33 protein-coding genes, 1 tRNA gene and 1 pseudogene are annotated in these 42,435 nt (G+C 58.9%); 23 read left to right on the forward strand and 12 right to left on the reverse strand.

The window, feature by feature from the left end; all coding sequences use genetic code 11:
- Positions 1-497 (reverse strand): annotated as a pseudogene (locus AC05K6_RS09620) (IS256-like element IS3503 family transposase); the annotation flags it as partial.
- A gap of 47 nt (positions 498-544) precedes the next feature.
- On the opposite strand from AC05K6_RS09620, the gene AC05K6_RS09625 reads away from it, so the two are divergent.
- A protein-coding gene (locus AC05K6_RS09625; protein ID WP_476728419.1) for an IS3 family transposase occupies positions 545-1,773 on the forward strand; the annotation gives its coding sequence in 2 pieces (ribosomal slippage) (positions 545-818 and positions 818-1,773; 1,230 coding nt in all).
- A gap of 381 nt (positions 1,774-2,154) precedes the next feature.
- Positions 2,155-2,724, forward strand: coding sequence for a vitamin K epoxide reductase family protein (locus tag AC05K6_RS09630; RefSeq protein ID WP_476728420.1), 570 nt, complete (start codon positions 2,155-2,157; stop codon positions 2,722-2,724).
- Here the strand turns inward: AC05K6_RS09630 and nadE are convergent, their stop codons facing one another.
- Positions 2,725-3,645: an ammonia-dependent NAD(+) synthetase gene (gene nadE, locus AC05K6_RS09635; RefSeq protein WP_476728421.1), complete on the reverse strand. Its 921-nt coding sequence runs from the start codon at positions 3,643-3,645 to the stop codon at positions 2,725-2,727. It lies immediately after the preceding gene.
- A gap of 161 nt (positions 3,646-3,806) precedes the next feature.
- Here nadE and ykgO point away from each other — a divergent pair, with 161 nt between their 5' ends.
- From ykgO to nrdE, 4 genes are all read left to right on the forward strand, one after another.
- Positions 3,807-3,929: a type B 50S ribosomal protein L36 gene (ykgO, locus tag AC05K6_RS09640; RefSeq protein WP_005511141.1), complete on the forward strand. Its 123-nt coding sequence runs from the start codon at positions 3,807-3,809 to the stop codon at positions 3,927-3,929.
- Positions 3,930-4,395: 466 nt separating this feature from the next.
- Positions 4,396-4,626, forward strand: coding sequence for a glutaredoxin-like protein NrdH (gene nrdH, locus AC05K6_RS09645; RefSeq protein ID WP_034984644.1), 231 nt, complete (start codon positions 4,396-4,398; stop codon positions 4,624-4,626).
- A gap of 89 nt (positions 4,627-4,715) precedes the next feature.
- Complete coding sequence (gene nrdI, locus AC05K6_RS09650; RefSeq protein WP_034984600.1) at positions 4,716-5,159, forward strand: class Ib ribonucleoside-diphosphate reductase assembly flavoprotein NrdI; 444 nt, start codon at positions 4,716-4,718, stop codon at positions 5,157-5,159.
- Between the two features lie 139 nt (positions 5,160-5,298).
- Complete coding sequence (gene nrdE / locus AC05K6_RS09655) at positions 5,299-7,461, forward strand: class 1b ribonucleoside-diphosphate reductase subunit alpha (protein WP_476728422.1); 2,163 nt, start codon at positions 5,299-5,301, stop codon at positions 7,459-7,461.
- 121 nt (positions 7,462-7,582) lie between these two features.
- On the opposite strand, the gene AC05K6_RS09660 is transcribed toward nrdE, so the two are convergent.
- Positions 7,583-8,071 (reverse strand): ferritin, encoded by a 489-nt coding sequence (locus tag AC05K6_RS09660; RefSeq protein ID WP_011273156.1) that lies wholly within the window; start codon positions 8,069-8,071, stop codon positions 7,583-7,585.
- Positions 8,072-8,413: 342 nt separating this feature from the next.
- Here AC05K6_RS09660 and nrdF point away from each other — a divergent pair, with 342 nt between their 5' ends.
- From nrdF to serB, 3 genes are all read left to right on the forward strand, one after another.
- Positions 8,414-9,409, forward strand: coding sequence for a class 1b ribonucleoside-diphosphate reductase subunit beta (nrdF, locus tag AC05K6_RS09665; RefSeq protein WP_034975901.1), 996 nt, complete (start codon positions 8,414-8,416; stop codon positions 9,407-9,409).
- 262 nt (positions 9,410-9,671) lie between these two features.
- Positions 9,672-11,369, forward strand: a complete 1,698-nt coding sequence (gene ctaD, locus AC05K6_RS09670; RefSeq protein WP_293791874.1) for an aa3-type cytochrome oxidase subunit I — start codon at positions 9,672-9,674, stop codon at positions 11,367-11,369.
- A 504-nt stretch (positions 11,370-11,873) separates the two neighbouring features.
- On the forward strand, positions 11,874-13,238 hold the full coding sequence (gene serB / locus AC05K6_RS09675) for a phosphoserine phosphatase SerB (protein WP_293791872.1): 1,365 nt from the start codon (positions 11,874-11,876) through the stop codon (positions 13,236-13,238).
- Here serB and AC05K6_RS09680 read toward each other — a convergent pair.
- A complete protein-coding gene (locus tag AC05K6_RS09680) occupies positions 13,235-14,812 on the reverse strand; it encodes an AMP-binding protein (protein ID WP_448307432.1) in 1,578 nt (525 codons plus the stop codon). The two genes, serB and AC05K6_RS09680, sit on opposite strands and share 4 nt — an antisense overlap.
- A gap of 321 nt (positions 14,813-15,133) precedes the next feature.
- Between AC05K6_RS09680 and AC05K6_RS09685 the strand changes: the two genes are divergently transcribed.
- Both AC05K6_RS09685 and AC05K6_RS09690 read left to right on the forward strand, forming a co-directional pair.
- Complete coding sequence (locus tag AC05K6_RS09685; protein WP_476728423.1) at positions 15,134-15,685, forward strand: hypothetical protein; 552 nt, start codon at positions 15,134-15,136, stop codon at positions 15,683-15,685.
- A gap of 12 nt (positions 15,686-15,697) precedes the next feature.
- Positions 15,698-16,270, forward strand: a complete 573-nt coding sequence (locus AC05K6_RS09690) for an RNA polymerase sigma factor (protein ID WP_293791869.1) — start codon at positions 15,698-15,700, stop codon at positions 16,268-16,270.
- 114 nt (positions 16,271-16,384) lie between these two features.
- Here the strand turns inward: AC05K6_RS09690 and AC05K6_RS09695 are convergent, their stop codons facing one another.
- The 3 genes from AC05K6_RS09695 to AC05K6_RS09705 form a co-directional block, all read right to left on the reverse strand.
- Positions 16,385-18,454 carry an Hsp70 family protein gene (locus AC05K6_RS09695; RefSeq protein WP_476728424.1) on the reverse strand — a complete coding sequence of 690 codons (2,070 nt, stop codon included), beginning with the start codon at positions 18,452-18,454 and terminating at the stop codon, positions 16,385-16,387.
- A 71-nt stretch (positions 18,455-18,525) separates the two neighbouring features.
- On the reverse strand, positions 18,526-19,998 hold the full coding sequence (locus AC05K6_RS09700; RefSeq protein ID WP_476728425.1) for a GTPase: 1,473 nt from the start codon (positions 19,996-19,998) through the stop codon (positions 18,526-18,528).
- A gap of 13 nt (positions 19,999-20,011) precedes the next feature.
- On the reverse strand, positions 20,012-21,883 hold the full coding sequence (locus AC05K6_RS09705) for a dynamin family protein (RefSeq protein WP_476728426.1): 1,872 nt from the start codon (positions 21,881-21,883) through the stop codon (positions 20,012-20,014).
- Between the two features lie 321 nt (positions 21,884-22,204).
- Between AC05K6_RS09705 and AC05K6_RS09710 the strand changes: the two genes are divergently transcribed.
- A complete protein-coding gene (locus AC05K6_RS09710; protein ID WP_476728427.1) occupies positions 22,205-23,488 on the forward strand; it encodes a hypothetical protein in 1,284 nt (427 codons plus the stop codon).
- A 34-nt stretch (positions 23,489-23,522) separates the two neighbouring features.
- Here AC05K6_RS09710 and AC05K6_RS09715 read toward each other — a convergent pair whose 3' ends face one another.
- Together AC05K6_RS09715 and AC05K6_RS09720 are read right to left on the reverse strand one after the other, a co-directional pair.
- On the reverse strand, positions 23,523-25,586 hold the full coding sequence (locus AC05K6_RS09715) for an ATP-dependent DNA helicase (RefSeq protein ID WP_476728428.1): 2,064 nt from the start codon (positions 25,584-25,586) through the stop codon (positions 23,523-23,525).
- 8 nt (positions 25,587-25,594) lie between these two features.
- Entirely contained in the window at positions 25,595-26,938 is a 1,344-nt protein-coding gene (locus AC05K6_RS09720) for a nicotinate phosphoribosyltransferase (RefSeq protein ID WP_476728429.1), read from the reverse strand.
- 63 nt (positions 26,939-27,001) lie between these two features.
- Between AC05K6_RS09720 and clpS the strand changes: the two genes are divergently transcribed.
- From clpS to AC05K6_RS09770, 10 genes are all read left to right on the forward strand, one after another.
- Positions 27,002-27,307, forward strand: coding sequence for an ATP-dependent Clp protease adapter ClpS (gene clpS / locus AC05K6_RS09725; RefSeq protein ID WP_011273166.1), 306 nt, complete (start codon positions 27,002-27,004; stop codon positions 27,305-27,307).
- A 27-nt stretch (positions 27,308-27,334) separates the two neighbouring features.
- Complete coding sequence (locus AC05K6_RS09730) at positions 27,335-27,907, forward strand: DUF2017 domain-containing protein (RefSeq protein ID WP_476728430.1); 573 nt, start codon at positions 27,335-27,337, stop codon at positions 27,905-27,907.
- Complete coding sequence (locus AC05K6_RS09735) at positions 27,904-29,073, forward strand: P1 family peptidase (protein ID WP_476728431.1); 1,170 nt, start codon at positions 27,904-27,906, stop codon at positions 29,071-29,073. Before AC05K6_RS09730 ends, AC05K6_RS09735 begins: the two co-directional genes overlap by 4 nt.
- Before the next feature lies 1 nt (position 29,074).
- Entirely contained in the window at positions 29,075-29,923 is an 849-nt protein-coding gene (gene murI, locus AC05K6_RS09740; RefSeq protein ID WP_293791935.1) for a glutamate racemase, read from the forward strand.
- A 238-nt stretch (positions 29,924-30,161) separates the two neighbouring features.
- Positions 30,162-30,308 (forward strand): hypothetical protein, encoded by a 147-nt coding sequence (locus AC05K6_RS09745; protein WP_476728432.1) that lies wholly within the window; start codon positions 30,162-30,164, stop codon positions 30,306-30,308.
- Positions 30,308-37,219, forward strand: a complete 6,912-nt coding sequence (locus AC05K6_RS09750) for a G5 domain-containing protein (protein ID WP_476728433.1) — start codon at positions 30,308-30,310, stop codon at positions 37,217-37,219. The genes AC05K6_RS09745 and AC05K6_RS09750 overlap by 1 nt, the downstream gene beginning before the upstream one ends.
- 113 nt (positions 37,220-37,332) lie before the next feature.
- A complete protein-coding gene (locus tag AC05K6_RS09755; protein WP_293791934.1) occupies positions 37,333-38,202 on the forward strand; it encodes an MBL fold metallo-hydrolase in 870 nt (289 codons plus the stop codon).
- A gap of 32 nt (positions 38,203-38,234) precedes the next feature.
- The gene (gene rph / locus AC05K6_RS09760; protein WP_293791856.1) at positions 38,235-38,999 is read left to right on the forward strand and encodes a ribonuclease PH; all 765 of its coding nucleotides are present in this window, start codon (positions 38,235-38,237) and stop codon (positions 38,997-38,999) included.
- A gap of 45 nt (positions 39,000-39,044) precedes the next feature.
- On the forward strand, positions 39,045-39,698 hold the full coding sequence (locus AC05K6_RS09765; protein ID WP_476728434.1) for a non-canonical purine NTP pyrophosphatase: 654 nt from the start codon (positions 39,045-39,047) through the stop codon (positions 39,696-39,698).
- Between the two features lie 106 nt (positions 39,699-39,804).
- Positions 39,805-41,199, forward strand: a complete 1,395-nt coding sequence (locus AC05K6_RS09770; RefSeq protein ID WP_293791854.1) for an amidohydrolase — start codon at positions 39,805-39,807, stop codon at positions 41,197-41,199.
- 50 nt (positions 41,200-41,249) lie between these two features.
- Here AC05K6_RS09770 and AC05K6_RS09775 read toward each other — a convergent pair whose 3' ends face one another.
- Together AC05K6_RS09775 and AC05K6_RS09780 are read right to left on the reverse strand one after the other, a co-directional pair.
- Complete coding sequence (locus tag AC05K6_RS09775; RefSeq protein WP_293791852.1) at positions 41,250-41,615, reverse strand: DUF3817 domain-containing protein; 366 nt, start codon at positions 41,613-41,615, stop codon at positions 41,250-41,252.
- A 3-nt stretch (positions 41,616-41,618) separates the two neighbouring features.
- Complete coding sequence (locus tag AC05K6_RS09780) at positions 41,619-42,083, reverse strand: hypothetical protein (RefSeq protein ID WP_293791850.1); 465 nt, start codon at positions 42,081-42,083, stop codon at positions 41,619-41,621.
- Positions 42,084-42,202: 119 nt separating this feature from the next.
- On the opposite strand from AC05K6_RS09780, the gene AC05K6_RS09785 reads away from it, so the two are divergent.
- Positions 42,203-42,284 (forward strand) — tRNA-Leu (locus AC05K6_RS09785).
- 58 nt (positions 42,285-42,342) lie between these two features.
- On the opposite strand, the gene AC05K6_RS09790 is transcribed toward AC05K6_RS09785, so the two are convergent.
- Positions 42,343-42,435: IS3 family transposase (locus AC05K6_RS09790; RefSeq protein ID WP_448303550.1), on the reverse strand; the 93-nt coding region annotated here is incomplete at its 5' end.

Genomic DNA, 42,435 nt, shown 5'->3' on the forward strand with positions numbered 1-42,435 from the left:
TGGACGAGGCAGCGTTGGATGCGTGTTGTTGGCCAGCAGTGGTGGATGGCTGATTGGGCACCTTGTCCGCCGTCTGTGACTGCGATTAGTGGTGCGGCAATGGGGCGTAGGAGTTCGGTGTAGGCGGCGGTGGTTTCGTGTCTGGCCCAGGTCCAGTTGATGACGTGGGTTTTACTGGCTGTGATCAGGAGGCATCCGGACTTTAGATAGGTCGCGTCGAGGAAGATTTGGTCATGGATGCGGAATGAGTCGATGGTGGGTGTGGGGATGATCCACCAGCACCATCGGAATCGGTGGTGCATGGTTTGCCTGGTTACGCCATGGTGTGCGGCGAAGGTGGTTAGAGATTGGGTGCCGGTGGCCCATTGGATGAACAAAGCCATGGTGGCGGTATTTTTGTTGTGGGTTTGGGTGTTGCGGGTAAAGGAGTGTCCGCAGTGGGTGCAGCGCCAACGGGTGGTTGATTTGCTGGTGGTGCCGTTTTTCTTTGTGTTTGAAGTGTCCTGGGTTTAGTTCCGATCATTTCTAGAGAAGGATTGGAATCATGCCAAGGAAGTACAGTAACGAGTTCAAGGCCAAGGCAGTGCGTTTGGCTGAGGACCTCGTTGAGCTCGAAGGGTACTCGAAATGGGGTGCAGCCGTAGAGATCGGTGAAAAGCTCGGCATTCCAGCGCACACGCTCAACGACTGGTTGAAGCCGAATATGGCCTCGTCCGATGTTGAGATTGGCGCCGGCGAGTCAACGGCTGACGAATTGAAGCGGCTCCGGAAAGAGATTAAGGAGCTACGCAGGGCTAATGAGATCTTGAAAACCGCGTCAGCTTTTTTCGCGGCGGAACTCGACCGTCCCACCAGAAGATGATCGAATACATCGATGCGTATCGCGATCGCTTCGGGGTCGAGGCTATCTGTCGCACATTGAAAGAGACAGAATGTGGGTTCATCACCTCTCGTGGCTACCGAGCAGCGAAAACACGAGCGCCATCGGCGAGGAGTTTGTCAGATGCGCTGCTCATTCCTGAACTGGTGAGGGTCTACGAGGACAACTTCAGCGTCTACGGGGTCCGCAAGATGTGGAAGGCTATGCAGCGCGCCGGCTGGAACATCGGTCGTGATCAGACCGCGCGTTTGATGAAGCAAGCTGGCATTCAAGGCCGCAGGCGTGGCCGCACACCGATGACAACGCTTCGGGCCAACGTGCCGGATGGCCGCCCTGACCTGGTCAACCGTGACTTCACTGCCCCCGCACCGCACCGGTTGTGGGTCGCTGACATCACCTATGTGCGCACCTTGTCTGGTTTTGCCTACACCGCGTTTATCACCGATGTGTACTCCAGGAAGATCGTCGGTGTGGCGACTCGGGCGAGCATGCGTACCGATGAACTTCCGCTGGAGGCCTTTGAGCACGCCCTGTATCACGCTGGTGATCTTCGCTCAGAAGGGCTTGTCCACCACAGTGACCGCGGCTCGCAATATGTGTCGATCCGTTACGGTGAAGCGCTCGCCTTGGCGGGTGTCGATCCATCTGTCGGCACCGTTGGCGACTCCTATGACAACGCGTTGGCTGAAACGGTCAACGGGCTCTACAAAACAGAGCTGATTTATCCCCACCGGCCGTGGACATCGGTCGGTGAAGTCGAGATCGCTACCCTTCGCTGGGTGCACTGGTGGAACAACCAGCGACTTCATCAATCCCTGGGATATATCACTCCACAGGAGATGGAGGACGCCTACTATCAACGATCAGGCGCTCAAACGTTGGGCGTTAAATAAGCGGAACGAAAACCAGGACGCTTCAGTTGTTGCCGCATAGTGGGCAGCTGGGGCGGTTGGTGGTCATCCTTTAATCCAACCGGTGTGCGGTTAGCACAAATGTGGCCGGAGGTGCGGGATGGTGTGGGTAATAGCTTTCGGGGAGCTATTCTTTGGTGATTTGTGGTGTGTGGTCTGGGGTTATGGTGGCATGCGGACACACTTTTCTTTACTTAACCCGTAGCGCGCACAGCGTGCTAATCTGTTCTCAATGGAAATCGCCCAGCTCAGGGAGTTTACCGAGGTGAAAGGGCTCCGCTGTGGCTGTCTCAACTACCGCTTCATAGCAACGATGCGGTTCGAGACAGGTGTGGGCGTCACAAACAATCAGAGAGAAAACTCATGAACGGTCTAGGAGCGACGAAGCGCTTCGGTATTACCTTCCTGGTGCTATCCACGATCGGGTTGATCTTCTCCGCCTTGATCATGCACGACAAGCTGCAGATGGCGCTGAACCCCGACTTCAAGCCAGCCTGCACCTTCAACGAGGTGATCTCGTGTACGGACGTGATGGCCTCGGATCAGGCATCTGCGTTCGGGTTCGCCAACCCCTTTATCGGTCTGATTGGTTTTCCGGTGATGATGACCTTGGCCGTGGTACTCATCGTCGGCGTGAAGCTCCCGCGCTGGATGTGGTACTGCACGCTGGCGGGGTTGGCGCTGGGCGTGGTGTTTGTGCACTGGCTGGCCTATGCTGCGATCTACTCCATCGGCGCGCTTTGCCCTTATTGCATGGCGGTGTGGGCCGCGACGCTGCCGATGTTTGTGATGACCTTGGTGCACATCCTGCGCGAACAGCGTCGTGAAGCGGGGGAGGGCGTTCCTCACTCCGCACTGGGAATGCCACTGCTGGTAATTGTGGCTTGGTTCCTAGCCTTCACCGCACTGATTCTGGATCAGTTCGTGTTCTAACTAGTCTGCCTGCCACCAGTTGTCGTGAGGAACAACCGGCAGATGCCGCTTGTGACGCGACCGGAACCACAGGCCTTCGATGTGCTTAGCGACCTGCGGATCTAGGTCTGCGGCACCATTGGTGCTTTCCAAGTAATCGTCAAGCTGCGTGTACGTCACACCTAGCGCCTCTTCGTCGGGCAGGGCAGGACGATCTTCTTCCAGGTCGGCGGTGGGGACTTTCTGCCAGGTGCTATCGGGGGCGCCGAGGTGCTGCAGTAGGGCTGCGCCCTGTCGCTTCGTGAGTCCCGCCAGTGGCGTGAGGTCTGCCGCACCGTCGCCGTGTTTGGTGTAGAACCCCGTGATTGCCTCTGCTGCATGATCTGTGCCTACAACCAATCCGCCGAGTTCCCCGGCGAGCGCATATTGTGCGATCATGCGCTCGCGCGCCTTAATATTGCCCTTGTTGAAGTCGCTGACGTGCGAAATGCCGAGGGCCTCGCTCGTTGCTCGCGCTGCTTCGTCAGTGGCACCCTTAATGTTGACGGTGACGCCCATACTCGGTGCGATAAACTCCAGCGCAATCTGTGCGTCGTCCTCGTCTGCCTGGACTCCATAGGGCAGGCGCACGGCGCAGAAACGGTATGGCTGATCGGCAGCTTGGTCCTTGGCGGCCTGTTCATTGAGGCGATCACATGCTAACTGGCATAGCTTGCCTGCGAGCGTGGAGTCCTGGCCGCCGGAGATGCCCAGCACTAGGGTTCGGGTGCGTGTGGCCTGCAGATAGTTGGCGATGAACTGCACACGACGTTCCACTTCAGCGGCCGGGTCGATAGTGGAGCGAACCCCCAGTTCTTCGACAATGCGCGCGTGCAGAGGGCGCGCATTCGCGGTGTGGGAGGGGCTGGGGATGCCGGTGGACTTTTCAGGTGAAGGGCTCATGCCTTCCGATGCTAGACCGTCCGTCAGCTTATGCACCTATTTGGTTTTGAGTGAGTCGGTGGGTAGACTCATCGTTTGTGTTTGTGCCGGGCGGCATAAGCGGGTTTTTAGCCTGCGTTGCCTGGCGATGTAAAGAAAGTCGATGAGGAAAGGAGCGCCCGATGAAGGTCCGCAAGTCCCTTCGGTCGCTGAAGAACAAGCCGGGCGCTCAGGTCGTTCGTCGCCGCGGTAAGGTCTACGTGATCAACAAGAAGGAACCTCGCTTCAAGGCTCGCCAGGGCTAAAGCCAGAGGGTTCCACCTTCCCCCGTCTTTTCGTTTCAGTGCTCGCGCACTGTTGCGTGAGGCGGGGGATTTTTATTGCTTGGGGGCGGCAAAGACATGGCTTGAGGGGCTTTTGCCAGCTCACAGATGGCTTCTCTGTTTGGTGTAATCCACGCTTTGAAATTACATGCATGTTTTTCATGTGGCTAGATGTAGTGGTGGGAAAATCTACCACCTGCGAATACTCAACTTGTAACTACTAGATGTAGTGTTCAGTGATTAATTGCGACCCAAAATGTTGTGTTTTTGCGGTTGTCTTACACGCTTGTGATGTGTAGTCTTAAGCAAGTCAACGAGGGGCGCGGAACATAAGCCCCGCCAGACGTACACTGACGAAAACCTACACCGATAGCGCCCACAGAAATCATTGTCGCCGGGCCGAACAATCCGAAGTATTTTTGAAGTATTCAGGAGAATGACAGCCACCATGATCACCGTCTACACCAAGCCCGCCTGTGTTCAGTGCAACGCCACCAAGAAGGCTCTCGACAAGGCCGGTCTTGATTACGAACTCGTGGACATCAGCCTCGACGATGAAGCTCGCGACTACGTCATGGCGCTGGGCCACCTGCAGGCACCTGTGGTTGTTGCTGGCGAAGATCACTGGTCCGGCTTCCGCCCCGATCGCATTCGCACCCTGACCGCAGAGGCCGCCTAATCTGCGCGCCAATTGTCTTCACCATCTCCGGTGGAGGCTCTTTTTAGCGCACCACTGACTATGTGCATTGCTGTTTAGGATGAGGCTCAATGCTGATCACGTATTTTTCCTCCACGACAGAGAACACTCACCGCTTTGTACGGAAGCTCGGTCTACCTTCTAGTCGCATTCCACTTAAGCGTAGCGACGCCCCCCTGCTGGTCGACCAACCACATGTCCTGATAGTGCCAACGTATGGCGGGGGAGCAGGGATGACAGGAGAGTTTTCGCGCCCAGTGCCGAAACAGGTGATCAAGTTCCTCAATGTGGAGCAAAACCGTAAGTGGCTGCGCGGCGTGATCGCCTCCGGCAACATCAACTTCGGAGCTGACTTCGGAAAGGCCGGGGAGGTGATCTCCGCCAAGTGCCAAGTTCCCTATCTATATCGCTTTGAACTGATGGGAACCGAGGAGGACGTCCAAAGGGTGCGTGCAGGCTTAGCGGAGTTCGAGACTTCTTTGCGAAACGAAGGACGCTGGGAGTTAGCAAGCTGACACAGCGGGTTGAAAACCCAGCGGAGTAAGAGCTCCGCATCCGCCCCGCGCATGTCCGGGGCACTGATTAGAATCGAAACGAATATATAGGCGCGAATAGACTTTCTTAGCGCGAGTTTTTGAGGAGAACACAAAACACATGACTGGCACCGATATTGGAAAGACCGTCCAGGAGCCCGTTGACCAGCGGGAGCAGCTGGATTATCACGCTCTGAACGCAATGTTGAACCTGTACAACGACGCGGGAGAGATCCAGTTCGACAAGGATCGTGAGGCTGCTAACCAGTACTTCCTGCAGCACGTGAATCAGAACACTGTGTACTTCCACGACTTGGAAGAGAAGATCAAGTACCTCGTGGACAACGAGTACTACGATCCTGCGGTGTTGAATCAGTACGAGTTCAGTTTCGTAAAGTCCCTGTTTAAGCAGGCTTATGCCAAGAAATTCCGCTTCCAGTCCTTCCTGGGCGCGTACAAGTACTACACCTCCTATACGCTGAAAACCTTCGACGGACGCCGCTACTTGGAACGTTTCGAAGACCGCGTATGCATGGTCGCACTGGGGCTAGCAGCAGGGGATAACGGGTTGGCGTCGAACCTCGTCGACGAGATCATGGACGGTCGCTTCCAGCCTGCAACGCCCACCTTCCTCAACATTGGCAAGAAGCAGCGCGGGGAGCCGGTGTCCTGCTTCCTCCTGCGCATTGAGGACAACATGGAGTCGATTGGCCGATCCATTAACTCCGCGCTGCAACTATCCAAGCGCGGCGGTGGCGTAGCACTGTTGCTGTCGAATGTGCGCGAGGCCGGTGCGCCGATTAAGCACATCGAGAACCAATCCTCCGGTGTGATCCCCGTGATGAAGCTGCTGGAAGATGCCTTTAGCTACGCCAACCAGCTGGGTGCCCGTCAGGGTGCCGGCGCGGTATATCTCCACGCACACCACCCGGATATCCTGCGCTTCCTGGACACCAAGCGCGAGAATGCGGATGAAAAGATCCGTATTAAGACGCTCTCTCTGGGAGTGGTCATCCCGGATATCACCTTTGAGCTGGCCAAGCGCAATGACGACATGTATCTGTTCAGCCCGTACGACGTTGAACGCGTCTACGGCAAGCCATTTGCCGATGTCTCCATCACCGAGCACTACGAGGAGATGGTGGAGGATCCGCGCATCCGTAAGTCCAAGATCAATGCGCGCGCGTTCTTCCAAACGCTGGCGGAGATCCAGTTCGAGTCGGGCTACCCGTACATCATGTTTGAGGACACGGTGAACAAGGCCAACCCGATCGAAGGTCGTATCACGCACTCCAACCTGTGCTCCGAAATCCTGCAGGTTTCGACCCCATCGGAGTTCAACGCTGATCTGACGTACAAGACCATCGGCGATGACATCTCCTGCAACCTGGGCTCCATGAACATCGCGAAGGCCATGGACTCTGCGGACTTCTCTAAGACCATCGAGACCGCGATTCGCGGCCTGACCGCAGTGGCAGATCAAACCTCCATCGACTCGGTTCCTTCGGTTCGCCAGGGTAACGACAACTCCCACGCCATTGGCCTGGGACAGATGAACCTGCATGGCTTCCTGGGGCGCGAGCACATCCACTACGGTTCAGAAGAAGCTCTGGACTTCACCAATGCGTACTTCGCAGCAGTGATGTACGAAGCTCTGAAGGCATCCAACAAGATCGCCCAGGAGCGTGGCGAGAAGTTCCACAACTTCGAAAACTCCGATTATGCCAGCGGCGAGTTCTTCGACCGCTACGATCCGGCGGAGTTTGCACCGAAGACGGAGCGTATCCGCCAAATCATCGGCAACTCCAGCATCCAGGTGCCAACCGCGCAGGACTGGCAACAGCTGAAGGACGATGTGCAGGCTCACGGTCTATACAACCGCAACCTGCAGGCTATTCCGCCGACGGGTTCCATCTCCTACATCAACAACTCCACGTCCTCGATTCACCCGATCGCCTCCAAGATCGAAATTCGTAAGGAGGGCAAGATCGGTCGTGTGTACTACCCGGCTCCGTACATGACGAACGACAACCTGGAGTACTACGAGGACGCGTACGAGATCGGCTACGAAAAGATCATCGACACTTACGCAGTCGCGACGAAGTACGTGGATCAGGGCCTTTCGCTGACCCTGTTCTTCAAGGACACCGCCACCACGCGCGACATCAACCGTGCGCAGATCTATGCGTGGCGCAAGGGGATCAAGACGATCTACTACATTCGCCTCCGCCAGACGGCCTTGACCGGCACCGAGGTTGAGGGCTGCGTGAGCTGCATGCTCTAAGTGGGGAGGGGAGCGGCCTGCTCTAGGTGGAGGGCGGCCTCCACCGAGCATGAAAAAGCCGACTGGGAGGAATCCCAGTCGGCTTTTGTTATTGGCCGTTGAGTGGCCTTGTTAATGGTTGCTAGCGGTTGCCCAGCTCTGCGTCGATGCGCAGCAGGCCGGAACCATCGTTGCCCACCAGCTTGATGCGGTCGATGATGTTGCTTACTGTAGCTTCCTCCTCGATCTGCTCCTCCAGGAAGAAGTTCAGCAGGTTGCGGGAGTCAATGTCGCCAACCTCGTCGGCGGTCTTCACCAGATCGCGGATCAGTGCGGAGACCTTACGCTCGTGCTCGAGGGAAGCCTCGAAGGCATCCAGCGGGGTGGAGATCTTCAGGGAAGGCATCTCAACAGTCTCGATGTCCACGCGCGCGTCGCGGTCCAGCAGGTGCTGTGCGAACTTCTGAGCGTGCTCGCGCTCCTCATCGGCCTGTGCCTGCATCCAGCTGCTCATGCCGTCGAAGGAGAGGCGGTCCAGCTCATAAGCCAGCTGGGTGTAAACCAGCGCAGCCTGGTGCTCGGCGGTGACCTGTTCGTTCAATTGCTTCTGAAACTTCTCGTTGATTTCCATGCAGCTCACCGTACTCAGGGTTTATCCAATCGGCTAGCAAACGCAGGCTACCCTTATATTATCAATGCAGGTCAGATCCTATTGTATAGTCGGTGAGGCTGTCTTTACTTAGGTTGCCCTGTAAACCAATCCTGACGTGCTCTTTAGGTAGTGACGCCCCCAGCTCTGGGCTGAAATCGGCTCCAGCGCGCGCTGAGGGCGTCATTAAGAAAGACCCCCCAAAATGGGGGTGGTGGCCGAGGGGTAGGCGCGTCGCGGAAACGGGGTACGATGGGGCGAAGTGCACAAGCTGAGGGACAGCAAGAAAATCAGCACGTTCTGTGAGAAGGAGACACGTAAGCGATGAGTGCGCACGCACCCCACACTCCCGTACACCGCGTCGACGGCGATCCGGTATCCGCCATCAACTGGAACAGCATCCCAGATGACAAGGACCTGGAGGTGTGGGATCGCCTCACTGCCAACTTCTGGCTGCCCGAAAAGGTGCCACTGTCCAACGACGTCCCCAGCTGGTCCACACTAAATGACATGGAGAAGCAGGCCACCATGCGTGTGTTCACCGGCCTGACCATGCTGGATACGATTCAGGGCACAGTTGGTGCAGTAAAGCTGATCGAGGATGCTGCCACTCCACACGAGGAAGCCGTCTTTACGAATATTTCCTTTATGGAGAGCGTTCACGCGAAGTCTTATTCCTCTATCTTTATGACGCTGGCCTCTACGCCTGAGATTAACGACGCCTTCCGTTGGTCCGAAGAGAATGAGAAGCTGCAAAACAAGGCAAAGATCATTCTCGACTTCTATGAGGGCGACGATCCGATGAAGAAGAAGATTGCCTCTGTGCTGCTGGAGAGCTTCCTCTTCTACTCCGGTTTCTACCTGCCGATGTACTGGTCCTCGCATGCGAAGCTGACCAACACCGCAGACATTATCCGCCTGATCATCCGCGATGAGTCTGTGCACGGTTACTACATTGGCTACAAGTACCAGCGCGCACTGGAGAAGGAGACCCCGGAGCGCCAGGAGGAGTTGAAGGAGCACACCTTCGACCTACTGCTGGAGTTGTACGACAACGAGGCACAGTACACCGAGGATCTTTATGACGATCTCGGCTGGACAGAGGACGTCAAGCGCTTCTTGCGCTACAACGCAAACAAGGCGCTGAACAACCTGGGCTACGAAGGGCTGTTCCCGGCGGACGAGACTCGTGTGTCTCCGGCGATCCTCTCGGCTCTGAACCCGGGTGGCGACGAGAACCACGACTTCTTCTCCGGTTCTGGTTCCTCTTATGTAATAGGTAAGGCCGAGAATACGGTCGACGACGATTGGGACTTCTAAACAGCGACTTCTCAACAGCGAGGCAGCACCCCCGAAAACGTGGGTTCTGCTGCTTTGGCCTCGTCCCGGGCTATTGAAAATCGCAGTAACGGGATACTATGTAAACATTCTGTGTCCGTTCTGGTCGGTTATTGACGAAATCGACCACGCGGGAACGGTGCAGACGAAACATTCTTTTGGGTGGCTTGCCTGAAGGATCCTGTGAGTTAGCTAGAGCTTGCAGGTGAATAAAGGCAGGTCACGCGTAGTCAGGAGGAAGAATATGACCGCAGTAGCGCCAAGGGAAAGCCATGAGGTTTCCCCGGCTCGGCCTGCGCCTTTCGGTGAGGTGCCACGTGGCAACCTCGCATGGAAGATGCTGACCACGACCGACCACAAGCTCCTGGGCATCATGTACCTAATCATGTCCTTCACCTTCTTCATGATTGGTGGCTTGATGGCCCTGTTGATCCGTATTGAGCTCTTCGAGCCGGGTCAGCAATTCCTGTCCAACGAGCAGTTCAACCAGCTGTTCACGATGCACGGCACGATCATGCTGCTGCTGTACGGCTCTCCGATGGTGTTCGGTTTCGCGAACTACATCATGCCGCTACAGATCGGCGCCCCTGACGTGGCTTTCCCCCGTCTGAACGCCTTCGGCTTCTGGATGACCACCGCTGGTGGTGTCGTGATGCTGCTCGGCTTCCTGACTCCGGGTGGTGCAGCAGACTTCGGTTGGACGATGTACATGCCGCTGGCAGACGTTACGCACTCTCCGGGTGTGGGCTCTGAACTGTGGATCCTGGGTGTCGGCGTCGGTGGTATCGGTACCATCGCCTCCGCCGTGAACATGATCACCACCATCCTGTGCCTCCGCGCACCGGGTATGACCATGTTCCGCATGCCGATCTTCACCTGGAACATCTTCGTTACCTCTCTGCTGGTTCTGCTGATCTTCCCGCTCCTGACTGCAGCTGCACTTGGTGTGTTCTACGACCGCAAGCTGGGTGGCCACATCTACGACGCCGGCAACGGTGGCGCTATTCTGTGGCAGCACCTCTTCTGGTTCTTCGGTCACCCTGAGGTGTACGTCCTGGCACTGCCGTTCTTCGGTATCGTGTCTGAGGTTTTCCCGGTGTTCTCCCGCAAGCCGATGTTCGGCTACGTTGGCCTGGTGTTCGCAACCCTGTCGATTGCTGCACTGTCCATGGCTGTGTGGGCACACCACATGTTCGTGACCGGCGCCGTGCTGCTGCCGTTCTTCTCCTTCATGACGTTCCTGATCGGTGTGCCGACCGGTATGAAGTTCTTCAACTGGCTGGGCACCATGTGGAAGGGTCGCCTGACCTTCGAGACCCCGATGGTCTTCGCCATTGGCTTCTTCGCCACCTTCCTGTTCGGTGGTCTGACCGGTGTTATGCTGGCCTCCCCGGCGCTGGACTTCCACGTTTCGGACTCCTACTTCGTGGTCGCTCACTTCCACTACACCCTGTTCGGTACCGTGACCTACGCTTCCTTCGCAGGCGTTTACTTCTGGTTCCCGAAGATGACCGGGCGCATGCTGGACGAGAAGCTGGGCAAGATCCACTTCTGGCTGGTCACCATCGGCTTCCACACCACGTTCTTGATTCAGCACTGGCTGGGCAACATGGGTATGCCGCGTCGTTACGCTGACTACCTGCCGACCGATGGTTTCACGACCCTGAACCAGGTCTCCACCGTGGGTGCCTGCATCCTGGCGATCTCGATGATCCCGTTCCTGTGGAACGTGTTCAAGTCCTACCGCTACGGCGAGGTCGTAACCGTGGACGATCCGTGGGGCTACGGCAACTCTCTGGAGTGGGCAACCTCCTGCCCGCCGCCGCGCCACAACTTCACCTCCATGCCTCGTATCCGCTCCGAGCGTCCGGCGTTCGAGCTGCACCACCCGCACATGGTCAAGCGTATGCGCGACGAGGCTCATGTCGGTCGCCACTTCTAAATGCACAGTCTGGTGACGCCACCTCACCTCTGCGACTGCCCAGCGCAGTCGCTAGGTCCCTGGCGGCCGAGCAGGTAGAGGCTGCAATACCGCTTCCTCCTCTGGAAGTCGCACACTGAATCCACACCCTAACTACGCAGGGTGTGGATTTTCGTATGTCCGCAGGTTTAGTGAAAGCCCTCGGAAGCTCCATGACTTAGATGAAGAATGTCGTTAGATTGAGAACTTGCTAAATGCAAATGGAGAACAATAAACAAAAGGGCAGGTCAAACGCTTTCGATTTTTGCCACGCGTGATCTTGCGCGGGCAGATTCCCGATTCAGCGACATTATGGTGCTGAATCGTGGTGATTGTGGTGGGGCCTAAGACCTCCAAGACCGGCGCTTCCACACAGCTACAGGAATGAAGTCGAAACTACTGCGAGTTTGAAAGGGGGGAGCGTGAAATGGGGAGCTGTTCAGATTCAGTTATCACTTCTCGTAGGGAAGTGGGACAATATAGCCCGTGACTACCTCAAATAACGCCAGCAACTCCAACTCTCCCGCCAATCAGCAGTCGTCCACGTCGTCCCAGGCCGCCTCGCGCGCTGCACTCGCCGACGATCCGCACTTCGAGATCGCCCTGGAGGACACCCTGCAGGAAGGCTTAGCTCCCAGTGTCATCACGGTCACCGGGCCCGATCGGCCGGGCGTATCCGCGGCCTTCTTCCGCGTACTATCCTCCTACGGGGTTCAACTCCTCGACATTGAACAGTCAGTCTTCCGAGGAAAGCTATCGCTGGCGGCGCTAGTGGGCGTCGGACAAGAAGACCTAGAGCCTCTCGGCGAAGGGCTGGAGGAAACTCTCGCATCCTATGGAATGCGAGTCAGCGTCGAAGCCGACGATAATCTGTCGAGCACGCGCCCGCACTCGACGCACGTGATGGTCGTGCTGGGACGTCCGCTGACTGCGACTCATATTTCCCGCATCGGCCAAACTCTGGCTGACTACGGTGCGAACATCGACACGATTACCGGTATTGCCGACTACCCAGTCACTGGGCTGGAGCTGAGCCTTACAGTCGCCAACCCAGCACCCGGTGGCGGTGTGCCCCTGCGCAAGGCACTTGCAACGCTCACGACGGAGGTAGGAGTGGATATCGCTATCGAGCGCGCGGGGTTGTCCCGCCGCGCCAAACGCCTCATCTGCTTCGATGTTGATTCGACCCTTATTCAGCACGAAGTCATTGAGATGCTGGCCGCCTACGCAGGCCGCGAAGCGGAGGTTGCCGCGGTCACAGAACGCGCCATGCGTGGCGAGTTAGACTTCGCTGAATCCCTCCACGAGCGCGTCAAGGCACTGGCCGGTTTGGAAGCCTCAGTGGTGGAGAAAGTAGCACGTGACATTCAGCTGACCCCCGGTGCCCGCACGACTATCCGCACCTTGAAGCGCTTGGGGTACAAAACGGGTGTGGTTTCCGGTGGTTTTATCCAGGTCATCGAACCACTGGCACGCGAGTTGGACCTGGACTTCGCCCGCGCCAACACCCTTGAAATTATTGATGGCAAGCTTACTGGTCGGGTCATCGGCCCTGTGATCGACCGCCAGGCCAAGGCTGAGAGCCTGAAGGAATTTGCTTGGTCCAACGGAATTAAGTTGAACCAGACCGTCGCCGTAGGCGATGGTGCCAACGACATTGACATGCTGTCTACCGCGGGTCTGGGCATTGCGTTCAATGCAAAGCCAGCGCTCAAGGAGATCGCCGATACCTCGGTGAACTACCCCTTCCTCGATCAGGTGCTGTTCATCCTGGGGATTTCCCGCCACGAAATCGAGGATGCGGATCTACGCGACGGTACTTACCGCCGCGTACCTATCGTCGAAGATTAATTGACGCCGTCGCGCTCGCGGAGCTCGCGGCGAAGGATCTTACCGGTGGAGGACTTGGGGATTCCCTGCACGAATTCCACAATGCGAATCTTCTTGTAGGGAGCCACGCGCTCCGCAACGAAATCCATTACCTGCTGCTCGTTGAGTGCAGATCCTCGCTGGGCAACAACGAATGCCTTCGGCAGCTCTTCACCATCTGAAGCGCGATGTACGCCGACGACGGCGGCATCGGCGATCTCGGGGTGGCTCAACAGTACGGACTCTAGCTCTGCGGGCGGAACTTGGTAGCCCTTGTACTTGATCAGCTCCTTCAAGCGATCCACAATATGGACGTTGCCCTCTGGATCGGAGTTAGCCAGATCGCCAGTGCGCAGCCAACCGTCGCCCGGTAGCGCGGCTGCGGTTTCCTCCGGCTTGTTCAGGTATCCGGCCATAATCTGCGGGCCGCGAACCCAGAGCTCACCGACCTCGGAGACACCCTCCGCGGGCAGCGGGATCTCTTCCAGGGTTTCCGGATTCACCAGCTTGCTTTCCGTGTTTGCGCAAGGCTTGCCGATGGAACCACGGTTAATGTCCTTGGATACGTTGGCATGTGCCAGCGGTGAAGTCTCAGTCATGCCATAGCCCTGCTGCACATGGATGCCCAGGCGCTTTTCCAACGCCAAGGCCAGTTCCTCATCCAATGTCGCAGCTCCGCTAAAGAAGCTGCGCATTTGCGAAAGGTCGTAGTTATCCACCATGGGGTGCTTGGCCAGCTGGACTGCAATAGGCGGCGCGATCAGAGTAAACGTTACCCCGAACTTCTGGTGGTGCTCCAGGAAGCTCTGTAGCTCGAAGCGCGGTACAACGACCAGCGTGGCGCGCTGCGCCAATGCCAGGTTCACCAGAGCGGTCAGACCGTAGATGTGGAAGAACGGCAGCACGGCGTAAACCTTGTCCTCCGGGCGCACAAGGTGAATGTCTTGCCCCTGCTGTACGTTCGCAACCAACTGACGGTGCATCAAACGCACTCCCTTTGGCAACCCGGTGGTACCAGAGGAGTAGGGGAGTACTGCCAGATCCTCATCCGGGTTAATCTCCACCGCGGGAGCCGTGCGGCGCTCCGCCATAATCTGTTGCATGCCCTTCGATGTATCCAGGAAGACGATGTTGTCCTCCTCGATTCCTGCATCCTTAGCCCCCTGAGCCGAGGCGTCACCAAGCGCGGCAACGGTGAGCAGCATCTTCGCGCCAGAGTCCTTCACCTGCTCCGTCACGCTTTCCGGCGTAGAAAGCAGAGATAGGGGAGAAGGAACTGCACCAATGCGCCACAGGCCGTACGCTGCGACGATAAAGTTCAAGGAGTTGGGCAGGTGTAGCGCTACTACGTCGCCCTTTTTGATGCCCTTGCTGGCCAGCCAGCCCGCCGTGGACTCAATGTAGTTCTGCAGCTGGGCAAACGTCGTTTCGGAGCCATCGGCAATGTCGATGACGGCGACCCGGTCTTCCTCCTCGGTGGAGAGGTTGCCGAAGATGTAATCGTAGAGCCCCAGCGGGCTGAGTTCGATGTCTGGGCGGTCGCTCTTAATGGGCATTGCGGCGGGCTCCTATCCGTACGCGGTTGTTCTTCCTCCCCACTCTAGTCGCCGTATGCTGTTACCGGCGTCACTTCTTTGGTTTTGGTTGTCTAACGTTTGGGGTGGTGTTAAACCAACCAGCTGGTCATCAAGGTTTTCCTGTTGAACTATGTGCAACATGGTGCATAATCTTTTAAAGCAGTTCTTTTATTGCTCGCGGGAACCTTCTGCCTGCCGCATGCATTACATAGCTGTCCTGAAGCGGTTTTCTGCTACCTGCATGACCAGCTTCAGTGCAGTCTTGTTGTTTCGCTGTTGTTGGTGGAAAGGAGGTGAACGATGAGCGACTCGATCGATAACGGAGGACACATGGTTGGCCCATCCGCTGGCGCCGAGGCAGACACCCCAATTCTGCCCTCCCTGGAGGAGCTTTTCGGCAACGACGCTCAGCTAGGCTCGGGATCCGGTTTTTCGGAACAGGAGCTCGACGACATGTTTAACCAAATGTTTGACGTGGCTGTCGACCCGAATACCGAGATGCCAGAGGGGGATCTCATCCCCGATTTGGATTCCTTCCCCGCGGAGGATGCTTCTGACGAAGTTGACCTTACGGATCTCGACGGTTCTTCTTCGACTCTGGATGACGCCACCTCGGTGGACGATCTCCCCAGTGAGGCTTCGGATAGTAACCCCGATACTGGCGATGAACTTCCAGACGATCTGACCGCTGGCACGGAAAGTCAGGAGGCCCCGGATGATCCGGCTGCCACGGACGATCTGGAGGGTCTCAACGATCTGGGCGACGGCCTGGATGGTGACCTTGATGATGCATACAGCGATCATTATGGGGACGATCACCCCGACGATCTGACCGACCTCAGCGGAATGTAAGGGGTGGCGGAATTGTCGACTAGCAACACCGTAAGGCAAGAACTCACCCGCGACGAGGAGCGCGACCTGCTGGCCAAAGCCCATGAGGGTGACCAGCAGGCTTTTGCGCGCCTGGCGCGCCAGGCTTGGGGGAGGATGTTTTCTGTTTGCTTGTCCATTACGGGCAATCGCGCTGACGCAGAAGATGCCCTGCAAAACGCTTTGACTTCAGCGTGGAAGAACATTGAGAAGTTTGATGGACGCGCGCGGTTCTCCACGTGGGCGTACCGCATTGCCTCTAATGCAGCGCTGCAGATCGTCCGCTCGCGCCGGGATGTGCCGGAGGAAGACGCAGGTGCGGATGAGGTCGCTCTGACCCCGGAGGTGGGGTCTCAGGTGACCTCTGCAATGGTTGTTCGAGAGGCGCTAGCTCAGTTGCCGGATGATTTCCGTGAAGTCATCGTGCTGCGGGAATACACCGGCATGAGCTACCAGGACATTGCTGCCCACCAGGGGATTCCGATTCAAACGGTCAAATCACGCATTAACCGTGCCCGTGCGAAGCTAAAGGCGGCATTGGTGGAGGCTGGCGTCACTAGCGCATAGGTAGGGCGGCCTCCTCGACTCACCAAGTCCCCTTTACGTTCCCCTCAAGAAAGTAATAGCCCCACAACGCTGAACACGTGCTCGGCGTTGTGGGGCTCTAGTTCGTGGAAACGGCTAGCCCTGTGGCATGAGGTTGAAGAACTTCAGCATTTCCTCGGTTTGATCGAGCTGCCCATGGATCACGATGGCTGCCTTTTTCTCCGGGTACCAGGCGAGGGCATCGGGAATCGAGTATTTGCCACCGGAATAATAGATGATTTCAGGCCAGCCATTGCCTGCTTGCTGCAGAGTCTTGCCCTTTAATGTTGAGCTCTGGGCATGGTCGTAGACCTTCTGACCATCGTCACCAGTTTGAATGTACTTAAAGCCGGTGTACATCGACTCGGAAGAGTGATCCTTGACAGAACTACTCTCGGGGAGGCAAGAATACATCTCCGTATCCATGGATTCGAACGCATCACTGAGGGAGAAGGGCTTTTTAGCCTTGGTATCGCAGCTAGTTAGGCGGTTGTAGAAGCCTGTCGGCATATAGTCTTTAACATCGGGCAGGAGGGAACTCAGTGGCTTGTAAGAGTCCGACTCGTACGGCGTACTCGTTGGGGTGTAAGGGCTAGCCTCAGTAAAGGGCGGATTTCCTCCGTCGTCACCACTTCCGTTTCCATCATTGCCACCACTGCTGAAAACGACGAATCCTACGGCCACGACCACTGCGAGGATTGCCAGGCACGCCGTGACCACCACCGGAGTGTTGGACTTCTTCGATTTCACTGCGCTAGCGGAAGTATGAGAACCGGCGAAGTTGCTAGGGCCGTAGGAATTGACCGAACTTGGAGCGAAAGCCGCGGTCTGCGGCGGACGGCTGAACGATTGCGTCGCGTTGGACGTGCCTTGGTGAGAACCGCTATTCGGACTCTGAGTCGGGTTCTGATATGGGCGGGACATGCCGGGAGAAGTTGCCGGATCAGGCTGGCCGGGGCGTGCAGCAGCTGCCGCAGCACCGACACCGGCACCTGCATTGGCAGCGCTGGTATGTCCAGCGGAACCACTCGGGCGCATGCCTTGAACCGGAGCGCCGCCGGTAAACCCACGCAGCGTCGCAGCCAGTGCGCCTCGGCTCACCACGGTCTTCGGGTCGTCGAGCGTCATGACCGTGCCGACTTCACCCAGCCGATCCTGAACAAATGGAATACGCGACGATCCGCCGGTCATGTAAATCGGGGTCTTCGTGGAATCGACGCCCGCTTGGGTCAGAGCAGCACGGGTCAACTCGACGCAACGCATAATGGATTGCTCAATGATGCCGTTGAACTCGTCGCGGGTGATCAGCAAGTCGGTTTCCCCGTGGGGAGTAGAAACGCTGATCGTTGCGGAGGAGGTATCTGACAGGATCTCCTTGGCCTCGCGAATACTGGATTCCAGTGCATGCACCGTGGTGATCGGGGAGGAGCGCACGTAGTCAGCCAGATCCGGGTCATCGTGTTCCAGCTGATCCAGAACCCAGCGGTACATCAGGTTGTCGATTGTGCGGCCGCCGAGGCTGTTATCGCCCTTGGCCGCCACGACCTCGAAGTTGCCGTCCTGCTTCGCCTGCAGCACTGCAATGTCCAAGGTGCCGCCACCGAAGTCAAACACTGCGACGTGCGAGCCTGGCGAGACGGACTGTTGCGAGGCGTAGTGGATAGCAGCAGCTCGCGGCTCGGAAAGCACGCGCAGGTTCTGTTCCGGAATACCTGCGGCGACGGCACTTCGCTTCAGCTGATCCACGGAGTGCGCAGACCAGGCCTCCGGGTGAGTAAGGGTGACCGTCGCGGGATCCTGGTTGGCGTGCTGGGCCTTGCCAGAGCGAAGTACGGCGCCCAGCACGGAGCCCACAACCTTCGTCAGTGGGAGATCGCGAGCTGCGAGCTGTACCTCGTCGTGGTCGATGTAGCGCTTCGGGCTGAGGAGCAGGCGCGAGGGATCACGACGGCCACGAGCCAGGGCGGAGTCACCATTAAGCAGTTTCGGTTCGCCATCGTTGGCGGCATGGGCGCCGGTCGAGGAATCGAGAAACACCGCAGAAGGCATAATGTTGGAGCGGTGCGTCAACGCGAGGGCAGTGATGTCTCGACCCATCGGGCTTTGGTGCGCGGCAGCCGTATTCGAGGTTCCGAAGTCGATTGCCAGGTGCCATGCGTTGGTCATGAAAAGTACAGCTCCTGAATTACATGTTTTTAAGGCATAAGTAGCTTACACTGTAACGCCTTATCTGGCGCTTAATGTGTTGCTTGCAATGCCGATTGGAAAGAACCCAGCAGACGTTCGCGCGCCTCGTCTTCCGCCGCAGACAGCGGAGACATGGACATTTGCTGGAGTTCCGCGATTTGATTTTCAATTGCATCACGGACTTGCTCGATCGGCGTTTCGCGAGGCAATCTCACGGTTTCGGCGGGGTGGCCGGCTGTCACTGCGGCTCGAAGCAGCGGAAGAAGGCGCGAATCAGGGGTGGTTGCATACGTATTGCGGTAGCTGCGGTACAGCATGACGAAGTGCATTCCCGGCTGAGCCAGGGTCACCGACTGCACCCACCGCACGTGCTGGAGGTCTGGGTGGTTGGAGGCCAGGTCGTCCAACACATCCAGCATTCTTGCTGCGCGCTGAAGTACAGCGAAGTAGGTGATGTCGCCGGTGAGGAGGTGCACGAGCTCCGACACGCCGGAAGTTTCTACCATCCAGTTCACAAGTGCAGGCGCTCCGCCCTCGGCGGCGATGCTGCGCCCAGCAAACACACCGTATTCACCCATGACGTCCAGGAGATTGTCGCGGGTAGTTGCCGTGAAATTCGGCACGATCTGGGACGGATCTTCGGCCTCTAAAAGGTCAAGCAGCCCTTCTCGATCCAAATGCGCCAACATGCTTAACTGTCGAGCCACTTCGCCAGTGACCTTGCCCGTCAGTGCCGATTCGGCCATCAGACCCGAGAGCGGAATGGTGCGCTGCACCGTGCTCACCAGCTTCTTTTGAATACTGTCGGCGTGCTGGCGCGCGTGCTGCAGCGGATCGATAGGGCCGAAAGCACCGGAGCCGAAAGAATCCGCACGGGAAAGGATGCCCACTGTATTAAGGGGCGTCATACCCAACTGGGAAAGGAACTGCTTTTCGTCTTCGCGCGGCGCGGAGTCCGACAAAAAGACAAGGCAGTCGGCCCAACCACTTGCGCGGCGCGTATCCTGCTGCCCGTCGACGAGAACGCGTCGCGTGCGTTCTTCGTTTTCTACCGTCAGGGTGGCAGTACCAGGCGTATCGATCAGGGTGAGTTCTTCTAGCCGTCGGTTGGGCAGGAACTGGTCAATATAGTCGACTCGGTTAAGCGGTACCCCAAGGGCGTTCAACGGACCGTTGTTGAGCGGTACGCGGAGAACCTGCCCGTCGACAGTGTGAATCTCGGCGCGGGCGGGCGCGCCGCTGTGATACATGCTGACAGCCATGGTGCATTCCAGGGCACCGGTGGCGGCAATGAGATTCTCGGTAAGTGCATTAACCAGTGTGGACTTGCCGGACTTCAAACGACCAACAATGGCTACTCGCGGCGGGCGCGTAACCATGAGGCGCAGCTCATTGGCGCGGGCGGCGAGATCCGGTGAACCACCGGCTAAGGCATCCACCGCCTGCGTTAGCAGCAGGGTCAGGTCGGACACACGCTGGCTCAGGTGCGCAGAGGCCGACCGAATCTGATTCTCCTGGGTCATCTACGTCCCCTCCTTACATTCTGGCTGGTGCTGATACCGGTACGCCTTGTTGAGCAATTCGGGACCCCGACCGTGCCTTCAGAGTTTCCAGATGCTCGTCCAGCTCGCTAATGGTCTGATTGACGATATCCAGGTTCTTTTTTAACCGGGAGATTGTCTGTTTGCGCTGGGCTTCGGACTCGCGGGCGATCTTTTGGGCGGATTCGATCTTGCCCTGCAGGTTGCGCTGCTCGTGTCGGATGGCGGAACGATGACGCAGCAAGATCTCCGTCCTGCCCGTGGTAATGGTGATGTCGATCATGCGGTTGATGGACGTGCGAGTCGTCGCGATGGTCTCGCGCAACCAAGACAGCAGATACTGCTTACCGTTGCGCATCGCGCGATAGCCCATGTTCACGCCGATCCAGGCAGCCGCGGCAACTGGTGCGAAGGGGATAACCACCGTCAGTGCACCCGCACCCACCAGACCCATGGTCAGCATTGAGGGATCCACCAACCCCGTGGTCTTCTTTTCCACATCATGGCTCAGCGACTGCGGCGGAGCCATCGCGGCGAAGATTTGCTGCTGCACCTGGTCCACCATGTCCTGACGGCCTTGGAACAATTGGTTGGCGCGTGCCAGAACCTCGCCGACCATCGACATCACGGTTCGCTCCATGATTTGCCGCAGCTCGATCTCAATTTGGCTGGTAAAGACCTGCGGTTTACTGCGCAAAACGCGCATTCCTTCGGAGTTAATGCGGTTTGTCCAACGCGTCTTCACATCCGTCAGCGCCGCGTCCATTCCAGCGGAAACCTTGTTGCGGCTCAGCTGAATATCGCGCATGAAAAGCTGCTCCCACTCGCTGGTGGAATCGCGGAAAGCTTCCAGTCTGCGCTTTTCCACCTCGAGCTCCCCGACGGCGTCGCTTGTTTTGTCGTATAGCTTGATGTCGCGCTGGATGTCAGTCGTGATCGTCTGCATCGTGGACTTGGTGATCTCCAGCGCGGTGACGGTGCCGAGGTTGCCCGGCGAGTTCACATGATTGATGATCTGTTGACGCAGCTCAGCAATGCCGCACCGGCGTTCGATCTCTCTTCTTTTTTCTGGTGACGCCAATTCCGCCGCGTCCAATGCCCGCAACGAGGACACACCAATGACTGGGATATCCAGCCCCAAGTGCTCGGCGATAAGGCGTTGGTCATCGGCGACGATGGAACGCCAGCGGCGAACATTCTTGTCCGTCTTGGTGACTGCAACGATGACGCTTCCGACCTGCTCGCGTGCACGGCGCAAGATATCCATTTCTGGTGCGGTGATCGGAGTGGACGCATCGCAAACCATAAGCAACACGCCGGCGTTGCGGGCTTCAGTGAGGGAGGCTGCCACCGCATGCTCATCGAGTCCGCCTACGCCAGGGGTATCAATGATTGTCACTTTGCCCAGACCAGAGTAGGGAACTAGCAGCTCAGCGGCGCTCGGAAGAGAGGCTACTTCCTTACTATCTTTCGGAGCTTGGTTGATGGCATCAACGGCCTCCTGGGTTACCCAGTTCTTCAGCTCAGATGGGTCAATCGGATCATGTTTCGTGCCGCGTACAAGACGTGCCAGCACTGGTTGGTCGTCACCTTGGTCGGGTTCCGTGTGAATGCGAATTGGGGCGCTGGTCGTGGTAATGACGTCCACTGGAAGTAAATCGCGCCTGCCAACCAGGGCATTGACGAGGGAGGATTTGCCACGCTTGACCTCGCCGATGATAACGACGGCTGAGGTGCGGTACTTCGCATTGACGAGTCTTTGTACACGATCCGCAACATCGTGCATCTTGTATTTTCTGGCGATGGTGGCCCCGCGTTCGACGCTGGCCTGAGGTGAGCGGCCCGACGCGTTCAAGGTGGGGGTCACGGTAATAATCGCCTTTCTGCTTGGTGTGCAAATGCCATTCTAGTATGCCGACAAACTATGGCTTCGGGAATCTGCAAGGTTCGGGTTGTTTGTTATTACCCCCGAAATTACGTTTCGGATTCAATTGCAGGAAATGGTCGAAGAGCAGGGATAACAGTGGATTTGGGGTGAGGGGGCGTCCAGAACAAATACCCCCGCGGAACATCTGCCGGGGGTTGGCCATTCAATAACCGACAGGCAGCGAGAAAGAGCCTGAAGGATACTAAGAGCAACACTGCAAGCCACGCACCCGGCTACAGATACTGAAAGGAAACACACACAATGTCCAACGAGAACCTGAACAACGGCAACACCGGCAACAACAACGGCATGACCACCCCCGGCAACGCTGGCAGCGCGGAGCACTCCCTGGGCCGCTGGGACGTACTGGACGCTAACGGCAACATGGTTGAGGGCAACATCGTCGGTGCACAGGACACCAACGGTGACGGCGAGAAGGACACCTACCAGGTAGACATCAACGGCGACGGTCGCCCGGATGGCACGGTCTACGACAAGGACGGCGACAAGGTGACCGACCGCGCGGAGATGGACTACGACCAGGACGGTATCGTCGACACGGTCTACCAGGACATTGACGGTGACGGCGTGGTCGACCACGTGGAATCGGACACCACCAACGACGGCATGATGGACACCAAGGCAACCGACTACGACAGCGACGGTGCGACCGACAACGTGAAGTTTGACACCAACGCCGACGGAGAATACGACGTCACTGCTTACGACTACGACAGCGACGGCAAGGTTGACAGCGTTGGTTACGATACCGACGGCGACGGGATCTCCGACTACTCTGAGTATGACTCTGACGAGAATGGCATCATCGACGGCTCCTACGGTGAGGGTGCTCCGACCGCAGCACAGAAGGCCGTAGGCGACGACATCTGGAACTCCACGGGTGGCGCCGGCGCGCCGGCTGGTCAGACGCAAGCGCAGGGTGCAGCTCCGGAAGCGGCGGCAGCACCGGATGCAGCTGCTGCTCCGAAGGAAGAGGCGCCGAAGGAAGAGGCGCCGAAGGAAGAGGCACCGAAGGAAGATGCCCCTAAGGAAGAAGCACCGAAGGAGGCCTCCGAGGGCGACGCACCGGCAGACGCTGCAGGTGCAGCTGGTAGCTCCAACCTGCAGTCCACCGGCGCAGGCGAAACCGCTCCGGACGGCGGGGAGTACGTAGACCTGGATGGCGACGGCCTCTCTGACGGCATTACCTACGACAGCGACAACGACGGCAAGATCGACACTGTTGAGCTGGACACCGACGGCGACGACCAGGGTGACACTGTCTACGTAGACACCAATGCCGACGGTCGGGTCGACCAGGCGCACGAGGACATCGACAACGACGGCTTGACCGACGAGGCTCTGCTGGACAACGACTTCGACGGCATCGGCGACTCCAAGGTTCACGACTATGACAACGATGGCGTATACGAGTCCTCCGAGGACGTATACACCGAGGACGTTGCCCCGACCATCGATGACCTGCTCGGCGGCGGCGCAGACCAGCCGGCACCAGCTGGCGACGACAGCGCAGACCTGGCCTAAGACCTAGCCTGAGGAAATAGCTGGCGCCAGCCAGTTAGTCCGCAACAAGGCGGCGCAGTGCACCCCGCACTGTGTCGCCTTTTGTCGTGTACCAAAAATCTGGCATGGAACGGCGTATGTAGCTGCCGTAGCGTTTTGTTTCCAGGCGCTGATCCAGCACTGCTACCACACCGCGATCGTCGACCGAGCGCAGCAGTCGGCCAGCGCCCTGAGCCATGAGCAGAGCTGCGTGGTTCGCTGCAACCTCCATAAAGCCGCTGCCACCGCGTTGGTCGGCAGCTTCTTGCCGCGCCTGCTGAAGTGGATCGTCGGGTCGGGGGAAGGGGATGCGGTCGATGAGTACAAGGGAAAGCGACTTGCCCGGTACATCCACACCCTGCCACAGCCCTAGAGTGCCGAAGAGGCACGCTGACTGGTTCTTGCGGAATTTCTCCACCAACGTGGACATCGAATCCTCACCTTGCAGCAGGATGTCGTAGGGTACCACCGTGCGCAGCTGGTCGGCCATGTCTTCGGCAGCGCGCCTGGAGCTGAAAAGCCCCAGGGTGCGTCCGCCCGCGGCGTTGATGAGCTGGGCGGCTTCGTCTACGGAGGCATCGCTGGCGCCGTCGCGCCCCGGTGGTGGCAGATGCCGGGCGACGTAGAGAATGCCGTGGGTGCGGGCATCAAAGGGCGTGCCGGCATCTAGCGTGGCGGTGTTCTTGGGAAGTCCCCAGCGAGCCAGCATGGATGTGAACTTTCCTCCCAGAGCCAGCGTGGCCGAAGTGAGGATTACCGTGTTGCGGCCAAAAAGTCGTTGGCGCAGCAGGTCCGCTACGCTCAGCGGGGCAACGCGCACCACATGCTTTGGACCATGCGTGCCGGAATCAGCTGTGTACCAGACCACGTCCTCGCCGAGGAGATCCTCAGCGGTCGTGCTGTCCTCGCCCTGAGGATCATCAGTACCCTCGCCGACGCGAGAGGCATTGAGGATCCGCACGCACGTATCGTTGAGTTCCTCGGTCGCCACAATCACCGCCAGCCGTTCGGCGGCCTTTTGCGAATCATTCGCAAACTCGGATGCGGGAATGCCGCTGACCTGTCGGTTCGTTTTCCATGCCGCATCTCGCAGGGCTGCGAGCGGCACCTGTAGGTTCTCCGGCACCCCCGTCCAGCGCCCCTCGATGCCCGTACCGAAACGGTCGTTGCTTTTGGACGCCGCCGTCTCCGTCTTCAGCGCCTCAGTCCACCTGTCACCTGCTTCGGCCAGGGCATCCCCTGCGGCATCGGCACCGGACACTGTCAACTTCGCAGCGCGCTTCGCCAGCACGGCGATGGAGGTGGGGGAGAGTTCCGCTGTGGCGACGGAGGTAATACGGTCTTCTAGTTCGTGGGCTTCGTCCACGATGACGGTGTCGTGATCAGGCAACACGGGGGCGTCCACAAGAGCGTCAATCGCCAGCAAGGCGTGGTTGGTGACGACGATGTCGGCGTCTGCGGCGCGATTCCGGGCGCGCTCAGCAAAGCACTGTTCTCCAAAGGGACAACGAGTAGCACCGAGGCATTCGCGGGAGGAGACACTGACCTGGCGCCAAGCACGGTCGCTCACGCCTTGGGGAAGGTTATCGCGGTCGCCATCTTCAGTTTCTCCTGCCCATTCGTGCAGGCGGGCGACTTGCGCACCGGTGGCGGAGAGCTGCGAGGGATCCAGCAGGGATTCTTCGGCTTCCTCCACGCCGCTATCGGTCTGTGCATTGGAAACCTTGTTGAGGCACAAGTAGTTGCCACGCCCTTTTTGAATAGCGAACTCCAAAGGGCGGGGAAGCTCCGGTTCGAGAGCCTTAGCCAGGCGTGGCAGGTCACGTTCCACGAGCTGGCGCTGCAGAGCGATCGTCGCGGTGGAGACGATAACGGGGTACGCGGAATCCATGGCCGCGGCGATGCTGGGGATCAGATAGGCCAGGGACTTACCGGTACCGGTGCCGGCCTGCACCGCAAGGTGGTGTTCCTTGTCTATCGCATCGGCTACGGCGGTGGCCATTTTCTGCTGTCCGGGGCGCGGAGCCCCGCCGAGGTCGGCGACGGCGAGGCTCAGCAGGTCGAGGACGTTGGAGGTCATGCGAACCTTTAAGCCTTGATGTGGCGTACCTGCAGGGCGGGCTCGTCACGGGTGAGGGCAAGGCCTTCCCACGGCAGAGACACGAGTTGCTGGGCGCAATGGGCGCGGGACTCTTCCAAGGTGTGCAGCCCTTCCACCAGCTCGCCATCGTGAACCATCGGGATGGTTAATTGGGTGCTGTTAAGTCCATCGGCTTGGGGCAGTTCGCTACCCATGGGGAAGGTGACTTCCTCCACAGCAGTGCCGGACGGGCGGCTAAAACGTGCAGCGTCCTTCGCCCCGCCCAGGCTGGCCTTGCCGCGAGAGCGCTTGGCGACAGGCACTCCGTCGACCTCCACAAGCTTGTAGACCAATCCAGCGGTCGGTGCACCGGATCCCGTAACCACCGAGGTGCCGACGCCAAAGGAATCCACAGGCTCGCTGCGCAGCGCGGCAATGGAGAACTCATCCATGTCGGAGGACACAACGATCTTGGTGTTAGTTGCTCCAAGAGAATCCAGTTGGCGGCGCACGCGCCGGGTAAGCACACCGAGATCACCGGAATCGATGCGCACGGCGCCGAGCTCGGTGCCGGCTGCGGCGATGGCGTTGTCCACGCCTTGGGTGATGTCATAGGTATCTATCAGCAGGGTGGTGTCGGTGCCGAGTGCAGCGACCTGCGCTTTAAAGGCGGAAAGTTCGTCTGGCGTTCCGTCAGGGCGAGTGTGCAGCAGGGTCCACGCGTGCGCCGCAGTGCCGGAGGCAGGGATGCCATAACGCTGCGCAGCCTCCATGTTTGAGGTCGCCACAAAGCCAGCCAGGTAAGCAGCACGCGCGGAGGTGACCGCTGCGTATTCGTGGGTACGACGGGCGCCCATGTCGATAATCGGACGCTCGCCCGCGGCGGTGACCATGCGGGCAGCGGCACTTGCGACAGCGGAGTCCATATTCAGGATGGATAGGATTACCGTTTCCAGGATCACGCATTCGCCGAACGTTCCGCGCACCGTCAGTACAGGGGAGTGTGGGAAGTACAGTTCGCCTTCCCGGTAGCCATCAATGTGGCCGGAAAACCGGAAATTACGCAGATACTCCAGGGTTTCGTCCCGTAGGAAGTCAATTCGATCCAACTGTTGGTCGGTGAACACGAAGTCGCGTACCGCGCTGAGAACGCGAGCGGTACCTGCGATCACTCCATAGCGACGCTCGTTGGGTAGGCGTCGGGTGAAGACCTCGAAGGTACAGCTGCGGTTCACCGTGCCATCGAGGATGGCCGCCTCGAGCATGGTCAATTCGTACTTGTCCGTCAGTAGCGCGGAGGAGCGGGTGCGGGACCCCGTGGTTTCTGTGGTGTTATCGTTCACCCGCTCCATGCTAGTCCACGCTTGTCCACGGACCCGGCAGCGAAGATGACCAATGTGGGTACTCTGGGAACTATGACTTCTCCAGCTGCTCCCGCCGCTACGCCCGTAGCGGACAAATTGCCTGAGACACTAACGGAGCCCAACCTGCCGTGGATGTGCATTTGTTGGGACGATCCGGTGAACCTGATGAGCTATGTGACCTATGTCTTCCAGACGGTGCTGGGCTATTCGCGCAAGCGTGCCACCGAGCTGATGATGCAGGTGCACACCGAGGGGAAAGCCGTGGTGAGCTCCGGTGAACGGGACAAGGTTGAGGGGGACGTAAAGAAACTGCAGACCGCCGGGCTGTGGGCGACGATGCAGCGGGCGGACGGGTAGGCGTCAATAAGGAAGGAAGGAGCGAACATGCAGCCGTGGACGAAAAAGAATAGCTTGCTGCGCGGGACTCGTTTTCATACGCAGCTAGAGCCACTCGAACGCGAGATGCTAGGTGATTCGGCAGTGGCGGTTTCCGACAAGCTGATGGAGCGCGCTCGGACGGCGCCGAAGGACGAGCTGGCAGAGCTAACGGGCATGGCCAGCGGACATGCTGATGCGCCACGAGATCCGGGGTTGGCGCGGTTGCTGCCGAGCTTCTTCCGTGAGGGGGATGAAGAGGTCGAAGGGGATGCAGCCCTAACTCGTCAGCTGAACGAGACGGAAATCATCAAGTCGAAGCTGACGAACCTGCGCTTTGTGGTGGACTACCTGGGACCCAATGGTTCCGTAAATGTCTCGTTGACGCAGGATGAGGTTCAACCGTGGCTGAGTGCGATTAACGATATTCGCCTGTACCACTCGGCGCAGTTTGAGGAGTTCAAGAAGGACCTGATAGGCGAGGGCGAAAACTCCGACCAGGCAATGGCTGCGCAGAACTACCTGGATTGGCTGGGGTACCACCAAGACAATCTGCTTTCGGCGATGATGGGCGAACAATGAGTGTGGAACTCTTTGGCTGCACGCCCGGGCCCACAAATTCCTTAGCTGATGTAGCAGGCATTGGAGTGGGGCACGCCGTGTGCGAGGACGGTGCCGGCGATTCGGGCGTCACCATGATTGTTGCGCCGAAGTCCGCCACCGCCAGCGTTGATGTGCGGGGCGGTGGGCCGGGCACGCGGGAGACAGATCTTTTGGAGCCCCACAATACGGTGCAGGCCGTGCACGCTATTGGTCTTTGTGGTGGCTCTGCCTTTGGGCTTGACGCCCTCACGGGGGCGATGGCCGAATTAGAGCGCAGAGGAATTGGCTTCCCTGTGCTGGGGCCCGAGCACCCGGGCAAATTGGTGCCGATTGTGCCGGGCGCGGTGATTTTTGATCTGCTTCTGGGGCGCTGGGATTCTCGGCCGGATGCGGCTACGGGGGTTGTAGCGACGGCGGCGGCGCTGGAGGATGTGGTGACTGGCCGCGGAGCACAACGTAAAGTTATGCAGGCTGTGCAGGACGCGCAGGATGCACAAAATGGAAACGTCGGCGCGGGGCTGGGAGCCTCCGCGGGAGCGCTGAAGGGAGGCTTCGGGCAGGCCAGCGCAGTGTTGCCTGAGGGCACTGCGTTGGCGGGCACGACCGTGGCCGCGGGGGTTGTGGTGAACCCGCAGGGAGCTATCTTCGACCCCGCCACCGGCCTGCCGTGGGGAAGTGCTGCGGAACTGAACGGGGAGTTCGCCAGGTATGGGTTGGTCGATGGCCTGGTGGATGGTGAGCCGGTGGGGCCTGAGGGCGTCAATAGGCTAAAGAACAAGAATATGCTTGGCACGAAGATTACGGCTGACATGCTGGCGCCGAAGCTCAACACGACGATTGGTGTGGTGGCGACCGATGCGCCGCTGACGAAGGCGCAGGCGAAGAGGCTGGCACTGGTGGGGCATGACGGGATCGCGCGGGCTATACGGCCGGCGCACATGCCGATGGACGGCGATACGCTGTTTGTGATGGCGACAGCGGAGCACACAACCGTTGACGGCGTGGACGAAATTGGAATGAGCGTGCTCTCGGCGACGGCGGCGAATGTGGTGGAGCGGGCTATCGTGCACGCGGTGTTGGCAGCGGAGACGGCGTTCGGGGTGCAAAGTTGGTGCGACGTGGTTATGGGTAAGGAACGTGACTAAAATGATGGAACGCGCCGAGTTGGACGATGTGGTGACGCAGGCGAAAAACGCGCCGATTGGGGTTTTCGATTCCGGCGTGGGTGGGCTAACCGTGGCTCGAGCCATCGTGGACCAGCTACCGCACGAAAACCTGGTGTACATCGGCGACACAGCGAACTCGCCGTACGGGGATAAGCCGCTGGCGCGAGTCCGTGAGCTATCCATCGGGATTGCAGACACTTTAGCGGAACGTGGCTGCAAGATGATTGTGGTGGCGTGTAACTCTGCATCGTCAGCGTTTATCCGCGATGCACGGGAGAGGTATTCTGTGCCGGTGATCGAGGTGATCCTGCCTGCCGTGCGGCGAGCGGCAGCGGCGACCCGTAACGGCAAGATCGGTGTGATAGGAACACAGGCGACGGTAAACAGTATGTCTTACCAGGATCTTTTCTCGGCGATCCCGGGGGTGGAGGCGTATGCCCAGGCCTGCCCGCAGTTTGTGCCTTTTGTGGAGCGTGGCATAACCAGTGGGCGACAGTTGATGGGTCTGGCGGAGAACTACCTGGCGCCACTGAAGGCTAAGGGGGTGGATACGGTGGTGCTGGGGTGTACGCACTATCCGCTATTGACGGGAGTGGTGCAGTTGGTGATGGGGGACGACGTGACGCTGATTAACAGTGCTGAAGAAACAGCTAAGACCGTATATAGAACTTTGGCGGAGCGGAACTTGCTGGCGGACGAGAATCCTAGGCGTCAGGTTGAACTTTCCTTTGAATCAACGGGTGACCCGCAAAGGTTCGCGAAGCTGGCCGGGCGGTTTTTGGGGCCAGCAATTACTTCGGTATCGCAAATTCCAGAGATGGTGCGTTAGTAGAGGTAGCTATGGGAATTTTCGCAGCTTAGGGCATATGGGCGAGCTTGTGCTGTGATTCACTTTTATAAATATAGATTGACTGTGGGGTGAGGGGTAGTAGGCTTAAATATGTATGAGTGCTAACGGAGTTGAATTACGTTTCATTTTCCGGGTGTTCTGCTGAAACCTAGCTGAAAAATAGTTCAGGGTTGACCAAGTGCATTTCGTCTAACCCAGAGGGAAGTAAGGAATGGGTATGCGTTCTTCGAAACGTAAGTCCGGGTTGAAAAAGCAGTCCGTCAAGAGCGGTGCGGCGGTATCCGTCATCGCCCTGGCGCTGGGAGGCTTCGCGATCATGCCGGGGGCATGCGCGCGAGCAACAGTGCGATCCAGCCAGAACTGATGGCTGAAAACGTTCCCTACGCTGGTGGAATTCGTGGCGCCGATGGCAACGGGGCCATCGAGCCTGCGCAGCAGTTGGCCTCCGATATCGGTTCCGGCAGCTGTACGGTCAGTTTCAGTGGCCAGCAGGGAAGTAAAGGCGGCTTTAGTTTCGCTATCTTGGAACCGGCTAAGAGTTCCCCTAACAAGCGAGAATTTGGCGTAAACGTCAAAATGAACGGTTCTAAGGATAGAACTTGGCGCGACTTTTTCGTTAGCGGCAGTAATGGCAATCCTCCGGTGAATCTTCATGAGGTTGCTTCGGCGGCGCCGGGCGATAAAGTCGCTGGTGAGAGTGTCACCGATTCGAGCTCTTCAACGATGAATATTCATCGCCCGGGAGCGCGCGCCCCTATTACTGCACTTATTGAATCTGATTTAAACGGTGACGACATAGTCGCAGCTGCTTCTGAGAGCGGTGTGTCCTATGGTTGGAAAGATTCCTACACGCAGGACAATGACGACGCTACCAAGCAGATTTTCCGTAACTCCAACGCTGAAGTCTCGTTCAACCCATGGCCTAGTGAGAACGATAACTGTTCTGCGATCTCAGTTGACTGGGTCCCGAAGGAAAAGCTCGTCATTCGTCCTGGTGAGGAGCTCAAGGTCGGTCATATTAACGCTGATGCCAACTCCATGCCTCGTATGGTGGCGGAAGCTTATGATGCACAGGGAAAGTACATCGGTTCGAGCAACACCACCGCCTCTGGTGGCGAGCAGAAGCTGCGCATCGACGACAACGGCGACATCTTCTATACAGTGCCGAAGTACAAGGGCACGAAGCTGTCCTCGCAGCAGGGCACTCGATTCAGTGTGTTGGCTCAACCACGTACGGTTCAGCAGTTGCGTGACGCGATTCCTACTGATGATTTTGGTCAGGTCTTCGAGGAGTCCAATGGCCCAGAGCGCTACAGCAAACCCAACGTCATTTCGGGCCACCAGTGGAGCTTGGACGATACGCAGTTCCATGATCCGGAGTACAACCCTGCGCAGCAGACCATACTTTCGGGTGTTGATAGCGAAAGCGGTCCCGTTGCAACGGGACCACAGTCGGTGACCTTCCAGCAGACTGGTGACAAGATTGCGGATCTGATGAAGTCCCGCGATGAGGGCGGCGTTGAAGCCGAAGTCAAGCTGGATAACCGATACGTCTACACCGGCTGGAAAGCCACCCTGGACCCAAACACTCACGAGGTTACGGTAACTGCCCCGCCGAACCCCGCCCCGGGCACTTTCGCGCAGCCGCGCGTCATCGTGACGTACACGAACGGCTCCCAGGACATTATTCCGCTGCTCGTTGTTGTTGACCCGAACAATACCCAAGTTACAAACCTCACTGGCCCGGGCTTGGTACAGGGCGCAGCCGGTAAGCCGATGACCGGAAGCATTGACTTTGCGCCTGCTATGGAAGGTCATGACCCGGTCAAGCCAACCAGCTTTGACGTTGATCCGGATACCGTTCCGGACGGCTGGAAGGTTGAGGTCAAGGACGACGGCACAATTACGGTGACTGCCACCTCACCTGAGGATGCCGCGAATAACTCCAAGATCACCCCGAAGATTACAGCGCATTACCCAGACGGAACCACGGATACGGTAGAGGCCACCTTCCAGGTCACCAACAACGTCAAGGTTCCGGACTACACCGCTGTGACCGGCAAGGCGAAGGAAGAAGTCAAACTTCAGCCTGCCATGCCCAAGATCGGCCTGGGCGGCAATGCCGATGACGAAGAGCCGAACCGCTACACCTTCCCCGATGGTTCTTTGGAATACAAGACCGGTGACTGGACCGTCACCATTGACGAGAACACTGGCGAGCTGACCTCTACCATCCCGGACAACGCACTTCCGGGCGCTCAGATCACCGTTCCGGTCAAGGTCTATTACAAGAGCGGCGCGAACCCGCAGATCACCACCGGTGCAATCAACGTTATTGGTGATGGCACCGGCGAAGATGCTGCCTCATACCCGCCGCAGGTAACGAAGGCCGGCGCACCGGTGAGCTCGGAGATTAAGACGCAGTTGTCCGATCCGAAGCTTGGAAAATACAAGTTGCCGGATAAGCTGCCACCGAACTGGACATTCTCCATCGACGAGAACGGCACCGTCACTGCCACCCCGGATGAGAGTGTTCCCAACGGATCGACTGTGTCCATTCCCGTGGAGGTCACCTACCCGGACGGTTCCACCGCAAAGGTCCCGGCTGACTTCACAGTCGTGGATTCCTATTCGAGCGCTAACAGCCCGTCGTACCCGACGGTGACTGGTAAGCCAGGAACGTCCGTTACGAGCACCGTCAACCGCGCGCACCTGAGTGATGCTGCCGAACCTAAGTTCTCCATCATCACTGACCCGAACGATCCTTCTTACGTTGCGCCTCCGCGTAACCTGAAGTGGGAGGACGTCAAGATCGACCCGGATACCGGTGACATCATCACCCCGATTGGCCCGAATGCCCTGCCGGGTTCCTCGGCCGACATCCCAGTCCGCGTCACGTACAAGGACGGCTCCTCGAACACCACCATCGCTACCGTTGTGGTGGTTGCAAGGCAGAACCAGGTGCACGAGCCACAATACAGGTTGCAGACCACCACTCCGGGCCAGGCAGTTGACTCTCTCATTACCGATGAGACGAAGGTTCCCGAGCGCGACCTCGATGCTGACCCATCGAAGCGTTACAGCGTTCCGGAGGACGTTTCCGGCTGGAAGGTCACGGTAGATGAAAACGGTAAGGTGACGGCCACGGCTCCTGAGAACGCTAAGCCGGGCGACGGCGTCGACGTTCCGGTCACGGTGACGTACCTCGATGGATCCACCGACACTGTCATGGCGCCTTTCACGGTGAAGTCCCAGCAGAAGGATATTAACGAGCCGGTCTACCAGGTGGAGTCCACCAAGCCTGGTACTGAGGTCAAGCGCCCCATCAACTTGAACAACGCGCCGGATAAGTCGACCTTCTCCTTCGGAGATAACGAAGACGGCAACCCCAAGACCGAGACCACGGTTGACGGCTGGACTTACAAGGTTGATCCGCGCACAGGTGAGGTGGCAGTAACGCCGCCGGCTGATGCGAAGCCAGGCGACAAGCACATCCACAATGTGACAGTCACCTATCCGGACGGTTCCACCGATCAGATTCCTGTTGGCACCGTGGTTAATCTAACGAATAACTACGAGGCTGAGCCGTCTTACCCGGCGGCAACCATCTATCCGGGTGATACGGTGACCGCTCCGCTGGATCTGAACTTGGCTGAGGGCATCCAGCTCGCAGCACCGGAGAAGAAGCCATTCCGCATCAATCCGACGGACAGCATGGAGCTGACCGGCAAGTTGAATGATGCTGGTAACCCGACCTATTTCTACACGACCGCAAACGGCAAGTGGATTGTTGGCCTTGACAAGGATGGCAACGTCGTCGCTACGGCCCCGGAGACCGCAAAGCCAGGCGATCTGGTTGACGTTCCGGTTATCGTGACGTATTCGGACGGTTCAAAGGACACTGTCACTGCGCCGATCAACGTCAAGGAAGCTCCGACCCGCGAGGTTCCGTTCGATGTCGAGTACAAGTACGACGACACGGTCCCGCAGGGCACCTACAAGGTGGAGAAGGAAGGCGAGCCGGGTGCTGAGTCCCAGACTCGCGATGGCGAGTGGAAGCAAACCAAGGCACCGGTCAACGAGATCGTCGTCATCGGCACTAAGCCTGCCAAGGCTTCCGATGAAATGACCTGGACCATGCAGACTGGTTTCGACACCATTACTCGTCCGAACCCGCAGCTGAAGCCGGGTGAGGTCAAGGTTGTCCAGGAGGGCGAGCCAGGCGAGCGCACCATTTCGGTGAAGTTCGATGCAACTATCGAGCAAGGTGGTGTTCCGAATGTGAAGACTACCTCCGACACCGTCACCAAGGACCCGAAGCCACGCATCGTGGAATACGGTCCAGGCCTTGAAGATCAGGAACTGACCTTCACCGACAAGAACCGCATCCCGTTCGAGACCGAGATCGTCTATGACTCGACGCTGAAGGCCGGCGAACAGGTTGTGGCCCAGAAGGGTGCAGAAGGCGAAGAGACCGTCACGACAACGCAGAAGCTTGTCGACGGCAAGCCGTCCGGCGATCCGGTCGTCACCAAGGAACAGACCAAGGCGCCGGTCAAGCAGATCATCCGCGTGGGTGGCAAGACCGAGGGTCAGACCTCCAACTCGGTTGAGACCGAGGTTCCGTTCGGCGTGAAGATTGAGTACGACCCGACGATTCCTGCAGGCGAGTCCAAGGTGGTTACTGAGGGCAAGCCGGGTAAAAAGACCATCACCGTGACCCAGAAGGTCACCAACTCCAACCCGGATGGCGAGGCCACCGTGGAGGAGAAGGTTACCGAGCAGCCGGTGGACCAGGTCATCAAGGTCGGCACCAAGCAGGCTACTGCCACCGATAAGGTGGAGTGGACCGAACCGATTCCATTCAGCACCACCGTACGCCCGAACCCGGATCTCGCTCCTGGCGAAACCAAGGTGGTTCAGGAAGGCAAGAATGGTGAGGCGTCTTACACGGCTACCTTTACCGGTACGAACGGTGAGGCGAACGTCACTGAGTCGAAGGCTCGTACTGAACCAGTCGAGCGCATCGTCGAGTACGGCCCGCAGGCCGAGGACACCACCGTGGTGACCAAGACCGAGAAGCCTGTCCCGTTCGAGACCGAAATCGTCTTTGATGATTCTTTGAAGGCGGGCGAGCAGGTCGTCGATAAGCAAGGCGAACTCGGTGCCGAGGTTGAGACCTCCACTCAGAAGATTGTGGACGGCAAGCCATCTGGCGAGCCGACCGTAACCACTGAGCGCACTAAGGAGCCGACCAACGCGGTCATCCGTGTGGGAACCAAGACCACTGGTGAAAATGTGACCGAGTCTGAGGTTGCAGTTCCGTTCGAGACCGAGATTCAGTTCGACGATTCCCTGCCTGCTGGCACCCAGGAGACCGTCCAGGAGGGCAAGCCGGGCAAGGATAAGGTCACCACGACCCAGACCATCGAGAATTCGAAGGTTACGGGAACAAAGACCACGACTGAACGTGTTGAGGAGCCGGTTAAGAAGATCATCAAGGTCGGCACCAAGGGTGAGACCACCTCTAAGACCGTTGAGTGGACTGAAAGCACCCCGTTCGAGGTTGAGGTTCGCGAGAATCCTGAGCTCAAGGCCGGTGAGACGAAGGTTGTTCAGGAGGGCAAGCCGGGCGAGGTCAAGCACACCGTCACGGTGACTTCCGACAACGGCGAGATCACCACGGACGACTCGACTGAGACCGTCAGCGAGCCGACCAAGCAGATCATCGAGGTTGGTACCGCACCTTCCCAGACTGAGCTGAGCGATAAGCACACCGAGCAGCTGCCGTTTGAGACGCTCATTGAGGTTGATCCGAACCTCGAGGCCGGCAAGGTCATTGAGGACCAGGCAGGTTCCTTCGGTGAGAAGGAAGTAACCAAGGTTTGGAAGCTGAAGGATGGTGTAGCCGTAGGCGACCCGGAGACGACTGAGAACGTCAACAAGGAGCCGACCCCGCGTAAGCTGCGTGTTGGTAGCAAGGTTGTAACCGAGACCGTCACCGAGACTCAAGAAGTTCCAGTCGAAATCGATCGCGGCTTCTATGGCGTAGAGCTGACCGAACCTGGTGTTCCGGCTTCTCAGGACATCAAGGACGGTACTGAGGGCAACACCTATGAAATCGGCGAACTCCCAGCTGGTTGGACTGCAACCGTGGACGACAACGGCACGGTAACGGCCACGCCACCTGCCGACGCTAAGTCTGGCGCCTACGCCGAGATTCCGGTGACAATCACCCCGAAGGACGGAAAGCCGTACACCGCACGTGCAGTGTTCATCGTCAAGGAGAACCAGCCGGTTGATCCGACTGAGCCGACCGATCCTGAGGTCATCCCGGCACCGACGTACAACCCGGCTGTGATCAAGGCTGGCGACACCCAGAAGGTCGATATCAACTACGGCCACACCGATGGCAACACCTACGGGTTGGGTGCCGTGCCGGCTGGCTGGGGCGTCGAGATTGATCCGTCGACGGGTGAGCTGTCGGTTACCCCTCCTGCGGATACCCCGAGCGGTACCATCCAGGAGATTCCGGTAACCGTTACTACCAAGGACGGCAAGACCTTCAACGTCAAGACCGTCATCGGCGTCATAAGTGACAACTGTGGTTGCAAGCCGGTTGAGCCAAACGATCCAACGGAGCCGACGGATCCGACCAAGCCCACGGACCCGACCAAGCCGACGAACCCGACGGACCCGACCAAGCCGACGGACCCGACCAAGCCGACGGACCCGACGGACCCGACCAAGCCCACGGACCCGACGGATCCGACCAAGCCGGTTGATCCGGAAGATCCCTCTGGCTCCGACGTTCCGTCCGGTTCGGATAATTTCTGGCCGTACTTGCCGGGCATCGTAGGCTCTTTGGCCCTCGGCGGCCTGGTCGGTAGCCACGGTTCCAACGGTGGTGCCCCGAGCGGCTCTACCTCGGGTGACCGCACTCCGGGCGTCCTGGGTAACACCCCGGGCGAGCAGAAGCCAGGTACCCCGAACAAGCCGAACAAGCCGGGCACCAGCACGCCGAAGTCCAAGGGCGGAAAGACTACCGTCACTACGGACAAGGCCGGTTCTGGTAAATCCAGCAGCAACGGAAACTCCGGCACCGGTTCCATGGATCGCGCCCAGATCGAAGCTCAGAAGCAGGCCAACCGCCCGCAGATGAGCACCCTCGCATCCACGGGCGCGAACGTGATCGGCGTGTTCGCAGTCGGACTGGCACTGATTCTCGGCGCTATCCCGCTGCTGCGTCACCGCCGCCGCGACGAAGAGGCATAAACGCCTCCTAGCGAGGGCACTTGAGTGACACTTGTCACGAAGGGCGATCACCGACACCACGGTGGTCGCCCTTTTCCCGCATTTACCACCGCTTCGTGGCACAATTGCAATTTATGGAGTTGGTAGTGCTGGGATGTTCCGGAAGCGTCGAAGGGCCCGATAGCGCAGCGTCGGGCTACATAATCCGCAACACAACACCCAACGCTGAGGCCAACAGCGCGAACACCAACCCCGGGACAATAACCAGCGAAGGCACCAGCGAAGGCGGCGACCTCCTTCTCGACTGTGGCCCCGGCGTACTCAGTGCAATGCAACGCGCCGAAGGGATTGACCCCTCCGCCTGCCACGTCGCCTTTAGCCACATGCACGCCGACCATTGCCTAGACTTCCCCTCGTTGCTGGTCTGGCGCCGATTCCACCCCACCGCGCCCGCCCCACACCGCCACCAGCTGCTGGGCCCCACCATTGCCCGCCGTCACCTCTCCGCCGCCGGTGCCGACGCACCCGACCAGCCCGACGACTTCACCGATACCTTCGACATCAACGTTTACAAGGTAGGCGAGGGTCTTTTTGACGCCACCACGTACCCAGCCCACCCCATCGGTCCCTTCACCTTGTACGCCGCCACCGCCGTACACCCCACAGAGGCCTACCTGCTGCGCGTGGAGGACAACGCGGGGCACTCCCTGGTCTACTCCGGGGACACTGCCTGGACTGACAACCTGGCCCACATCGCAGCGGGAGCGGATGTATTTCTGTGCGAAGCCACGTGGGGAGAGAACTCCGAAGGGCAGCCCACCGGCATGCATATCTCCGGCGAAGATGCAGGCCGTGCCGCCCAGACCGCTGGTGCGGGCAAACTGGTGCTCACCCACATCCCGCCGTGGGGAGACACAGACGCAGCCGTGCGTGGCGCGGCCCGCCACTACGGCGGGGAGATCCTGGTCGCTCGCCCGGGTATGCGCTTGACCATCGGCGAGTAGCGTGTCTGGGAAGGCTAGTAAACTTAAGCCCCATGACTAAGACCAACGAAGATAAGCCCACCACAAGCAACTTCACCCGCGCTGACGGTCGCGCCACCAATGAACTTCGCCCGGTGCGCATCACTCGCGGATTCACCAGCAACCCCGCAGGTAGCGTGTTGGTGGAATTTGGCAACACCCGCGTGATGTGCACCGCCAGCGTCGAGGAAGGCGTGCCACGCTTCAAGAAAGACTCGGGCGAGGGCTGGCTGACCGCCGAGTACGCCATGCTGCCGGCCTCTACCCACGAGCGTATGCCCCGCGAGTCCATGAAGGGCAAAGTCAAGGGACGTACCCAGGAAATCTCCCGCCTTGTCGGCCGTGCACTACGCGCCGCCGTGGATCTGAAGGAGCTGGGAGAAAACACAGTCAATATCGACTGCGATGTTCTGCAGGCCGACGGTGGTACTCGCACCGCAGCCATCACTGGCGCATATGTGGCGCTGGCTGATGCTTTGGCGGTGTTGCAAGCGAGGGGCGTCGTACCCGGGCAACCGCTTCGCGCACCTGTCGCGGCAGTCTCCGTGGGCATCATCGACGGTGTGCCGTGCCTCGACTTGCCGTACGAGGAAGACTCGCGGGCGGACGTGGATATGAATGTGGCAATGACGGCCGAGGGGCGCTTCGTGGAAATCCAGGGAACCGGCGAGAACGCGGAGTTTACTCGCGAGGAGCTAAATACCCTCCTTGACCTGGCCGAGGGCGGTCTGCGCGAACTCATTGAGGCGCAGCGAGCTGCGCTGGCGCAGGAGCTCTAAGGAATTGCTCTAAAGGATACGACAAGCGACAGGGGAGGAGTAGCCATGCGAGTACTGGTTGCCTCAAGGAATAAAAAGAAGCTGGCCGAGCTGAACCGCATGCTGGAAGCGGCAAACGTAACCGGCGTCGAACTAGTGGGGCTGGGTGATGTGCCGGAATACCCAGAGACCCCGGAGACCGGCGCGACGTTCGCGGACAACGCGCGAATCAAGACTAACGACGGCGTGCGGCACGCGGGCCTGCCAACCATCGCGGATGATTCCGGGCTGGCCGTGGATGCGCTCAATGGGATGCCAGGAGTGCTGAGCGCCCGCTGGTCCGGTGGTCATGGCGACGACAAAGCAAACAATGACCTTCTGTTGGCGCATATGGGCGATGTGCCGGACGAGCGGCGCGGGGCGCATTTCGTATCCGCCTGCATGCTGCAACTACCCGCTGAAGTGGCGGCCGAGCGTGGCATGGAGACCGAATACGCTGTGGAAGGTCGCTGGTACGGGCGCGTGCTGCGCGCCGAGCAGGGTGAGGGTGGTTTCGGCTATGACCCGTTGTTCGCACCCGACGAGTTGCCAGTGGGCCAGGAACAAGAGCTAGCGGGCAAGTCTGCGGGCGAACTAACGGCGGAGCAGAAGGATGCGGTTTCCCACCGCGGTAAAGCCCTGCGTCAACTGGTGGAAATCCTGGCGCAACTAGCGGATTAAAGTTCCGCAAAGATGTAGCCTCGCCCGTCACGGAAGCGGGGTTAAGCCACGTATGATGGGGCAAGGCACAAGCCCGAACAACTAACTAGTGAAAGGACTCCTCCGCGTGACCGCCCCCGGCACTGACAGCGACCAGGCCACCTTCAGCCCCACCAGCCCCAGCGGCATTGTGGCCGGATCGCAAGCTGACCTCAGTTGGCTGGAGGACGTCTACAAATTCTTCCACCAGCACCCTGAGCTCTCGGGCGCAGAGGAAGTGACCGCACAGACGATCGCCAAGGAATTGGAAGCCTTCCCGAACTGGGAGATCACAACCAAAATCGGCGGCTACGGCATCACCGCTGTGCTGGAAAACGGCGAAGGGCCGACGGTGCTGATGCGCGCCGATTTCGATGGCCTGCCCGTAGCGGAGAAAACCGGCGTGGACTATGCCTCCACTTATTCGCAGCTCAACGCCTCCGGTGAGCGCGTGGCCACCATGCACGCCTGTGGCCACGACCAGCACACCACCAGCCTTTTAGGGGCCATGCGCATTCTCGACGAAGAACGCGCACACTGGTCCGGTACGGTCGTGGCACTGTTCCAACCGGCGGAAGAGGCGTCAATCGGTGCGCACAAGATGGTCTCCGACGGTTTGGGGCGCATCATTCCCCGCCCCGATGTATGCCTGGCACAGCACATTGTGGCCGGGCCAGCGGGGCATGTGTACTCCGCGCCGGGGCCGGTGATGACTTCCTCCACCACTATCGAAATCACTCTCTATGGCCGCGGCGCGCATGCTTCCATGCCGCACCGATCTGTGGATCCGGTGGTGCTGGCGGCGTCGACAGTGATGAAGCTGCAGACGATTGTTTCCCGCGAGGTTCCACCGAATAAATTCGCTGTGATCACCGTCGCCTCGGTGGAAGCTGGCAAGGCAAATAACGTGATCCCGGATTCCGCGAAAATCTCCCTTTCCTGCCGCTTCTACGACGAGGAGCTGCGCCAAAAGTGCGTGGATGCGATCAAGCGCGTGGTACGCGCCGAGGCCATGGGAGCCGGCGCCGACCGCGAGCCGGATTTCAAATTCGTCGGCCTGCTTGGCGCTACCGACAACGCCCCCGAGGTCTATGACGTCGTCCGCCCCCACTTCGACAGCTCCTTCGGCGAGGATTCCCTAGAGATGGAGCCCTGGACCGCCTCCGAGGACTTCTCCGTGATCCCGAAGTCCTTTGGCTGCCCCTACATGCTGTGGACCATCGGCATTACCCCACGCCGCCAGTGGCAGCGTGCCGAGGCCGCTGGGCGGTTGGATATCGACATCCCAACCAACCACAACCCGGGTTTCCTGCCGGACCTTTCCACCCTCCAAGTCTCTACGCGCGCGGCTGCGATCGCGATCCTGGCGTGCCTGCAATCCGAGTGGGAGAAGCCGGAGGCCGAGCCACACGCCATGGGTGCGCCCGTGCCTACCGATGAGGAGATCGACGCAGTCGCCGTGGAGACCTCGCTGGTCGAGTAGCCGCGCATTGCGTTGGGTACGCACCGTACCGCGCAGCATGCACCCGGAAGCTAGTCCAGCTGGAAAGCGGCCTTAACTTCCTCGCGGCGCTTCTTCTCCACGACGAAGCTCAGGAAAGGTACCACGCCCGCGAGCATTGTGGTCAGCCACTTCGTGGGCTCCCAGCGGGCCTTCGTGCCCAGATCCAGGCAGCAGATCACGTAGATCATAAACACCACGCCATGCGCCGGACCGATATAGCTGAACCACTCCGGGGTGTTGTCATTGCCCAGGACAAGGTACTTAAAGATCATCTCGGCCACCAGAATCAGCAGCCAGATACCGGTCACGACCGCCGCCACGGAGTACACCTTCAGCGACTTCGCCACCCGCGCGCGACGCTCCGGGTGAATCGCCGTCGTCTGCTCGTTGCTCATTGCTTAGCGTCCCTCTTTCTTTGCTTCTTGTTCGTTACTGTCGCTGCCGTCACTACCGGCATTGCCCTCGTACGCCCCGTTGTGTGACGCCCTCATACGCGCCTGCTTACGCCTATCATCCACGAAGACGTCTTCGGCTCCTTCAGCCTGCAGGAAGTCCTGCGGTACCTCGGTGATTTCATCAGTCGGCTGAGTAGGAGCAGCAGGGGAGATGTCGCCCTGCAGCCGCTCCTTTTCGTATTGGATGTACTTGCGGTACGCCACGACGAAGAAGATGCCAAAGATTGGCCACTGGATGGCATATCCCAAGTTCTGGAAGCTACCGCCATTAGATTGCCAACGGCTCCACTGCCACCACGCCAGCAGCAAGGTGGCGATCACCGCGAGCACTAGGAAGATGATTTGAATAATGCGAACGCGCAGCGGAAACGGGTGAGTTGTTTCGTCTACCTCGGAGTGTTCGTTCACAGAGCCACATTCTACCCGTCAGGGCTGTGCCACCTAATCCATTTAATCCACCTAATTTCTTTTTATGCTGGCTCGCTTGCTAGCATAAAAGGGGAAGCGCGGTTATCCGCGTTCTTTTTGCGCCTGTGGCGGAATTGGCAGACGCGCTGGATTTAGGTTCCAGTGTCTTATGACGTGGGAGTTCAAGTCTCCCCAGGCGCACAAACTCTTACAGCCCCGCTTGACTGAACTGGCCCCCGAAAGTTGGACTGGTTTAATTCTAGGCGGTTAGGGCTTCAAGGGTCTGATTCCGATATTGCATCGGGGTCAGGCCCTTGAGTCGTTGTTGGACGCGTTCGGTGTTGTACCACCC

It is taken from the genome of Corynebacterium sp. TUM25020 (assembly GCF_056388495.1).

What these genes read in the sequence shown, in the direction of transcription:
- AC05K6_RS09630 (WP_476728420.1), top strand. Translation starts at nt 2,155, where the DNA reads ATGAACGGTCTAGGAGCGACGAAGCGCTTCGGTATTACCTTCCTGGTG.
- nadE (WP_476728421.1), bottom strand. Translation starts at nt 3,645, where the DNA reads ATGAGCCCTTCACCTGAAAAGTCCACCGGCATCCCCAGCCCCTCCCAC.
- ykgO (WP_005511141.1), top strand. Translation starts at nt 3,807, where the DNA reads ATGAAGGTCCGCAAGTCCCTTCGGTCGCTGAAGAACAAGCCGGGCGCT.
- nrdH (WP_034984644.1), top strand. Translation starts at nt 4,396, where the DNA reads ATGATCACCGTCTACACCAAGCCCGCCTGTGTTCAGTGCAACGCCACC.
- nrdI (WP_034984600.1), top strand. Translation starts at nt 4,716, where the DNA reads ATGCTGATCACGTATTTTTCCTCCACGACAGAGAACACTCACCGCTTT.
- nrdE (WP_476728422.1), top strand. Translation starts at nt 5,299, where the DNA reads ATGACTGGCACCGATATTGGAAAGACCGTCCAGGAGCCCGTTGACCAG.
- AC05K6_RS09660 (WP_011273156.1), bottom strand. Translation starts at nt 8,071, where the DNA reads ATGGAAATCAACGAGAAGTTTCAGAAGCAATTGAACGAACAGGTCACC.
- nrdF (WP_034975901.1), top strand. Translation starts at nt 8,414, where the DNA reads ATGAGTGCGCACGCACCCCACACTCCCGTACACCGCGTCGACGGCGAT.
- ctaD (WP_293791874.1), top strand. Translation starts at nt 9,672, where the DNA reads ATGACCGCAGTAGCGCCAAGGGAAAGCCATGAGGTTTCCCCGGCTCGG.
- AC05K6_RS09680 (WP_448307432.1), bottom strand. Translation starts at nt 14,812, where the DNA reads ATGCCCATTAAGAGCGACCGCCCAGACATCGAACTCAGCCCGCTGGGG.
- AC05K6_RS09685 (WP_476728423.1), top strand. Translation starts at nt 15,134, where the DNA reads ATGAGCGACTCGATCGATAACGGAGGACACATGGTTGGCCCATCCGCT.
- AC05K6_RS09695 (WP_476728424.1), bottom strand. Translation starts at nt 18,454, where the DNA reads ATGACCAACGCATGGCACCTGGCAATCGACTTCGGAACCTCGAATACG.
- AC05K6_RS09700 (WP_476728425.1), bottom strand. Translation starts at nt 19,998, where the DNA reads ATGACCCAGGAGAATCAGATTCGGTCGGCCTCTGCGCACCTGAGCCAG.
- AC05K6_RS09710 (WP_476728427.1), top strand. Translation starts at nt 22,205, where the DNA reads ATGTCCAACGAGAACCTGAACAACGGCAACACCGGCAACAACAACGGC.
- AC05K6_RS09715 (WP_476728428.1), bottom strand. Translation starts at nt 25,586, where the DNA reads ATGACCTCCAACGTCCTCGACCTGCTGAGCCTCGCCGTCGCCGACCTC.
- AC05K6_RS09720 (WP_476728429.1), bottom strand. Translation starts at nt 26,938, where the DNA reads ATGGAGCGGGTGAACGATAACACCACAGAAACCACGGGGTCCCGCACC.
- clpS (WP_011273166.1), top strand. Translation starts at nt 27,002, where the DNA reads ATGACTTCTCCAGCTGCTCCCGCCGCTACGCCCGTAGCGGACAAATTG.
- AC05K6_RS09730 (WP_476728430.1), top strand. Translation starts at nt 27,335, where the DNA reads ATGCAGCCGTGGACGAAAAAGAATAGCTTGCTGCGCGGGACTCGTTTT.
- AC05K6_RS09735 (WP_476728431.1), top strand. Translation starts at nt 27,904, where the DNA reads ATGAGTGTGGAACTCTTTGGCTGCACGCCCGGGCCCACAAATTCCTTA.
- murI (WP_293791935.1), top strand. Translation starts at nt 29,075, where the DNA reads ATGATGGAACGCGCCGAGTTGGACGATGTGGTGACGCAGGCGAAAAAC.
- AC05K6_RS09745 (WP_476728432.1), top strand. Translation starts at nt 30,162, where the DNA reads ATGCGTTCTTCGAAACGTAAGTCCGGGTTGAAAAAGCAGTCCGTCAAG.
- AC05K6_RS09750 (WP_476728433.1), top strand. Translation starts at nt 30,308, where the DNA reads ATGGCTGAAAACGTTCCCTACGCTGGTGGAATTCGTGGCGCCGATGGC.
- AC05K6_RS09755 (WP_293791934.1), top strand. Translation starts at nt 37,333, where the DNA reads ATGGAGTTGGTAGTGCTGGGATGTTCCGGAAGCGTCGAAGGGCCCGAT.
- rph (WP_293791856.1), top strand. Translation starts at nt 38,235, where the DNA reads ATGACTAAGACCAACGAAGATAAGCCCACCACAAGCAACTTCACCCGC.
- AC05K6_RS09765 (WP_476728434.1), top strand. Translation starts at nt 39,045, where the DNA reads ATGCGAGTACTGGTTGCCTCAAGGAATAAAAAGAAGCTGGCCGAGCTG.
- AC05K6_RS09775 (WP_293791852.1), bottom strand. Translation starts at nt 41,615, where the DNA reads ATGAGCAACGAGCAGACGACGGCGATTCACCCGGAGCGTCGCGCGCGG.